Origin of the sequence: Paraburkholderia sp. DHOC27 (genome assembly GCF_003429005.1) — a bacterium.
Lineage (GTDB): Bacteria > Pseudomonadota > Gammaproteobacteria > Burkholderiales > Burkholderiaceae > Paraburkholderia.
This window is the reverse complement of record NZ_QVQV01000005.1, coordinates 57784-114819: the sequence shown is the minus strand read 5'-3', so window position 1 is coordinate 114819 and position 57036 is coordinate 57784. Positions and strand designations below refer to the sequence as shown.

Annotated in this window: 51 protein-coding genes and 2 tRNA genes (1 of these 53 only partly in view); 24 read left to right on the top strand and 29 right to left on the bottom strand. The window is 62.2% G+C overall.

Translation table 11 applies throughout. The features are described from left to right. A protein-coding gene (locus tag D0B32_RS18370) for a pseudouridine synthase (protein ID WP_117335605.1) crosses the window boundary here: on the bottom strand, positions 1-439 show its 5' portion. Its footprint begins 131 nt before the window's first position; 439 of the gene's 570 nt are visible here — the first part of the coding sequence; it begins with the start codon at positions 437-439; its stop codon lies off the left edge, out of view. Positions 440-721: 282 nt separating this feature from the next. Here D0B32_RS18370 and icd point away from each other — a divergent pair, with 282 nt between their 5' ends. Next, entirely contained in the window at positions 722-1978 is a 1257-nt protein-coding gene (gene icd, locus D0B32_RS18365; RefSeq protein ID WP_117335603.1) for an NADP-dependent isocitrate dehydrogenase, read from the top strand. Positions 1979-2410: 432 nt separating this feature from the next. Further along, positions 2411-3229 (top strand): hypothetical protein, encoded by an 819-nt coding sequence (locus D0B32_RS18360; protein ID WP_117335601.1) that lies wholly within the window; start codon positions 2411-2413, stop codon positions 3227-3229. A 179-nt stretch (positions 3230-3408) separates the two neighbouring features. Here D0B32_RS18360 and cspD read toward each other — a convergent pair whose 3' ends face one another. Beyond that, a complete protein-coding gene (cspD, locus tag D0B32_RS18355; protein ID WP_017776809.1) occupies positions 3409-3615 on the bottom strand; it encodes a cold shock domain-containing protein CspD in 207 nt (68 codons plus the stop codon). 580 nt (positions 3616-4195) lie between these two features. On the opposite strand from cspD, the gene clpS reads away from it, so the two are divergent. Together clpS and clpA are read left to right on the top strand one after the other, a co-directional pair. Then, positions 4196-4510 carry an ATP-dependent Clp protease adapter ClpS gene (clpS, locus tag D0B32_RS18350; RefSeq protein WP_117335599.1) on the top strand — a complete coding sequence of 105 codons (315 nt, stop codon included), beginning with the start codon at positions 4196-4198 and terminating at the stop codon, positions 4508-4510. After that, the gene (gene clpA / locus D0B32_RS18345; RefSeq protein WP_117335597.1) at positions 4507-6798 is read left to right on the top strand and encodes an ATP-dependent Clp protease ATP-binding subunit ClpA; all 2292 of its coding nucleotides are present in this window, start codon (positions 4507-4509) and stop codon (positions 6796-6798) included. The genes clpS and clpA overlap by 4 nt, the downstream gene beginning before the upstream one ends. A gap of 152 nt (positions 6799-6950) precedes the next feature. Here clpA and dut read toward each other — a convergent pair whose 3' ends face one another. From dut to D0B32_RS18315, 6 genes are all read right to left on the bottom strand, one after another. Next, positions 6951-7397 (bottom strand): dUTP diphosphatase, encoded by a 447-nt coding sequence (gene dut, locus D0B32_RS18340; RefSeq protein ID WP_117335595.1) that lies wholly within the window; start codon positions 7395-7397, stop codon positions 6951-6953. Between the two features lie 54 nt (positions 7398-7451). Continuing rightward, positions 7452-8453, bottom strand: coding sequence for an LLM class flavin-dependent oxidoreductase (locus D0B32_RS18335; protein ID WP_117335593.1), 1002 nt, complete (start codon positions 8451-8453; stop codon positions 7452-7454). Positions 8454-8501: 48 nt separating this feature from the next. Beyond that, positions 8502-9716, bottom strand: a complete 1215-nt coding sequence (gene coaBC, locus D0B32_RS18330) for a bifunctional phosphopantothenoylcysteine decarboxylase/phosphopantothenate--cysteine ligase CoaBC (protein WP_117335591.1) — start codon at positions 9714-9716, stop codon at positions 8502-8504. Between the two features lie 84 nt (positions 9717-9800). Further along, entirely contained in the window at positions 9801-10304 is a 504-nt protein-coding gene (gene lspA / locus D0B32_RS18325; protein ID WP_117335589.1) for a signal peptidase II, read from the bottom strand. Further along, on the bottom strand, positions 10304-13141 hold the full coding sequence (gene ileS / locus D0B32_RS18320; RefSeq protein ID WP_117335746.1) for an isoleucine--tRNA ligase: 2838 nt from the start codon (positions 13139-13141) through the stop codon (positions 10304-10306). The genes lspA and ileS overlap by 1 nt, the downstream gene beginning before the upstream one ends. Before the next feature lie 195 nt (positions 13142-13336). After that, a complete protein-coding gene (locus D0B32_RS18315) occupies positions 13337-14332 on the bottom strand; it encodes a bifunctional riboflavin kinase/FAD synthetase (protein ID WP_117335744.1) in 996 nt (331 codons plus the stop codon). A 231-nt stretch (positions 14333-14563) separates the two neighbouring features. On the opposite strand from D0B32_RS18315, the gene purN reads away from it, so the two are divergent. The 6 genes from purN (at position 14564) to nadC (ending at position 21503) form a co-directional block, all read left to right on the top strand. Further along, complete coding sequence (gene purN, locus D0B32_RS18310) at positions 14564-15229, top strand: phosphoribosylglycinamide formyltransferase (protein ID WP_117335742.1); 666 nt, start codon at positions 14564-14566, stop codon at positions 15227-15229. Further along, the gene (locus D0B32_RS18305; protein ID WP_117335587.1) at positions 15226-16485 is read left to right on the top strand and encodes an RsmB/NOP family class I SAM-dependent RNA methyltransferase; all 1260 of its coding nucleotides are present in this window, start codon (positions 15226-15228) and stop codon (positions 16483-16485) included. The genes purN and D0B32_RS18305 overlap by 4 nt, the downstream gene beginning before the upstream one ends. A 75-nt stretch (positions 16486-16560) precedes the next feature. Continuing rightward, complete coding sequence (locus tag D0B32_RS18300; protein ID WP_117335585.1) at positions 16561-17946, top strand: mechanosensitive ion channel family protein; 1386 nt, start codon at positions 16561-16563, stop codon at positions 17944-17946. A 180-nt stretch (positions 17947-18126) separates the two neighbouring features. Beyond that, positions 18127-19323 carry an acyl-CoA desaturase gene (locus D0B32_RS18295; RefSeq protein WP_117335583.1) on the top strand — a complete coding sequence of 399 codons (1197 nt, stop codon included), beginning with the start codon at positions 18127-18129 and terminating at the stop codon, positions 19321-19323. Between the two features lie 141 nt (positions 19324-19464). Next, positions 19465-20604, top strand: a complete 1140-nt coding sequence (nadA, locus tag D0B32_RS18290; protein WP_117335581.1) for a quinolinate synthase NadA — start codon at positions 19465-19467, stop codon at positions 20602-20604. Beyond that, positions 20604-21503 (top strand): carboxylating nicotinate-nucleotide diphosphorylase, encoded by a 900-nt coding sequence (gene nadC / locus D0B32_RS18285; protein ID WP_117335579.1) that lies wholly within the window; start codon positions 20604-20606, stop codon positions 21501-21503. The genes nadA and nadC overlap by 1 nt, the downstream gene beginning before the upstream one ends. A 160-nt stretch (positions 21504-21663) precedes the next feature. On the opposite strand, the gene nadB is transcribed toward nadC, so the two are convergent. The 4 genes from nadB to radC all read right to left on the bottom strand — a co-directional run bounded on the left by nadB (position 21664) and on the right by radC (position 25091). Then, positions 21664-23262, bottom strand: a complete 1599-nt coding sequence (gene nadB / locus D0B32_RS18280) for an L-aspartate oxidase (RefSeq protein ID WP_117335740.1) — start codon at positions 23260-23262, stop codon at positions 21664-21666. A 271-nt stretch (positions 23263-23533) separates the two neighbouring features. Further along, the gene (rpmG, locus tag D0B32_RS18275; protein WP_074263557.1) at positions 23534-23701 is read right to left on the bottom strand and encodes a 50S ribosomal protein L33; all 168 of its coding nucleotides are present in this window, start codon (positions 23699-23701) and stop codon (positions 23534-23536) included. 10 nt (positions 23702-23711) lie between these two features. Beyond that, positions 23712-23945 (bottom strand): 50S ribosomal protein L28, encoded by a 234-nt coding sequence (rpmB, locus tag D0B32_RS18270; protein ID WP_007180631.1) that lies wholly within the window; start codon positions 23943-23945, stop codon positions 23712-23714. 327 nt (positions 23946-24272) lie between these two features. After that, the gene (radC, locus tag D0B32_RS18265) at positions 24273-25091 is read right to left on the bottom strand and encodes a DNA repair protein RadC (protein WP_117335577.1); all 819 of its coding nucleotides are present in this window, start codon (positions 25089-25091) and stop codon (positions 24273-24275) included. Between the two features lie 187 nt (positions 25092-25278). Between radC and D0B32_RS18260 the strand changes: the two genes are divergently transcribed. The 7 genes from D0B32_RS18260 (at position 25279) to D0B32_RS18230 (ending at position 32355) form a co-directional block, all read left to right on the top strand. After that, positions 25279-25734: a peptidylprolyl isomerase gene (locus tag D0B32_RS18260; RefSeq protein WP_117335575.1), complete on the top strand. Its 456-nt coding sequence runs from the start codon at positions 25279-25281 to the stop codon at positions 25732-25734. 2 nt (positions 25735-25736) lie between these two features. After that, positions 25737-26696 (top strand): 4-hydroxy-3-methylbut-2-enyl diphosphate reductase, encoded by a 960-nt coding sequence (gene ispH, locus D0B32_RS18255; protein WP_117335573.1) that lies wholly within the window; start codon positions 25737-25739, stop codon positions 26694-26696. A 549-nt stretch (positions 26697-27245) separates the two neighbouring features. Beyond that, positions 27246-28466: a branched-chain amino acid ABC transporter substrate-binding protein gene (locus D0B32_RS18250; RefSeq protein WP_117335571.1), complete on the top strand. Its 1221-nt coding sequence runs from the start codon at positions 27246-27248 to the stop codon at positions 28464-28466. A gap of 229 nt (positions 28467-28695) precedes the next feature. Beyond that, positions 28696-29646, top strand: a complete 951-nt coding sequence (locus tag D0B32_RS18245; RefSeq protein WP_117335569.1) for a branched-chain amino acid ABC transporter permease — start codon at positions 28696-28698, stop codon at positions 29644-29646. 24 nt (positions 29647-29670) lie between these two features. After that, positions 29671-30840 carry an ABC transporter permease subunit gene (locus D0B32_RS18240; RefSeq protein ID WP_117335567.1) on the top strand — a complete coding sequence of 390 codons (1170 nt, stop codon included), beginning with the start codon at positions 29671-29673 and terminating at the stop codon, positions 30838-30840. Positions 30841-30859: 19 nt separating this feature from the next. Continuing rightward, entirely contained in the window at positions 30860-31636 is a 777-nt protein-coding gene (locus tag D0B32_RS18235) for an ABC transporter ATP-binding protein (RefSeq protein WP_117335565.1), read from the top strand. A 14-nt stretch (positions 31637-31650) separates the two neighbouring features. Next, on the top strand, positions 31651-32355 hold the full coding sequence (locus D0B32_RS18230; RefSeq protein ID WP_404935565.1) for an ABC transporter ATP-binding protein: 705 nt from the start codon (positions 31651-31653) through the stop codon (positions 32353-32355). Between the two features lie 111 nt (positions 32356-32466). On the opposite strand, the gene D0B32_RS18225 is transcribed toward D0B32_RS18230, so the two are convergent. The 3 genes from D0B32_RS18225 to D0B32_RS18215 all read right to left on the bottom strand — a co-directional run bounded on the left by D0B32_RS18225 (position 32467) and on the right by D0B32_RS18215 (position 35537). Further along, on the bottom strand, positions 32467-32985 hold the full coding sequence (locus D0B32_RS18225; protein WP_117335561.1) for a GNAT family acetyltransferase: 519 nt from the start codon (positions 32983-32985) through the stop codon (positions 32467-32469). 20 nt (positions 32986-33005) lie between these two features. Beyond that, entirely contained in the window at positions 33006-34190 is a 1185-nt protein-coding gene (locus D0B32_RS18220) for an acetylornithine transaminase (RefSeq protein ID WP_117335559.1), read from the bottom strand. A 315-nt stretch (positions 34191-34505) separates the two neighbouring features. Further along, a complete protein-coding gene (locus D0B32_RS18215) occupies positions 34506-35537 on the bottom strand; it encodes a CDP-6-deoxy-delta-3,4-glucoseen reductase (protein WP_117335557.1) in 1032 nt (343 codons plus the stop codon). A gap of 67 nt (positions 35538-35604) precedes the next feature. On the opposite strand from D0B32_RS18215, the gene D0B32_RS18210 reads away from it, so the two are divergent. Beyond that, a complete protein-coding gene (locus D0B32_RS18210; protein ID WP_117335554.1) occupies positions 35605-36621 on the top strand; it encodes an NAD-dependent epimerase/dehydratase family protein in 1017 nt (338 codons plus the stop codon). A gap of 67 nt (positions 36622-36688) precedes the next feature. On the opposite strand, the gene D0B32_RS18205 is transcribed toward D0B32_RS18210, so the two are convergent. The 6 genes from D0B32_RS18205 to D0B32_RS18180 form a co-directional block, all read right to left on the bottom strand. Beyond that, entirely contained in the window at positions 36689-36877 is a 189-nt protein-coding gene (locus D0B32_RS18205; RefSeq protein ID WP_117335552.1) for a hypothetical protein, read from the bottom strand. Positions 36878-37079: 202 nt separating this feature from the next. Continuing rightward, positions 37080-37784 carry a pseudouridine synthase gene (locus D0B32_RS18200; protein WP_117335550.1) on the bottom strand — a complete coding sequence of 235 codons (705 nt, stop codon included), beginning with the start codon at positions 37782-37784 and terminating at the stop codon, positions 37080-37082. A gap of 146 nt (positions 37785-37930) precedes the next feature. After that, positions 37931-38752, bottom strand: a complete 822-nt coding sequence (locus D0B32_RS18195; protein ID WP_117335548.1) for a glycine betaine/L-proline ABC transporter ATP-binding protein — start codon at positions 38750-38752, stop codon at positions 37931-37933. 36 nt (positions 38753-38788) lie between these two features. After that, positions 38789-39802 carry a proline/glycine betaine ABC transporter permease gene (locus D0B32_RS18190; protein ID WP_117335738.1) on the bottom strand — a complete coding sequence of 338 codons (1014 nt, stop codon included), beginning with the start codon at positions 39800-39802 and terminating at the stop codon, positions 38789-38791. Positions 39803-39899: 97 nt separating this feature from the next. Next, positions 39900-40940 carry an ABC transporter substrate-binding protein gene (locus D0B32_RS18185; protein WP_117335546.1) on the bottom strand — a complete coding sequence of 347 codons (1041 nt, stop codon included), beginning with the start codon at positions 40938-40940 and terminating at the stop codon, positions 39900-39902. 45 nt (positions 40941-40985) lie between these two features. Next, the gene (locus D0B32_RS18180) at positions 40986-42143 is read right to left on the bottom strand and encodes a mandelate racemase/muconate lactonizing enzyme family protein (protein WP_117335544.1); all 1158 of its coding nucleotides are present in this window, start codon (positions 42141-42143) and stop codon (positions 40986-40988) included. Between the two features lie 204 nt (positions 42144-42347). Between D0B32_RS18180 and D0B32_RS18175 the strand changes: the two genes are divergently transcribed. From D0B32_RS18175 to D0B32_RS18160, 3 genes are all read left to right on the top strand, one after another. Beyond that, the gene (locus D0B32_RS18175) at positions 42348-43775 is read left to right on the top strand and encodes a PLP-dependent aminotransferase family protein (protein WP_117335542.1); all 1428 of its coding nucleotides are present in this window, start codon (positions 42348-42350) and stop codon (positions 43773-43775) included. Between the two features lie 445 nt (positions 43776-44220). Further along, a complete protein-coding gene (gene poxB / locus D0B32_RS18165) occupies positions 44221-45945 on the top strand; it encodes a ubiquinone-dependent pyruvate dehydrogenase (protein WP_117335538.1) in 1725 nt (574 codons plus the stop codon). A 136-nt stretch (positions 45946-46081) separates the two neighbouring features. Next, entirely contained in the window at positions 46082-47443 is a 1362-nt protein-coding gene (locus D0B32_RS18160; RefSeq protein WP_117335536.1) for an amino acid permease, read from the top strand. A 228-nt stretch (positions 47444-47671) separates the two neighbouring features. Here the strand turns inward: D0B32_RS18160 and D0B32_RS18155 are convergent. Both D0B32_RS18155 and hemN read right to left on the bottom strand, forming a co-directional pair. Further along, a tRNA-Leu gene (locus D0B32_RS18155) sits at positions 47672-47756 on the bottom strand. 178 nt (positions 47757-47934) lie between these two features. Beyond that, the gene (gene hemN / locus D0B32_RS18150) at positions 47935-49320 is read right to left on the bottom strand and encodes an oxygen-independent coproporphyrinogen III oxidase (RefSeq protein ID WP_117335534.1); all 1386 of its coding nucleotides are present in this window, start codon (positions 49318-49320) and stop codon (positions 47935-47937) included. Positions 49321-49576: 256 nt separating this feature from the next. On the opposite strand from hemN, the gene D0B32_RS32960 reads away from it, so the two are divergent. Next, positions 49577-49864 (top strand): YkgJ family cysteine cluster protein, encoded by a 288-nt coding sequence (locus tag D0B32_RS32960; RefSeq protein ID WP_147329542.1) that lies wholly within the window; start codon positions 49577-49579, stop codon positions 49862-49864. Between the two features lie 11 nt (positions 49865-49875). On the opposite strand, the gene D0B32_RS18145 is transcribed toward D0B32_RS32960, so the two are convergent. Continuing rightward, positions 49876-51123 (bottom strand): acyltransferase, encoded by a 1248-nt coding sequence (locus D0B32_RS18145; protein WP_220444945.1) that lies wholly within the window; start codon positions 51121-51123, stop codon positions 49876-49878. A gap of 186 nt (positions 51124-51309) precedes the next feature. Between D0B32_RS18145 and D0B32_RS18140 the strand changes: the two genes are divergently transcribed. Together D0B32_RS18140 and D0B32_RS18135 are read left to right on the top strand one after the other, a co-directional pair. Beyond that, on the top strand, positions 51310-51894 hold the full coding sequence (locus tag D0B32_RS18140; RefSeq protein WP_117335532.1) for a DUF1439 domain-containing protein: 585 nt from the start codon (positions 51310-51312) through the stop codon (positions 51892-51894). A 79-nt stretch (positions 51895-51973) separates the two neighbouring features. Next, positions 51974-52810, top strand: coding sequence for an undecaprenyl-diphosphate phosphatase (locus D0B32_RS18135; protein WP_117335530.1), 837 nt, complete (start codon positions 51974-51976; stop codon positions 52808-52810). A 123-nt stretch (positions 52811-52933) separates the two neighbouring features. Here D0B32_RS18135 and trmB read toward each other — a convergent pair whose 3' ends face one another. The 5 genes from trmB to D0B32_RS18110 form a co-directional block, all read right to left on the bottom strand. Next, positions 52934-53743 carry a tRNA (guanosine(46)-N7)-methyltransferase TrmB gene (gene trmB, locus D0B32_RS18130; protein ID WP_117335528.1) on the bottom strand — a complete coding sequence of 270 codons (810 nt, stop codon included), beginning with the start codon at positions 53741-53743 and terminating at the stop codon, positions 52934-52936. A gap of 140 nt (positions 53744-53883) precedes the next feature. Next, positions 53884-53957 (bottom strand) — tRNA-Gly (locus D0B32_RS18125). Between the two features lie 134 nt (positions 53958-54091). Beyond that, a complete protein-coding gene (locus D0B32_RS18120; protein WP_117335526.1) occupies positions 54092-54655 on the bottom strand; it encodes a YggT family protein in 564 nt (187 codons plus the stop codon). A 165-nt stretch (positions 54656-54820) separates the two neighbouring features. Next, entirely contained in the window at positions 54821-55141 is a 321-nt protein-coding gene (locus D0B32_RS18115; protein WP_117335524.1) for an EthD family reductase, read from the bottom strand. Between the two features lie 77 nt (positions 55142-55218). Next, a complete protein-coding gene (locus D0B32_RS18110) occupies positions 55219-56157 on the bottom strand; it encodes a Rossmann-like and DUF2520 domain-containing protein (RefSeq protein ID WP_117335522.1) in 939 nt (312 codons plus the stop codon). Positions 56158-57036: the final 879 nt, after the last annotated feature.

Below are 57036 nucleotides of genomic sequence, written 5' to 3'. Positions count from 1 at the left end.
CCGTCATGCGGCGCACCTGGCGATTCTTGCCTTCGGTGATCGACAGTTCGATCCACGTCGTTGGAATGGCGGCGCGAAAACGGATGGGCGGATTGCGTAGCCAGAGCGTGGCGGGCGGTTCGATGATCTGCGCTTTGCAGGGACGCGTCACGTAATCACCCAGGTCGACACCGCTCGCGAGGTGTTTTAACGCAGCGGCATCGGCGGCGCCTTCGACTTGCGCCCAATAGCGTTTGACGAGCTTGTGACGCGGCTCGGCAATGCGCGCCTGAAGTGCGCCGTCGTCGGTGAGCAGCAACAGACCTTCGCTATCGGAATCGAGCCGGCCCGCTGGATAAACGCCCGGTGTCTTGACCCAGTCCGCGAGTGAGGCGCGGGTTTCATGCGGCGAAAACTGGCAGATGGTGCCAAACGGCTTGTTGAGAGCGAGGAGGCGCATGCGGATCTTCAGACGTGCGGAGGGGGCTGTGGCAAGTGGCCGGATAATAATGCATAATTTTTAGCAGCATCTCTTATGTCTTATATAAGATATAAGAGATTCGAACCATCTGGTTCAGGCGCATCGCCTCGCAGCGTGGCACCGGGAAGCCGCGTGCGTGACAGCGTGGGCTAGAATAACCGCTCAGTCGCTTGCAGGCGTTTGGCGTAGCGCTTCGCAAAGCGCGCCCGGTTTCGCAGTTCCCTTTGCTTCCCATAGCACAGCCATCACTGGAGTCCGATCATGCCGTATCAGCACATAAAGGTTCCGACGGGCGGAGACAAAATCACTGTCAACGCAGACTACTCGCTCAATGTTTCCGACCAGCCCATCATTCCGTTCATCGAAGGTGACGGCACCGGTACGGACATCACGCCAGTCATGATCAAGGTGGTGGATGCAGCGGTGGAAAAAGCGTACGGCGGCCAGAAGAAAATCCACTGGATGGAAGTGTATGCCGGCGAGAAGGCCACCAAGGTGTACGGCCCGGACGTGTGGCTGCCCGAAGAGACGCTGGAAGTGGTCAAGGAATACGTGGTGTCGATCAAGGGACCGCTGACCACGCCGGTGGGCGGCGGCATCCGTTCGCTGAACGTGGCGCTGCGCCAGGAACTCGATCTGTATGTGTGCCTGCGGCCGGTGCAGTATTTCAAGGGCGTGCCTTCGCCGGTACGTGAGCCGGAAAAGACCAACATGGTGATCTTCCGCGAGAACTCGGAAGACATCTACGCGGGCATCGAGTGGGCCGCCGGGTCGGAAGAGGCGAAGAAGGTCATCAACTTCCTGCGCGAAGAAATGGGCGTGAAGAAGATCCGCTTTCCCAACACGTCGGCACTGGGCGTCAAGCCGGTCTCGAAGGAAGGCACGGAGCGGCTCGTGCGCAAGGCGTTGCAGTACGCCATCGACAACGATCGCCGCTCTCTCACGCTGGTGCACAAGGGCAACATCATGAAGTACACGGAAGGCGCATTCCGTGACTACGGCTACGCGCTGGCGCAGAAGGAATTCGGCGCCGAACTCGTGGACGGCGGCCCGTGGATGAAGTTCAAGAATCCGAAGACCGGTAACGACATTGTCGTGAAGGACGTGATTGCCGACGCGTTCCTCCAGCAGATCCTGCTGCGTCCGGCCGAATATGACGTGATCGCGACACTCAATCTGAACGGCGACTACATCTCTGACGCATTGGCGGCGCAGGTGGGCGGCATTGGCATTGCGCCGGGCGCGAACATGTCGGATTCAGTGGCGATGTTCGAAGCCACCCATGGCACCGCGCCGAAGTATGCGGGCAAGGACTACGTCAATCCCGGCTCGGAAATCCTCTCCGCGGAAATGATGCTGCGCCACCTGGGATGGACCGAGGCGGCGGACAAGATCATCCAGTCGATGGAAGCGTCGATCCTGCAAAAACGCGTCACGTACGACTTCGCCCGTTTGATGGAAGGCGCGACCCAGGTGTCGTGCTCGGGTTTCGGCCAGGTGATGATTGAGAATATGTAGGCGTGGTTGGATGGCGGGTTGAGCCAGACGACTGATGAACCCCGGCAGATCGCTGATCGCCGGGGTTTTTGTTTGGCGGCGATGGTTTGGCGGGGGTGCCTTGATTGCGGCAGATTGTCGCAAAAGTTGTTTTCAGGGCTGTCTCGTAAAGACGCCGCCACGTTGATTTTTCCAAGGCTTGCGAGCGCCGGCGCCGTCTCGATACCAAGCGGTCTGTCCCCAGTTGTATGCTGGAGGCACATTTCTTCAACACATTTCGTCGCGGTGATATTTCCTGTCAGGCAGCGATCTCAATAAAACCGCTGACGACGCGTCGAGCCCGGCACCCCCTAGGTGGCAAAACGCCGCTCTGCTATAAGTTGGCCCCTTGCTTGGTACCGCGCCATGCGCGAGGCCGACATTGCCGCCGCGCTTCGACTTAACGGGAGACTCATGCTCGAAGAAAAAATCCACGCGAACGTCTACGTTGCGACACCCAGTTACGGCGCCGTCGTGGCGACGGAATATGTACTCGGCTTGCTCGATCTGTACGAGGCTTCGTCTCGCTACGGCTTCGGCCTGCAGACGAACTTCAACAGCTTCGACAGCCTGATTACGCGCGCCCGCAACACGATGGTCGCGGAGTTCCTTGCGGACAGCCGCTTCACGCATCTGATGTGGATTGACGGCGACATTGGCTTCAAAGGCGCCGATGTCCTGCGGTTGCTGCACGCCAACCGGCCCGTGGCGGCGGGCGTGTATCCGCTGAAGTCCGACGGCTGGCCGCGAGCGGGTCTGCCCGAAGCGTTGCCGGCCGGCAGCACCAAAGCCGATTTCCAGGCGCGCTTCGCCACGTATCCCGCGGTGGTGCACGCGGACAATCTGGATCCGGACGCGGACGGCTTCCTCGAGGTGCTCTACGCGCCGACCGGGTTCATGCTCATCAGGCGTGAAGTGTTGCTCGCGCTGATCGAACGTTTCCCGGAGCTGCGCTGCCAGCCGCGCCTGAAGGATCGCAGCGAACACGACAGCGGGGGACCGGCGCAGTACCACTACGCCTTGTTCGACACGATGATCGACCCGCAGACGCGCGAATATCTTTCCGAGGACTACGCGTTCTGCCGGCGGATCATGGAAATTGGCATCGCGCCGGCCATCGACACTCGTTCGAACTTTGCCCATCAAGGCGTGGCAATCTTCGAGGGCGACGTAACCCGCAGCCTTGCCATGCAGCGATCGGCAGTTCGTCAGGACGCCGAAGTGAGCGGGTGAGCCGTACGGTTGCGCAATCCCGTCATTGGGCCCGATAGTTGGGATTGTTCTGGCGCAGGCGCGGATCGACGCCCGGTCCCGGCAGAACGACCCGTAAGCCCAACAAAGAGGAATCGGCCACTCCAGAATGAAGAAACCCGGCACAAGGCCGGGTTTTCAGGGTACGGGTACCGAACAACTCAGGCGGCGGCCTGGATGTTCGATGCCTGCTTGCCTTTGGGGCCCTGCACGACCTCAAAGCTAACCTTTTGGCCTTCCTTCAGGGTTTTGAACCCATTCATTTGAATAGCCGAAAAGTGTGCAAACAGATCCTCACCGCCTTCGTCGGGCGTAATGAATCCGAAACCTTTCGCGTCATTGAACCATTTGACCGTACCAGTTGCCATACCTACTTCCCCTGTAACTCATGACACCACCACGAGCCGTCGAAAAGCTGCACGGCCGCGCAATGCAGCCGCTCCCTCTCACAAGCTCACCATCGGCATTTTTTCGAATATTGGCTGAATGAAAAAAGTGCCAGCTTGATTGTTGAGGCTCTTTATTCGAGTGTCAAGAAAATTTTGAGACGGCGCCGGCAGCGTTGCAAACACCCCATTTCCAGGGTTTTTCCCGCTTTTCTTATGTGCGGTGGCGCAAGCGTCGCGTCTTGAAAAGTCGCATAATCGACTCACATGCTGGTCTGTAGGCGGAGTGCGGTCGGTGCAACGGCGCGGCCTGTATCAATAAGGTGTTGGCCAGGGTTTTGCACGCCGCTCACCGGCTCGGGCAGGTTGTGCGATACTCGATCTGACTGCGCCGCGGAAAGCTGCGGTGGCGACATTTTTGGAGGGCCGGCTCCGCAAACGGCTCCGTGCAAGACGCACGCGTGACAGGCAGTGCCGTCATGTGGAGGCGAAACAGATCGCCGGCCGGTTGGTCGGGTTTTGACAGGATTGCGGGCCTGTCCGAGTTGTTTAGAATGGGTGTATGGCAATTATCCCGGACAAGCAGGACGGCACCGTACTGGAGCGGCAGGAAAAAAAGCTGAAGCCGCCGGCCATGTATAAGGTGGTGCTAATGAATGACGACTTCACGCCAATGGAATTTGTCGTGATGATCGTGCAGGAATATTTCAATAAAGATCGTGAAACCGCAACACAGATTATGTTGAAGGTGCATCGCGAAGGAAGGGGAGTTTGTGGGGTCTATACGCGGGACATCGCGTCGACCAAAGTCGAGCAAGTCGTTACCCACGCACGGCAGGCCGGGCATCCGCTGCAGTGTGTGATGGAGGAAGCATGATTGCCCAGGAACTGGAAGTCAGCTTGCACATGGCGTTCATGGAAGCACGCCAGGCGCGGCACGAGTTCATTACGGTCGAACATCTTTTGCTAGCCCTGTTGGACAATCCGACGGCTGCTGAGGTGTTGCGCGCCTGCGCGGCCAATATCGAGGATCTGCGCCAGAACCTGCGCAACTTCATTCATGACAACACGCCGACCGTGCCTGGCACGGACGACGTCGACACGCAGCCCACGCTGGGTTTCCAGCGCGTGATCCAGCGTGCCATCATGCATGTTCAGTCCACCTCGAATGGCAAGAAGGAAGTGACCGGCGCGAACGTGCTGGTGGCGATCTTCGGCGAAAAGGATTCGCACGCGGTGTACTACCTGCAACAGCAGGGCGTGACGCGTCTGGACGTGGTGAACTTCATTTCGCATGGCATCGCAAAGACCAGCAGCACCGACGCCGCCAAGGCGAGCGATGCCAATGCCGAGTCGGACGAAGCCGCCGCGCAGAAGGAAACCCCGCTCGCACAGTTCACGCAGAATCTGAACCAGATGGCGAAAGACGGCCGCATCGATCCGTTGATCGGGCGCGAGTCGGAAGTCGAACGTGTGGTGCAGGTATTGTGCCGCCGGCGCAAGAACAATCCGCTACTGGTCGGTGAGGCCGGTGTCGGTAAAACCGCGATCGCCGAAGGGCTCGCCTGGCGCATTACGCGCGGCGAAGTGCCGGACATTCTGGCGGACGCGCAGGTTTATTCGCTCGACATGGGCGCGCTGCTGGCCGGTACGAAATACCGTGGCGATTTCGAGCAGCGTCTAAAGACGGTCCTGAAGGAACTGAAGGAACGTCCGCACGCCATTCTGTTTATCGACGAAATCCATACGCTGATCGGCGCGGGCGCCGCATCGGGCGGCACGCTGGACGCGTCGAATCTGCTGAAGCCGGCGCTGTCGTCGGGCACGCTCAAGTGCATCGGCGCCACGACGTTCACGGAATACCGCGGCATCTTCGAAAAAGATGCAGCGCTGTCACGCCGCTTCCAGAAGGTCGATGTGACCGAGCCGACCGTCGAACAGACGGTGGCGATCCTGCGTGGCCTGAAGTCGCGTTTCGAAGAGCATCACGGCGTGAAGTACTCGTCGGGTGCGCTGTCGGCGGCGGCAGAACTGTCGGCACGCTTCATCACGGATCGTCATCTGCCGGACAAGGCCATTGACGTGATCGACGAAGCGGGCGCAGCGCAACGCATCCTGCCGAAGTCGAAGCAGAAGAAGACCATCGGCAAGGGCGAGATCGAGGAAATCATCTCGAAGATCGCGCGTGTCCCGCCGCAAAGCGTGTCGCAGGACGACCGCAGCAAGCTCCAGACGCTCGACCGCGATCTGAAGAGCGTGGTGTTCGGGCAAGACCCGGCCATCGACGCACTCTCAGCCGCGATCAAGATGGCGCGTGCGGGTCTCGGCAAGCTGGACAAGCCGATCGGCGCGTTCCTGTTCTCCGGCCCGACCGGCGTCGGCAAGACCGAAGTGGCGAAGCAACTGGCGTTCACGCTGGGTATCGAGCTGATCCGCTTCGACATGTCGGAATACATGGAGCGCCACGCGGTCAGCCGTTTGATCGGCGCGCCGCCGGGCTACGTTGGTTTCGACCAGGGTGGTCTGCTCACTGAAGCTGTCACGAAGAAGCCGCATTGCGTGCTGCTGCTCGACGAAATCGAGAAGGCGCATCCGGACATCTACAACGTGCTGCTGCAGGTGATGGACCATGGCACGCTGACGGACAACAACGGTCGCAAGGCGGATTTCCGCAATGTCATCATCATCATGACGACGAACGCGGGTGCCGAGGCAATGGGCAAGTCCGTGATCGGCTTCACGACGCGCCGCGAAACCGGCGACGAAATGGTCGACATCAAGCGGATGTTCACGCCGGAGTTCCGTAACCGTCTGGACGCGACGATCAGCTTCCGTGCGCTCGATGAAGAAATCATCATGCGCGTGGTCGACAAGTTCCTGATGCAACTGGAAGATCAGTTGCACGAGAAGAAGGTCGACGCGCTGTTCACGGACGCGCTGCGCAAGCATCTCGCGAAGCACGGTTTCGATCCGCTCATGGGTGCACGTCCGATGCAGCGTCTGATCCAGGACACGATCCGTCGTGCACTGGCCGACGAACTGCTGTTCGGTAAGCTGATGGCGGGCGGCCGTGTCACGGTGGATGTCGACGCGGACGACAAGGTGAAGCTGACGTTCGACGAACAGCCGGCACCGCGCAATCCGGAAGCGATTGAAGTGGAGTAAGCAGGTTTCCTGATCGATTCGTCGATCAGAATCAGCAGCAAGTAAAAACGGCGTGAACCTTCGAGGTCCACGCCGTTTTTTTATGCCTTAAGCGTCACGCTGGCGGACGGCTTGCGCGCTTTAGACGAAATCCTCAGCGCCGCCCGTTTGCGTTAGTGTTTGCCGGTGCTGCCAAAGCCACCCGCACCACGCTCGCTTTCCGCGAAATCTTCCACGATGTTGAATTGCGCCTGCACCACCGGCACGATCACCAGTTGCGCGAGCCGTTCCATCGGATTCAGCGTGAACGCGCTCTGGCCGCGATTCCACGTGGAGATCATCAGTTGCCCTTGGTAATCCGAATCAATCAGCCCCACCAGATTGCCCAGCACGATGCCGTGCTTATGCCCCAGGCCCGAGCGCGGCAGGATCAAAGCCGCGTAGCCCGGATCGCCAACGTGGATCGCAAGGCCAGTTGGTACGAGCGCGGTTTCGCCGGGTTGCAACGTCAGCGGCTCGTCGAGACATGCGCGCAGATCGAGGCCGGCGCTGCCGGTGGTGGCGTAAGCGGGCAGTTGTTCGCGCATGCGCGCGTCGAGGATCTTCAGGTCTAGTTTCATGCAGGTCGAATCAATGGAAGTGAATGGAAAATCAAGCGGAGCAGGGGTGTTGTCTTAACGCGCTAACTGGAATGCGTCGGCCAGCAGTTCATACGAACGCAAGCGCGCGCGATAACTACCCGCGACCGTCAGCACGACAAGTTCGTCAGCCTGGAATTGCTCCTGCAGCGCCAGCATGCGTTCGGTCACGCGCTCCGGCGTGCCGATGATGCTGCGCGGCTTCTCGCGGTCGATCACGAGTTTTTCGCGTTCGCCGTACTCCTGAGCCACGCCTTGTTCGATGGTCGGGATGGGCGCATTCAGACCGTAGGCCATCTGCACACGGCGCAGATCGACCGCCTTCTCCAGGTCCGCGGCTTCCTCGTCCGTGTCCGCGCAGATCACGAACACGGCGGCCGCGAGGTAGGGCTGCGCTTCGTGTCCTGCCCTGAAGCGCTCGCGATACGCCTGCGCCACCCGATCGCCGAAATGCGCGTTGATGAAATGCGCGAACGCAAAGCGGATGCCGAGTTGCGCGGCGAGCAGGCCGCCGAATTCGCTCGACCCGAGCACCCACAACTGTGGGCGCGTCTCCACCTGAGGCTGCAGCAGCACGCCTTGTGCGACGTGATCGGCCGGCAGCTTGCCGCTCATCAGGCCGACGAGATCGGCCACTTGCTGCGGGAAGATATCGCCGCGATTGTAGGTGCCCGCCGCGACCGCCTGGGCGGTGCGCATGTCACCACCCGGCGCGCGGCCGACGCCCAGGTCGATCCGGTTCGGAAACAGGGCTTCGAGCATCATGAACTGCTCGGCCACCTTGAAGGGGCTGTAGTAAGGCAGCATCACACCACCGGAGCCGAGCCGGATGCGTTGAGTGACGCTGCCGAGGCGCGCCAGCATCACTTCGGGACAGGGGTTCGACACGCCGCGCAGGCCGTGATGCTCGGCGCACCAGTAGCGGGTGTAGCCGAGATCGTCCGCGAGTTGCGCGAGTTCGACGGTGGCGGCAATCGCGTCCGCCACCGAGTGCCCGTCGATCACGGGCGTTTGATCGAGCACGGAAAGTAGCGTCATGGCAGGCGGCTCCTGAATGTCTCGGGTTCCGGCAGAAAGACCGGGCGGTTACCGGATCAGGCTCGTATCGGGCAGCCGCTTCGCGATCTCCTTGATCAGCGCGAGCGCGAGCGTCTGCTTGTCGGCGCGCGGCAGTCGAGTGCTGCCGCTCGCTTCGAACAAAACGACTTCGTTGTCATCCTGGCCAAACGTGAGCGGCCCGAGGTTGCCGATCAGAAGCGGCACGTTTTTGCGCACGCGCTTTTCTTCGCCGTGCACATCCAGATCGCCGCTTTCGGCAGCGAAACCCACGCAGAAGGGCGGGTGAGGCAGCTTCGCCACGGAGGCCAGAATGTCGGGATTCTCGACGAACGTGAAGGTGGGCGTGGCGTGTTCGGCCGTCTTCTTGATCTTGTGATCGCTGACGTGATCGACGCGCCAGTCCGCCACCGCGGCCACGCCAATGAAGATGTCGTAGTCGGGCACGGCGCGCATGACGGCGTCGTGCATCTGCTGCGCCGTCTGCACGTCCTCGCGGAACACGCCCCACGGTGTGTCCAGCGCCACCGGACCGGCTACCAGATGCACGTCGGCGCCGGCCTGCTGGGCGGCACGCGCCAGCGCAAAGCCCATCTTGCCGCTGGAGCGATTGGTGAGGCCGCGCACCGGATCCAGGGGTTCGAAGGTCGGACCGGCGGTGAGCAGCACGCGGCGGCCAGCGAGGATCTTCGGCTGGAAGAACGAGGCGATTGCTTCGTAGGTGGCGGCGGCTTCGAGCATCCGGCCATCGCCGATTTCACCGCACGCCTGCGGACCGGAATCCGGGCCGAGCACCTCGACGCCGTCCGCGCGAAGCTGCGCGACGTTGCGCTGGGTGGCCGGGTTTTGCCACATCTGACGGTTCATCGCCGGCACGACCAGCAGCGGACAGTCGCGCGCGACGCACAGCGTCGAGAGCAGATCGTCGGCCATGCCGTGCGCGAGTTTGGCGAGGAAGTCCGTGGAGGCGGGCGCGATCACGATCGCGTCGGCTTCACGCGAAAGGTCGATGTGCGCCATGTTGTTCGGCACCCGCCCATCCCATTGACTGGAAAACACGGGACGGCCGGACAGCGCCTGCATGGTGACGGGTGTGATGAACTGCGTGGCCGCTTCGGTCATGACGACCTGCACGGTCGCGCCCGCTTTGGTCAGGAGGCGCGTGAGTTCGGCGATTTTGTAGCAGGCAATCCCGCCGGTGAGGCCGAGGACGAGATGTTTTCCTGCGAGTTCTGCGGTTGCCAACGAAAGCCTCCTCCGACAAAGCATGATGGCGTCAGGCGTGGGGCTGGCGCCACGCAGACGCCTCAGCCCCAACCTCGCGATGCGTTAGCGCGAACCGCGCACGCGTCGCAATTCGTCGAGCACCAGCAGGATCGCGCCAATCGTGATCGCGCTGTCGGCGAGATTGAACGCCGGCCAGTGCCAGCTTGCCACGTGGAAATCGAGGAAGTCGATCACATGGCCGTAGGCCAGCCGGTCGATCACGTTGCCGATCGCGCCGCCCAGAATCAGCGCAAGCGCGGTGCAAAACATCTTCTGCGCGCCGTGCCGCTTGAGCAGATAGCAGATCACCAGCGCCGCAACAATGCCGAGCGCAGTGAAGGCCCAGCGCTGCCAGCCACCCGCCGCGGCGAGAAAGCTGAAGGCGGCGCCGCGGTTGTACACGAGGAAAAAATTGAAGAACGGCGCGACCTCGTGCGGCACACCGTACGCAAATACCTTCTGTACTGCGATCTTCGTCAACTGATCGAACAGGATGACGATCAACGCTACGCCCAACCACGGCGCCAGCGAACCACTGCTGGCGGGTTTCGACAGGGTTCTTGCCATTATGCCGCGCTCCTCGTTTCGCCGCTTCCGTACAGGTTGCTAAAGCACCGGCCGCACAGCGACGGATGGTCGGCGTGCTCGCCGACGTCCGCGCGGTAATGCCAGCAACGTTCACACTTTAGATATTTGGACGTCACCACCTCGACGCTCTCATCCGCTTCGCTTTCGACCTTCACGACCGTTGCCGCCGACGTGATCAGCACGAACTTCAGATCGTCGCCGAGGCTCGCGAGCGCGTCGTACCGTGCGCCGCTTGCGCGGAGTTCGACTTCCGCCTGCAACGACGAGCCGATCAGGTTCGCCACGCGTGCTTCTTCCAGCGCCTTGGTCACGTTGCTGCGCACTTCACGCAACAAGGTCCACTTGGCGAGCAGCGTAACGGCGTCCGCGACTTCCGGATAGGCGTGATACGTCTCGGTGAAGATGGTTTCGCTGTTCGGCTGGAACACCTTCCACGCTTCTTCCGCGGTGAACGACAGGAACGGCGCCATGATACGCAGCAGACCATGCGCGATGTGATACAGCGCGGTCTGCGCAGCGCGGCGCGCGACGGAATCCGGCGCCGTGGTGTAGAGACGATCCTTCAGCACGTCGAGGTAGAAGCCGCCCAGGTCTTCCGAGCAGAACGTCTGCAGCTTGGCGACGACCGGGTGGAACTCGTACTTGTCGTAGTGCGCGAGGATGTCCGTCTGCAAACTGGCGGACAGCGCGACCGCGTAACGGTCGATCTCGAGCCAGTCTTCCACCGGACGCGCATGCTGCGCGAAGTCGAAGTCCGACAGGTTCGCGAGCAGGAAGCGCAGTGTGTTGCGGATGCGGCGATAGCCTTCCGTCACGCGCTTGAGGATCTCCTCGGAGATGGCGAGCTCGCCCGAGTAATCCGTCGACGCGATCCACAGGCGGATGATTTCCGCGCCGAGCCGGTTCGACACTTCATGCGGATCGACGCCGTTGCCAAGCGACTTGCTCATCTTGCGGCCTTCGCCGTCCACGGTGAAGCCGTGCGTAAGCAGCGCGTTGTACGGCGGGCGACCGTCGAGCATGGAGGCCGTGAGCAGCGACGAGTGGAACCAGCCGCGGTGCTGGTCCGAGCCTTCCAGGTACAGGTCGGCCGGGAACTGCAGTTCGTCCTTATGCGAGCCGCGCAACACGTGCCAGTGCGTGGTGCCCGAGTCGAACCACACGTCGAGCGTGTCGCGGTTCTTTTCGTACAGATTGGCGTCGTCGCCAATCAGCTCGCGCGGGTCGAGTGTCTGCCAGGCTTCGATGCCGGCCTTCTCGACACGTTGCGCCACTTCCTCGAGCAACTCGGGCGTGCGCGGATGCAGCTCGCCGGTTTCCTTGTGCACGAAGAACGCCATCGGCACGCCCCATTGACGCTGACGCGAGAGCGTCCAGTCCGGGCGGTTGGCGATCATGCTGAACAGACGCTGCTTGCCCCACGACGGATAAAACGCGGTGTTTTCGATGCCTTCCAGCGCGGTTTCGCGCAGCGTCTTGTCGCTGTCGTTCGGCTTCACGTCCATGCCGGCGAACCATTGCGAGGTCGCGCGGTAGATGATCGGCGTCTTGTGGCGCCAGCAGTGCATGTAGCTATGCAGGTACTTTTCCGTGTATAGCAGCGAACCCGCCGCCTCGAGCGCTTCGACGATCTTCGGATTGGCGGCCCAGATGGACAGACCGCCGAACAGCGCGAGCGATTCGATATAGCGGCCGTCGCCCATCACCGGGCTGATGATGTCCGAATCGGCCATGCCATGCGCCTTGCACGACACGAAGTCTTCCACGCCATACGCCGGCGCCGAGTGGACGATGCCGGTGCCGGAATCCGTGGTCACGTAGTCGCCGAGATAGACCGGCGAGGTGCGCTTGTAGCTCGGATGCGCGGAGGCAAGCGGGTGATGGAAGCGCAGATTGGCCAGCTTCTCGCCGGTGGTCGTGGCGAGCACGTTGCCTTCGAGGCCATATTGCTTCAGGCACGCCTCGACGCGCTCCTGCGCGAGGATCAGCAGACCGCGCGGTGTATCCACCAGCGCGTAGACGATTTCCGGATGGACGTTGAGCGCCTGGTTGGCGGGGATGGTCCACGGCGTGGTGGTCCAGATCACGATGCCGCCTTCGCTGCGCGGCAACGCGGCGAGGCCGAACGCCTGCGCGGTCTTTTCCGGTTCGGCAAAGGCGAACAGCACGTCGATGGTCGGATCGGTCTTGTCCTGATACTCGACCTCGGCTTCAGCCAGCGCGGAGCCGCAGTCGAAACACCAGTTCACCGGTTTCAGGCCGCGATACACATAGCCCTTCTCCATGATTTTCGCGAGCGCACGGATTTCGCCGGCTTCGTTCACGAAGTTCATGGTCTTGTACGGATTGTCCCAGTCGCCGAGCACGCCCAGACGCCGGAAGCCGACCTTCTGCTTCTCGATCTGCTCCGTGGCGTAGGCGCGTGCCTTCTGCATCACTTCAGCGGCCGGCAGTGACTTGCCGAACTGCTTTTCGATCTGGATTTCGATGGGCATGCCGTGGCAATCCCAGCCGGGCACATAGACCGCGTCGAAGCCCGCCAGGTTGCGCGCCTTGACGATCATGTCCTTCAGGATCTTGTTGACCGCGTGGCCCAGGTGGATGTCACCGTTCGCATACGGCGGCCCATCGTGCAGGATGAATTTCTTGCGGCCCTTCGAGGCGGCGCGGATCTTTTCGTAGATCTTGCGTTCCTGCCATTCCTTGACCCATTGCGGTTCACGCTTGGGCAGGTCGCCACGCATCGGGAACGGCGTGTCGAGCAGGTTGACCGGGTAGCGGGACTGCGGTTTCGAATCGGCTTTCTTGTTGCTCATGGTGTGGTCGCGGTGAATTCTTTCGATGCGCATCGTGGCGCGTTGTACGCAGCGGGGCTCGAAGCCACGCGCTGCGCTTTGGACGCGCCCGACAGGTCCGTCGCGTGATCCACGGACGCCCTTCGATGCGCGCGGCGATCGGTACGTGCCGCGCTGAAGGCTGACAACCGGCAGCGCTGGCCAGTACCGCGGCGGCTATCTAATTCGGTCAGTGGCTGAAGTGGCAAAGCCGGTTGAGCGGCTGCCCGGCGTGCCGTTGCCGGAAGCCGCAAACCACGCGCGCGCATTGGCGACGTCGCGCGCGATGGCGGCGGTCAGCGTTTCGAGGTCGACGTATTTCTCCTCGTCACGCAGTTTCTTCAGGAATTCGACGCGCACGAGTTTGCCATACGCGTCGCCGTGCCAGTCGAGCAGATGCACTTCGAGCAGCACGCGGCCGGAATCGTCCACAGTGGGGCGCAGGCCGAGGCTGGCGACACCCGGCAGCGGTTCGTCCGCCACGCCGTGCACACGCACGACGAAGATACCCGCCAGCGCCGGACGCTTGTGGGCGATGGGCAGGTTGAGCGTAGGAAAACCGAGGTCGCGGCCGAGCTTCATGCCATGCACGACGTGGCCGCTGATCACGTAGTCGCGGCCTAGTGCGCCACGCGCCGTGTCGAGGTCGCCGGCCACCAGCGCGGCGCGCACGCCGGAGCTGGAAATGCGTGCGCCGGACGGATCGGCAACGGTTGCCATCTGTTCGACTTCGAAGCCGTGCTGCACGCCCGCTGCCTTGAGCGAGTCGAAGTCTCCCGCGCGCTTCGCGCCGTAGCGGAAATCGTCGCCGATCATCACCCAGCGAGCATGCAGACCGTTGACGATGATCCGTTCAACGAAGGCATCCGGCGACTGGCTGGCAAACGTGTGATTGAAGTGCTCGACCACCACCCGGTCCACGCCGTGCGTGCGCAGGGCTTCGAGTTTGTCGCGCAGCATGGCGATACGCGGTGGTGCGCCGGCCGGGTTGAAAAATTCGCGCGGGTGCGGTTCGAAGGTCATCACGCAGACGGGCAGGCCGCGCGCATCCGCTGCCGCCCGGACATGGGCGAGCAAAGCCTGATGGCCGCGGTGGACACCGTCGAAGTTGCCGATTGTCAGGGCGCAGGGCGCCCGGCTCTCGGCATTGGGAAGACCGCGGAAGACTCTCACGATAGCGGGTTGAGCGACTTTTAGTTTGGGAACGGCGACGTGTAACGGCGGTTTGCAACGACTGCGTTCAACGGCGCTGCGTGACGGGCGCATCGCCGCCGAAGCGCCGGTGGCAAGCCCAGCACGCGCCGGCAAAACCCAGGCGCCGCAAAACAAACGATTATAAACGCTCGGCGCGAGCCACGGCGGCGCGGCGCCGTTCAGGCGTCCCTCAAATGATAAAATCCGCGGATGAAAAAACTTGTCATCCTGATTTCCGGGCGGGGCAGCAACATGGAAGCCATCGTTCGCGCCTGTTCGCGCGAAGGCTGGCCGGCGCAAGTCGCCGCCGTGATTGCCAGCCGCCCAGACGCGGCGGGCCTTGCGTTCGCCGCGTCGCACGAGATACCCACGGCGGTGGTTGACCACCGCGAGTTTTCCGACCGCGAGTCGTTCGACACCGCGCTGATCCACGCAATCGACGCCTTCGAGCCTGACCTCGTGGTGCTCGCCGGTTTCATGCGTATTCTGACGCCGGGTTTTACAGACCGCTACGCGGGGCGCATGCTGAACGTGCATCCGTCGTTGCTGCCGAGCTTCGCGGGCCTCAAAACCCATCAGCAGGCGCTCGATGCCGGGGTCCGGCTGCATGGCGCGTCGGTGCATTTTGTCACGTCGCAGCTCGATCATGGGCCTATCGTGGTTCAGTCCGCCGTGCCGGTGCTGGCGGGCGACGACGCCGCGGCCCTGGCCGAACGGGTGCTGGCCACGGAACACATCATTTATCCCCGCGCGGTGCGCTGGTTCGTCGAAGGGCGCCTTGCGCTCGACGGGCCGCGCGTCACGCTCACGCCGCCGGAGCCGCAATGGCTCTTTGCCGACATCAATAGCAACAAGATCGCCGGAGAGGGCGTATGAGACTGCATGGATTTCTGATTGGACAAACCGAAACGCTGCTCGCGGACGTGCTGAAGCTCGCCGGTCCCGCGGATGCCGCCACTAGCCGCTTTTTCCGCGCGCATCCGAAGCTCGGCCACGGCGAGCGCGGTGTGATCGCCGAGGCGGTGTTTGCGGTGCTGCGGCGCCGGATGGAGTTCGCCCACCTCGCGGAAAGCGGCACCGGCAGCCCGGCCCGCCGCATGGCGCTGCTTGGCTTGATGCAGACGGCGGGCCGCTCGGCGCTAAAGCCGTTCGTCTCCGACGCTGAGTCCAACTGGCTCGAACACGTCGCCAAGATCGACCCGGAAAGCCTGCCGCTGCGGATTCGCATGAATCTGCCGGACTGGATCTACCAGGCGCTCTCGAAGCGCTTCGAGGCCGAGGAGCTGGCGCAACTGGCTGCGGCCCTGAACTACCCGGCGCCGCTCGACCTGCGCGCCAACCCGATCAAGGCGAGTCGCGATGAAGTGCTGACGGCGCTGTCGAAGGCTGGCATCGAAGCCGGCGCGACGCCGTTCGCGCCGTTCGGCGTGCGGGTGGTCGGCAAGCCGCCGCTCACCAAGCTCGACGCGTTCCAGCAAGGCTGGCTCGAAGTGCAGGACGAAGGCAGCCAGTTGCTGTGTTCGCTGGTCGCGCCCAAGCGCGGCGAGATGATCGTCGACTTCTGCGCGGGGGCGGGCGGCAAGACGCTGGCGCTCGGCGCGGCGATGCGCTCCAGCGGGCGTCTGTATGCCTTCGACATCTCCGAGCGGCGCCTCGCCAAGCTCAAGCCGCGCCTCGCGCGCAGCGGGCTGTCGAACGTCAACCCGGTGTTGATCGACAGTGAACACGACGCGAAGATCAAGCGTCTGGCGGGCAAGATCGACCGCGTGCTGGTGGACGCGCCGTGCAGCGGGCTCGGCACGCTGCGCCGCAATCCCGATCTGAAATGGCGCCAGTCGCCGGAATCGGTCGCGGAGCTGGCGCCCAAGCAACTGTCGATTCTCACCAGCGCCGCGCGTCTCGTGAAGGTGGGCGGCCGGCTGGTCTACGCAACCTGCAGCATCCTCGAGGAAGAGAACGAAGCGATCGTCACGCAGTTCCTCGCCAATCACCCGGGCTTTGCGTTGGTGCCGGCGCGCGACGTGCTGGCCGAACAGCGCATCGAACTCGACACCGGCGATTACCTCTCGCTGTGGCCGCATCGCCACGCCACCGACGGCTTCTTCGCCGCCGTGCTGGAACGCCGCGCGTAAGCGACAGGCGCAGGCTCGCCGCGGTGGCACTCGCCTGCCGCGGCGAGCGAGCCATATCGGGCGCATCCTGACACCATGCCAAACCACCCCTTCTTTCGCCTGTTCGGTGACGTCGCGCACGACTTCGGCCAGCCGGTGATGCTGTGGCAGGTGGGCGTGCTGCTCGGCACGCTGGCGCTGGCGTGGGTGCTGGCCAGACTGCTGCGCCGCACGCTCGATCTGCGGCGGCAAAGCCGGTATCAGGCGTTGCGCTTCGGCGCGGAGAGTCTTGATCGCGCCTTCTTCCCGCTGCTCGGGGCGGTGCTGGTATGGCTCGCGCGGGCCGTCGCCGGCTCGTTCATGCATACCGCGCTGCTCGATCTGGCGCTGGTGCCGCTGTTCGGCATTGGCCTCATCTACGTGCTGTTTTTCTTCGCGCGGCGTGTGTTCGGCAAGGAGGGCGAGGCGCATACGTGGCTCTTCCTCGTCGAAAAGCTCGTCACCGTGGTCGTCTGGGTGGGCATGGTGCTCACCGTCATGGGCATTCAGGACCAGGTGCTCACGTGGATGGGCAGCGTGCATTTCCGCGTGGCCAATGCGCATCTGACGCTGCTGTCTCTCACGACCGGCCTGCTGTGGGTGTGCGTGACGATGATCGTGGCCATGTGGCTCGGCTCGGCCTTCGAGGACCGCCTGATCCGCTCCAGTACGCTCGACGCCAATCTCAAGGTGGTGGTGGCGCGCGTCGGCCGGGCCGCGCTGGTGGTGGCGGCGGTGCTGATCAGCCTGTCTCTCGTCGGGATCGACATTACCGTGCTGGGGGTGTTCGGCGGGGCACTCGGGGTTGGCCTGGGGTTTGGCTTGCAGAAGATTGCGAGCAACTACGTGTCGGGCTTCATCATCCTGATCGACCGCTCGTTGCGGATCGGTGACACGATCAACGTCAGCGGCCTGCAGGGCATGGTCACGCAGATCCGCACCCGCTACACCGTCGTGCGCGGGCTGGACGGCATCGAAACGCTGATTCCAAACGAAAAACTGATCACCGACGTGGTCCAGAACCAGTCTTCGTACTTGACCCGAGGTCATGCGAAATCAGCAATCCAGGTGGCCTACACCGCGGATGTCGATCAGGTGATGACGCTGCTCGTGCAGGCAGCCAAAGGCGTGGAGCGTGTGCTGCAGGATCCGCCGCCCGCCGCGTTTCTGGTGGGTTTTGGTCCCGACGGCATCAACATGGAACTGGGCTTCTGGATCGAAAACGCCGCCACCGGAACCTCGGGCGTGCGCTCGGCGGTGAACCGGAACATCTGGCGGCTGTTTCGCGCCAACAACATTTCGATCCCCTTCCCGCAACGCGAAATGCATATCGTGGGAAGTGGCGACATACCGACGCATCCGGTCAATTTGACCGATACGGCTTCGGACAAGCCTGAGGCCGCCTCCGAAGGCGTTGACACGAGTCACCCGCGAGCGAAATAGTTGGGGTCAGCGTGTTTATCCTGGTTGATGCGACACAAAAAATCCCCAATTGTTACAAACACTTGGAACGGTTCGCGTAGAATGACGTCCAATCTGCTTGTATGCTTTCACTTTCTTGACACCGCGTTTTTTCGCTGTGTTTGCGGTGCCTTGTCACTCTCGTTCCACAGGTAAATTGCCTTGTTGAATTCCTTGCTTGATTTCCTTGCCCACGGCCTGCTTCGTTTCTCCTGGTGGCAACTCGTGGTGTATACGCTCGTGGTGACGCACATCACGATCATCGGCGTGACGGTGTATCTGCACCGTTGCCAGGCGCACCGCGCCCTCGACCTGCATCCCGCGGTCAGTCATTTTTTCCGCTTCTGGCTGTGGATGACCACAGGCATGTTGACCGGCCAGTGGGCCGCGATTCACCGTAAGCACCACGCCAAGTGCGAGACCGAAGAAGATCCGCACAGCCCGCAGACGCGCGGCATCTGGAAGGTGTTGCTGGAAGGCGCTGAACTCTATCGCACCGAGGCGAAGAACGAAGAGACCATGCGCAAGTTCAGTCACGGCACGCCGAACGACTGGATGGAACGCAACGTCTACACGAAGTACCCCATCCTGGGCGTGAGCTTGATGATGGTGCTGAACGTTGCGCTGTTCGGCCTCGTGGGTCTGACCGTGTGGGCTGTGCAGATGATCTGGATTCCGTTCTGGGCGGCCGGTGTGGTCAACGGTCTCGCGCACTTCTGGGGTTATCGCAACTTCAATTCGGCGGACGCGAGCACCAACATCTTCCCGTGGGGCATCCTGATCGGCGGCGAAGAACTGCATAACAACCACCACACGTATGCGACGTCGGCCAAGCTGTCGAACAAGTGGTACGAGTTCGACATTGGCTGGATGTACATCCGCATCATGTCGGCGTTCCGTCTGGCGAAGGTGAAGAAGATTGCACCTACGCCGCGTCTGACCACCGGCAAGCTAGTGCTGGATCAAGACACACTGCAGGCCGTGCTGGCCAACCGCTACGAAGTGATGGCCCGCTACGGCAAGGCGCTCAAGCGCGCGTATCGCCAGGAACTGGCTCATCTGAAGGAAGTGGGCGCGCGTGAGAAGTATCAGGTGATGCGCGGCGCACGTAGCTGGTTCCATAAGGAAGAGGCTGGTCTCGACGAGCCGCAGAAGCGCCAACTGCCGCAAATCTTTGCGAACAGCCAGAAGCTGCGTACGTACATCGAGTTGCGTAACGAACTGGCCGCCATGTGGGAGCGTTCGAACGCCTCGCGCGAACAATTGCTGGTCCAGTTGCAGGATTGGTGTCACCGCGCGGAAGAAAGCGGCATCAAGGCACTCCAGGAATTTGCGTCGCGCCTGCGTCGCTATGCCTGATCTCGAAATACTCTAGAATTTAGGTACGTCACAAAACCCCGCGTTGGCGGGGTTTTGCTTTTTTGGGCCGCAGAAACGTTGCGTTCGACGCGTCCATCGCGCAGCAACTTACGTGGCCGTACCAGCAGGGTAGAGGAGATCATGGATCAGCAGGCGATCAGGCACGTTGAATACGACCGTCCCCAAGGGCAGGGCGCGACGTGCGGCGTCGGGCAGGCATGGGCGAAGGTGCCCGACATGCCCTCGGCGGAAGAAAAGAAGGCGTTGAAGGCACGCATTCGCGCATTGCTCGCGCGCGAGAAAGCCGTGCTCGTCGCGCATTACTACGTGGACCCGGAACTGCAGGAGCTGGCTGACGAAACCGGTGGTTGCGTGGCCGATTCGCTTGAGATGGCCCGCTTTGGCCGTGATCACGAAGCGCAGACGCTGGTGGTGGCCGGGGTGCGTTTCATGGGCGAAACCTCGAAGATTCTGAGCCCGAATAAACGGGTGTTGATGCCGGATCTGGATGCCACCTGCTCGCTCGATCTCGGTTGCCCGATCGACGAGTTCTCGGCATTCTGCGACGCGCATCCCGATCGTACGGTGGTGGTGTACGCCAACACCAGCGCGGCCGTTAAGGCGCGTGCTGACTGGATGGTGACGTCGTCAATCGGCCTTGAGATCGTCGCGGATCTGCACGCACGTGGCGAGAAGATCATCTGGGCACCGGACCGGCACCTCGGCGGCTACATCCAGAAGAAGACTGGCGCGGACATGCTGCTCTGGCAAGGCTCGTGTCTCGTGCACGACGAGTTCAAAGGCATCGAACTGGATCTGTTGCGCGCCGAGTATCCGCACGCCAAGGTGCTGGTGCATCCCGAATCGCCGGATGGCGTGGTCGCGCTGGCCGACGTGGTCGGGTCGACGACGCAGTTGATCGATGCCGCACAGCGCCTCGATGCCACGCATTTCATCGTCGCGACTGACCTCGGCATCCTGCACAAGATGCGGCTCGCGGCGCCAGGCAAGACCTTCATCGAGGCGCCCACGGCCGGCAACAGCGCTACCTGCAAGAGCTGCGCACACTGCCCGTGGATGGCGATGAACGGTCTCGCCAATCTCGCCGACGTGCTGGAGCGCGGTCACAACGAAATCTTCGTGGATCACGCGGTGGGCGAGCGGGCGCGACTACCGATTGACCGCATGCTCGATTTCGCAGCGCGGCATAAGAAACGTGTCCAGGCGAGTGGTGATCTCGCGAAAGACACGAGCTTGTTTTCGAACGTGGGAGCGGCTTGATGGCAACAGCGGTAAATGTTCAAGCGGACGCAGTGTCGCCCCTTTTCGCCGAAGTGCGGGCACAGTACGGCGCGGCCTTTGATGCGGCGCTGGCGCGCAACGTAGCGGACGCATTGGCGGAAGACGTCGGCGCTGGCGATCAAACCGGCCGCCTCGTGCCGGCGGACGATGTGCGCAGCGCGCGCATCATCGTGCGCGAAGATGCGGTGCTGTGCGGCGTGCCGTGGTTCAACGAAGTGATGCGGCGCGTCGATGCGCGCATCGAAGTGGAGTGGCGCTATCGGGAAGGCGAAAGGATGACCGCCGATTCGGCGGTCTGTGAGATGCGTGGACCTGTGCGCGCGCTGCTCACTGCCGAACGCAACGCGCTCAATTTTCTGCAACTGCTGTCTGGGGTGGCGAGCGCAACGCGTCGGTATGTGGATGCCATCGCGCACACCAAGGCGCGCATCCTCGATACGCGCAAAACGCTGCCGGGACTGCGCCTCGCGCAGAAATACGCGGTGCGCGTGGGCGGCGGTGCCAATCAACGGCTCGCGCTGTATGACGGCATTCTGATCAAGGAAAACCACATCGCCGCCGCAGGTGGCGTGGGCGCCGCAATGGATGCCGCTTTGGCGTTGAACGCGGGGGTGTCGATTCAGATCGAGGTCGAGACGCTCGAGCAACTCGAGACGGCGCTGGCGCATCGCGCGCAATCCATCCTGCTCGACAATTTCTCGTTCGATGCCATGCACGAGGCCGTGCGCGTAACGGCAGGTCGAGCGGTGCTCGAGGTGTCGGGCGGCGTCAACTTCGACACGGTGCGCACGATCGCCGAAACCGGCGTGGACCGGATTTCGATTGGCGCGCTGACGAAAGACGTGCGCGCGACGGATTACTCGATGCGGATCGTTTAACGCCTACGCGTCGAGTTTAATGTTGGAAGCAAAAGGCCATCGTTCGCAACGATGGCCTTTTTATTTGCGCGACTCGGTTTGGCAGCAACCTCGCTCGCGCTGCCGAAACATCGGTTGTTGCTAGCCCATTCAGTTCACGGGCAAACCCCTGTGCGCAAGCCTAAACGTTGCGGTTCCGCACGCGCTCGGGCGACAACACCGAAGGCAATGCTTTAGGCAACGCGCTGGGCCAGTCGCGGCTGAAATGCAGTCCGCGGCTTTCGCGACGCGAACGCGCGCTCTCGACGATCAGCGAACCCACGTCGACCAGATTGCGCAGTTCGAGCAGATCGCGGCTCACCTTGAAGTTCGCGTAATACTCGTGGATCTCGTCGCGCAGCAGCGCAAGGCGATGCTTGGCGCGTGCGAGCCGTTTGTCTGTCCGGACGATGCCCACGTAATTCCACATGAGCCGGCGCAGCTCGTCCCAGTTATGGGCGACCACCACTTCTTCATCCGGATCGGACACGCGGCTTTCATCCCAGTCGGGCAGCGGTGCATGCGTGGCGGCGCCGAAGCCTTCCTCTTCGATCGCCGCGGCGGCTGAGCGGCCAATCACGAGACACTCCAGCAGTGAGTTACTCGCGAGCCGGTTGGCCCCGTGCAGACCCGTGCAGGAGGTTTCGCCGACGGCGTAGAGACCGGCGAGGTCGGTGCGGCCAGCCAGATCTGTCACGACGCCGCCGCACGTATAGTGCGCAGCCGGAACCACCGGGATGGGTTCTTTGGTGATGTCGATACCGAACTCGCGGCAGCGCGCGAGGATGGTGGGGAAGTGCTCTTCGAGGAACGCGGCAGGCTGATGGCTGATGTCGAGATACACGCAATCAATGCCGCGCTTCTTGATCTCGAAGTCGATCGCCCGCGCCACGATATCGCGCGGCGCGAGTTCGGCGCGCTCGTCGTGCTCCGGCATGAAGCGCGTGCCATCCGGCAACTTCAGAATGCCGCCTTCACCGCGCACCGCTTCGGAAATCAGGAAGGATTTGGCGTAGGGGTGGAACAGGCACGTAGGGTGAAACTGGATGAACTCCATGTTCGATACACGGCAACCGGCGCGCCAGGCCATTGCGATGCCGTCACCGGTCGCTGTGTCCGGATTTGTGGTGTACAGATAGACCTTGCCGGCACCGCCGGTGGCGAGGACGGTATGCGGCGCTTCGACAGTGACGGTGCGGCCGCTTTGCAGATCCAGCGCGTAGAGACCGTGGCAACGGCGTCCCGGCAGGCCGAGCCGGTCGGACGTGATCAGGTCGATGGCGTAGTGATCTTCGAGCAGCGTGATGTTCGGATGCCGCCGCACGCGTTCACTAAGCGTTGCTACGACGGCGTGACCGGTTGCATCTGCGGCGTGAATGATGCGCCGGTGGCTATGACCGCCCTCGCGCGTCAGATGGAAGCCCAACTCCGCGGCGTCGTCTTTGGTGAACGGCACGCCTTGAGCGATGAGCCATTCAATCGCGCTGCGACCATGTTCGACGATGAAGCGCGTGGCTGCTTCGTCGCACAGACCGCCGCCGGCGATCAGCGTGTCGCGCACGTGATTTTCGATGCTGTCGGCGGAGTCGAGTACCGCGGCGATGCCGCCTTGTGCCCAATCGCTCGCCCCTTCGGTCATGGAGCGCTTGACCACCACTGCAACACGCCGCGTCTCCGCGAGATTCAGCGCGACACTCAAACCTGCGAGACCACTACCGACAATTGCTACATCGAAATTCATTTCCTGCGTCTCCATCACCTGATGCACTGGCGCGACCGCGTTGCCGCATGCCGATAAACGAGCAAGGATACGCGTCCACAAACATCAGCGAAAGCTGGCCGAACGGCCAATCACAGGACGGCAGGTGTAGGGCAAAGAGAGGGAACTGAGAAAACGTAACGAAAACAGGGACGAGAGCGCAGCGGGTGCGCGAAAAATAGCGTCCGGAAATGCAAAAAGCCCCGCACGAATGCAGGGCTTTTCTCTTCGTCAACAAACAGGAAGCAAGACCTTATTTGATCTTGGTTTCCTTGTACGGCACATGCTTGCGGACGACGGGATCAAACTTGCTGATCTCCATCTTTTCCGGCATGTTGCGCTTGTTTTTCGTCGTCGTGTAGAAGTGACCCGTACCTGCGGTCGATTCCAGCTTGATCTTGTCGCGTGCGCCTTTGGCCATGATTTACTCCTTAGGCTTCGCCGCGTGCGCGCAGATCTGCGAGCACAGCGTCAATACCGTTCTTGTCGATCAGGCGCAGGCCGGCGTTCGAAACGCGCAGACGCACCCAACGGTTTTCGCTTTCCACCCAAATACGGCGGTTTTGCAGGTTCGGGAGGAACCGGCGCTTGGTTTTGTTGTTCGCGTGGGAAACGTTGTTGCCGCTCATCGGCGCTTTCCCAGTTACTTGGCATACGCGTGCCATATGAGAGCACTCCTAATACGCTAATTCTGAGTTCGGACGCCGTGAAAGTTTCCCGGGAGTATCGCGATGATCACGCATTGCTTAAGCAGATTACTTAGCTTTGCTCGATCAGTTGCTTTTCTACCGGAACGCCTTTGATGGCTTCGGAACAGGGTTGGAAACAGGCAAACCGGAATTCTAGCAGGAAAAACGCCGAAAAATCAAACCTTATTTGCGGACCGGAACAACACGCAACGCCTTGGGAAAGCAGATTTATCCGAACTTTGTCCGCTGGTTTGTCCGCTCAGTTGCCGTCTTGCCGCCCTGCACCTCGGCCAACTTGCCGATTCACGACCAGCCCGCCCGGGCAAAGGAAAACGTGTCGTGCGCGCCAATGACCAGATGATCGATCAGGCAAACGTCGATGAGCGCCAGAGTTTCGCGCAACACCCGGGTGAGGCGCCGGTCGCTGGCGCTGGGTTTGACCGCGCCGGACGGGTGATTATGCGCCACGATCATGCTGGCCGCGTTCACAGACAGCGCCTGCCGCACGATTTCGCGCGGATACACCGCCATGCGCGTGAGCGAGCCCCGTGCAGCTTGTTCGGTACTGATCAGACGGTGCCGCGCGTCCAGAAAGAGGCAGATAAAGACCTCGTACGGCTTCGAGCCGATGAGCAGGCGCAGATAATCCTCCACCGCCTCGGGTGAATCGATGAGCGGCTTTTCGCGCATTTTTTCGATCAACGAGCGGCGCGCCAGTTCGAGGATGGCCAGCAACTGGGCAGTTTTGGCCGGCCCGATGCCCGGCAGGCCGTCGAATTCCGCCGGCGGCGCGTCCAGCATGGCGCGCAGCGAGCCGAAGCGTTTCAGGAGCGATTGGGCGATCTTGAACACATCGTGGCCGGGCAGTCCGGTGCCGAGCACCAGCGCCACGAGTTCGACGTCCGTCACCGCGCCGGGGCCGAAATCGAGCAGGCGTTCGCGTGGCATGTCGGGCTTCCCGCGGCGCCGCGTCGGAAAAAGCGGACGGGGCGGCAATGCCAGCACAGCGCGTCCGTCCCAGAGGGTCGTGGGTGCAAGGGCGCCGTCCGCATCATCAGCTGGGACGGCCGGCGGGTCGTCGTCGACGGTTGCGATCGCCTCGTTACAGGCGGTGTAGTCCATGTCATCGTTCTCCATGAGTTGTGGGATAAGTCCCTACCGGCGGTAACGGGAGATATGACGCGCGCAAGCCGTCGCCAGATATGTGGCTTACAATAGAGCCTTTGCGCACGGCAGCCCAACGGCTCGCCACCCGCACCGGCCGCGCTACGGCGCACGATTGCAGGGCGCCCGACTGAATGAGTAATGCATGAGCATCATCGACATCTCTGAAGTGAAGCCCGGATCACACGTCACGCTCCATTACCGGCTTTCGCTCGCCGATGGCGCCGAAGTCATCAACACCTTCACCGAGAAGCCGGCCACGTTGCTATTGGGTGCGGGCCATCTCGCGCCGCCGCTCGAAGACATTTTGCTGGGATTGAAGGTCGGCCACCATTCGACCTTTCAGCTAGCGCCCGGCCAGGCTTTCGGCCCGCGCAATCCCGAGCTGATCCAGCGTGTGTCGCTTGCCACGCTGCGTGAAAACAGCATGATCGGTGAGGATTTTTCGCCGGGCGACCTGGTCGAATTCAACGCACCAGGCGGCGGCCGCTATGCGGGCGTGCTGAAGGAAGTGGGCGAAACGTCCGCCCTGTTCGATTTCAATCACCCGCTCGCTGGCCAGGCGCTGGCGTTCGAAGTGAAAATCATCGGAATTCTGTAAACATGAGCACCACGGATACGACTCTGACCGAAGCCGAGATCCTGCTGGCGCAACCGCGCGGCTTTTGCGCGGGTGTCGATCGGGCCATTGAAATTGTCGAGCGCGCGATCAAGCTGCATGGTTCCCCCATTTACGTGCGTCACGAAATCGTTCATAACGCCTATGTGGTCGAGGATCTGCGCAAGAAAGGCGCAATCTTCATCGAGCAGCTCGAGGAAGTGCCGACCGGCAACACGGTGATCTTCAGCGCGCATGGGGTGTCGAAAGACGTGCGAGCCGAGGCCGAATCGCGTGGCTTGCGGGTGTATGACGCCACTTGCCCGCTCGTCACCAAGGTTCACATCGAAGTGGCGAAGATGCGTCAGGAAGGCTTCGACATCGTCATGATCGGCCACAAGGGTCACCCTGAAGTCGAGGGCACCATGGGCCAGGCGGGCGAGGGCATGTATCTCGTCGAAGACATCGAGGACGTACAGGCGCTGCAACTGGCCGATCCGCAGCGCATCGCCTTCGTGACGCAGACAACGCTGTCCGTGGACGACGCCGCCGAGATCATCGCCGCGCTCAAAGCCAAGTATCCGTCCATCAAGGAACCGAAGAAGCAGGACATCTGCTACGCCACGCAGAACCGGCAGGACGCGGTCAAGTTCATGGCGCCGCAATGCGACGTGGTGATCGTGGTGGGCAGCCCGAACAGTTCGAACTCGAACCGGCTGCGGGAAGTGGCCGAAAAGCGCGGCATCCCTTCCTATATGGTGGATTCGCCCGACCAGATCGATCCCGCGTGGATCATCGGCAAGCGCCGCATCGGCGTCACCGCGGGTGCGTCTGCGCCCGAAGTGCTGGCGCAGGCCGTCATTGCACGGTTGCGCGAACTGGGCGTGCGCAATGTGCGGGCGCTGGACGGCATCGAGGAAAACATCGCGTTTCCGCTGCCACGCGGGCTGGGTCTGCCGGCGTGATCGTGGTGTGAATGTAAGGCTGTCGTAACGAAAAGCGCGCCCCGGGCGCGCTTTTTTTATGTCTGCCCCCTTCCGTAGGCGCCTCAAGTTTCGGTGCCAGATCACATAAAAATGCTGATCAACTACCTTCTCCAGCCGAATTTTTTCATTTTTCTTCGTTCGATTTCACACCCAAAACATCGGTGTGTCCCCGTTTAATCGGCAATATCTGAGCGCGTCGATTTTCAATGCACTAACATTGTGCATGAACACGGCCGATTATCTAAACGTATTACCTATCACTCAACGCGGTGAAATCGGGCCCTTGGGCGGAATGGCCGCAACACTTGATGCTGCTTGGCTCGGCGATGGTGCAACTGATGCACGAAAATATGTCGCAACCCGGTTGCGCCTTTTCGCAAAAAGCGTCTTAAAAATGAGGTTGCAATGCAGGAAAACCCTGTCGTTTCAACAATATTGCCCATCGCATAATTAGAGTTACAATGCGCGCGTTCTCAAGGCCTTCGGGTCTCGAACGACAGATTTAGCAAGGCGCTGGAGACCTACTTAATGCGATTCAAGTTTGCTTACGCCGTGTCGATCGCGGCCGCGGTTGCGATGTTGACCGCGTGCGGCAGAAAGAACGAAGGCGAAGCAGACACGAGTGCATCCGCAGTGGCGGCGGCAAGTGCGGCGAGTGCCGCGGCCGCGGCTCCGGCGAGTAATGCAGTGATTGTCAGGATCGGCCATGCGGCCCCATTGACGGGAAGCATCGCCCATTTGGGAAAGGACAACGAAAACGGGGCGCGCTTGGCGGTTGAAGAAATCAACACCCACGGGCTGACCATCGACGGCCAGAAGATCCAGCTGGAGCTCGACGCGCAGGACGACGCGGCCGATCCGAAGACGGGGACACAGGTCGCGCAGAAACTGGTCGACGATCACGTCGTCGGCGTGGTCGGGCACCTGAATTCGGGCGTGTCGATCCCGGCGTCGAAGATCTACAGCGACGCGGGCATCGTGCAGATTTCGCCGTCCTCCACCAACCCGGCTTACACGCAGCAGGGCTTCAAGACGACGTATCGGGTCGTGGCGACGGACGCCCAGCAGGGCCCGGCGCTCGCGGGCTACGCAATCAAGGCGCTGGGCGCGAAGCGCATCGCGGTGGTAGACGATGCGACCGCCTACGGCAAAGGTCTCGCGAACGAGTTCGCGAAGACCGCGGAAGCAAGCGGAGCGAAGATAGTCGCACGGGAAGCGACGAACGATCAGGCCACGGATTTCCGGGCCATCCTCACCAGAATCAAGAGTGTTCAGCCGGACGTGATCATGTTCGGCGGCATGGACGCAACCGGCGGGCCGTTCACGAAGCAGGCGGCAGCGCTGGGTATCAGGGCAAAAATCCTTGGCGGCGACGGTGTGTGCACCGACAAGGTAGGGGAGCTGGCGGGATCCGCCGTGCAAAACCTGGTCTGCTCGGAGGCGGGACTCGCGCTTTCGAAGATGGACAAGGGAGCGGACTTCGAGAAGAAATACGAAGACCGTTTCCACACGCCGGTGCAGATTTACGCGCCGTTCACGTACGACGCTGTGTACGTGATCGTTGATGCAATGAAGCGCGCCAATTCAATCGACGCGCCCAAGGTGCTGGCTGCGATGCCGTCCACCGATTACAACGGGTTAATCGGCCACATCGCATTCGACGACAAGGGTGATTTGAAAGAAGGCGCCATTACGCTTTACGACTTCAAGGACGGCAAAAAAGCGGTTCTCGACGTCGTGAAGATGTAGTGACGGGATGTACAGCCTGACGGCGCCGGCCCACCCAACGGTGTCGTTTTTGCCTCCGTCTCCGACGAGCCGGCGACTGCATCCCAGTCGCACGACGAGTTAGCGGCGGATAACCCTTACCGGTCTTTTACATCAGTACCCGCAGTGCCGTTGCGATTTGTGTCACCCATCACCGCCCACCGGCTGATGAAAAAACGCGAATCCAGTCGCACGGGCTAAGGAGCATTAAATGGATATCTTCATCCAGCAGATCCTCAACGGACTGGTGCTTGGCAGCGTTTACGCCATCATTGCACTGGGCTACACGATGGTTTACGGCATCTTGGGCATCATCAACTTCGCTCACGGCGATGTGTTGATGGTCGGCGCGATGGTTGCGCTGTCGGCCATAGGCGTGCTGCAGAACCATTTCCCCGGGCTCGGCCATGTGCCGACGCTCATCATCGCGCTGATTATTGCCGCTGTGGTCTGCGCGGTCGTGGGCTACACGATCGAGCGGGTCGCCTACCGGCCGCTGCGCCGGGCGCCGCGCCTCGCGCCGCTGATCACCGCCATTGGTGTGTCGATCCTGCTGCAGACGCTGGCCATGATGATCTGGTCGCGTAATCCGCTGCCGTTCCCGCAACTGCTGCCCACCGATCCGATCAACGTGATCAAGGCCGGCCCCAACAATCCGGGCGCCGTGATCTCGATGACTGAAATCGTGATCATCGTGGTGGCGTTCCTCGTGATGGGCGGTCTGCTGCTGCTCGTGCACAAGACGAGGCTCGGCCGCGCGATGCGTGCGATTGCCGAAAATCCGAACGTGGCGAGCCTGATGGGCGTGAACCCGAACTTCGTGATCTCGGCCACCTTCATGATCGGCTCGGCGCTGGCTGCTCTCGCCGGCGTGATGATCGCCTCCGAATACGGCAACGCGCACTTCTACATGGGCTTCATCCCTGGTCTGAAGGCCTTTACCGCGGCGGTGCTGGGCGGGATCGGCAATCTCGGAGGCGCAATGGTCGGCGGTGTGGTGCTCGGCCTGATCGAACAGCTCGGTGCTGGCTACATCGGCAATCTGACGGGTGGCGTGTTTGGTAGTAACTACCAGGACGTGTTCGCCTTCATCGTGCTGATCGTCGTGCTGGTGTTCCGTCCGTCGGGTCTGCTCGGCGAACGTGTCGCGGATCGCGCCTGATCCCGGGCCATAAGGAGTAAGAACATGACCTCAATTCAACCGATCGAGCCGTCCACGACGCTCATCCCCGAGAAGAACAAGACGAAGACGCTGACGGTAGGCATCGTCACCGCCATCCTCGTGATCGCCGCGCCGATGCTGATTGGCGCAGTGGGCGGCAACTACTGGGTGCGCGTGCTCGACTTCGCCATGCTCTACGTGATGCTGGCGCTGGGCCTGAACGTGGTGGTCGGCTTCGCCGGCCTGCTGGATTTGGGCTACATCGCCTTCTATGCGATCGGCGCCTACACCACGGCCCTGTTGTCCTCGCCGCACCTGACCACGCAGTTCGCGTGGATCGCGCATGCCTTCCCGGGTGGCCTGCATACGCCGTTCTGGATCATCGTGCCGATCGCCATGGCGCTCGCCGCCATGTTCGGCGTGCTGCTCGGCGCCCCGACGCTGCGTCTGCGTGGCGACTACCTCGCCATCGTGACGTTGGGCTTCGGGGAAATCGTGCGGATCTTCATGAACAACCTCGACCGTCCGGTGAACATCACCAACGGACCGCAGGGCATCACGGGGATCGACCCGGTGCAGGTGGGCGGTTTCAGCCTCGCGCAGACCCACACGTTCCTCGGCTTCCAGTTCACGACCGTGTACATGTATTACTACCTGTTCGTGCTGTGTGCGCTGCTGGTGATCTGGGTGTGTACGCGTCTGCAACACTCGCGCATTGGCCGTGCATGGGCCGCGATCCGTGAAGACGAAATCGCCGCCAAGGCAATGGGCATCAACACCCGTAACGTGAAACTGCTGGCGTTTGCCATGGGCGCCTCGTTCGGCGGCCTGTCGGGCGCGATGTTCGGTGGCTTCCAGGGCTTCGTGTCGCCGGAATCGTTCACCTTCTGGGAATCGGTCGTGGTGCTGGCCTGCGTGGTGCTGGGCGGCATGGGCCACATCCCGGGCGTGATTCTCGGCGCGGTGCTGCTCGCCGTGTTCCCGGAATTCCTGCGCTCGACGATGGGTCCGCTGCAGAACGCCATCTTCGGCCATGAAATCGTGGACACCGAAGTGATCCGTCAGTTGCTGTACGGTCTCGCGATGGTTCTCATCATGCTGTACCGCTCGGAAGGCCTGTGGCCGTCGCCGAAGCACGAGGACAAGATCGCCAAGCTGGCGAAGCGCAACGGCAAGAAGCCGGTGCGCGCCTGAGGCCCGATAGGAGAATTTCATGAGCGATAACAACATTCGCCTGTCCGTCAAAGGCGTGAACAAGCGTTTCGGCGGCCTGCAGGCACTGTCCGATGTGGGCCTCGAAATCAAGGCTGGCGAGATCTACGGTTTGATCGGCCCGAACGGCGCCGGCAAGACCACGTTCTTCAATGTGATTACGGGGTTGTACACACCGGATTCGGGCGACTTCCGCCTCGACGGCGAGAGCTACACTCCGACCGCGGTGTATCAGGTGGCGAAGGCCGGCATTGCCCGCACCTTCCAGAACATCCGTTTGTTCGGCGGCATGACCGCGCTGGAAAACGTGATGGTGGGCCGTCACGTGCGGACCAAACACGGCTTGCTGGGCGCGGTGTTCCAGACGCCGTCGGAGCGCAAGGAAGAGCGCGAGATCAAGGAACGCGCACTGGAGTTGCTGGAATACGTGGGCGTGCTGCAATACGCGGATTACACCTCGCGCAATCTCTCGTACGGCCACCAGCGTCGTCTGGAAATCGCCCGTGCGCTGGCCACGGATCCGAAGCTGCTCGCACTCGACGAACCGGCTGCCGGCATGAACGCAACGGAAAAGGTCGAACTGACGAAGCTGCTCGACAAGATCCGCGCGGACGGCAAGACCATCCTGCTGATCGAGCACGACGTGAAACTGGTGATGGGCCTGTGCAACAGCATGACGGTGCTCGATTACGGCAAGGTGATCGCCCAGGGTCTGCCGCAAGACGTGCAGAAGGACCCGAAGGTGATCGAGGCATATCTTGGTGCAGGAGTCCATTGATGGCTAATTCCCCGATGTTGAAAATCAAGGGCCTGCAGGTCAATTACGGCGGCATTCAGGCAGTCAAGGGTATCGACCTCGAAGTCGGACAGGGCGAACTGGTCACGCTGATCGGCGCGAACGGCGCCGGCAAGACCACGACGATGAAGGCCATCACGGGTCTGAAGGCGTACGGCGCGGGCGATATCGAGTACATGGGCCAGTCCATCAAGGGCCTGCCCGCCCACGAACTGCTCAAGCGCGGTCTGGCGATGGTGCCGGAAGGCCGTGGCATTTTCGCGCGCATGTCGATTGTCGAGAACATGCAGATGGGCGCCTATCTGCGCAACGACGCAGATGGCATCAAGGCGGACGTGGATCGCATGTTCGGCTTCTTCCCGCGCCTGAAGGAACGGGCGACGCAGTACGCGGGCACGTTGTCCGGCGGCGAGCAGCAGATGCTGGCAATGGCGCGCGCGATCATCAGCAAGCCGAAGCTGTTGTTGCTCGACGAACCGTCGATGGGTCTCTCGCCGATCATGGTCGAGAAGATCTTCGAAGTGGTGCGGGCGATTTCGGCCGAAGGCATGACCGTGCTGCTGGTTGAGCAGAACGCACGTCTGGCGCTGCAGGCAGCCAATCGCGGCTACGTGATGGACTCGGGTCTCGTCACCATGTCCGGCGATGCGAAGCAGATGCTGGATGATCCGAAGGTTCGGGCTGCTTATCTGGGTGAATGAGTTGCGTGGTTAAGCGGAGTCGGCGCTGAAGAAGCGTTGACGCCGCGCCCGGGCAAAAAAAGGCCGCATGCGTCGTTGTCGATGCATGCGGCCTTTGTTTTTGCGGAGGCGTTACACCACGAAGGGTGAGGTCGTCGCTTCCGGTGCTTCCTTTGCTTCAGCCGCAGGCACAGCGGCATCCGCCATCGCACCGAGCCGCTTGCCCAGACTGATCACCGCATCCGCGCGATACCCCAGCGCCTCATAGAACGCGCGAACCTCTTCCTTCGCCGAAAGCACCTGCAGATTCACCTTCGGACAGCCCCGCGCAGTCAACGCCGCTTCCGCATGCGCGACCAGCCGCTTGCCGATACCGAGGCGCCGCTGCGTCGCATCCACCGCGAGCGAATACATCCAGCCGCGATGCCCGTCATAGCCGGCCATCACCGTGCCGATCACGCGGTGATCGAGTTCGGCGACAAAGAACAGGTCGGGCTGCGTCGCCATCTTGTTGGCGATCGACAGATGCGGGTTGCGATGCGGCCGCGTCGTGTCCCGGTACTCGGGAAACGCCTCTTGCCACAGCGCGACCACGGCATCCGTATCGCTGGCGTCGAAGCAGCGGATCGAAAGCGTGGCGGCCGTCGTCATGGTGATGGGCTCCAGGCGGATTACAGCGTGTCGAGAATCGAGCGCAGCATGGCCATCATCTGGTCGATTTCTTCGTTGGTCACGTTCAGGGCCGGCATGAAACGCAGCAGGTTCGGACGGGCGGCGTTCAGCAGCAAACCGTCCGGGCCCATGTTGCGGGCCTTTTCGACGATCTGGTTGCCGATGTCCTTGCCGAGCAGCAGCGCCCGCAGCAGGCCTTCACCGCGCTCGCCCTTGAAGCCGCGCTCTTCCGACAACTCCAGCAGCTTCGCGCGCAGATACTCGCCGCGCGCCTTCACGCCGTCGAGGAAACCCGGTGCCGTCAGTTGCGAGATCACCGAGTAGCCCACTGCGGTCATCAGCGGATTGCCGTTGTAAGTACCGCCCTGATCGCCCGCCTCGAACACTTCCACGGCCGCCTTGCACAGCAGCGCCGCCAGCGGCACGCCACCGCCGATGCCCTTGCCGAGCGTCATCACGTCCGGCTCGATGCCCGACAGTTCGTAGGCGAACAGCGTCCCGGCGCGTCCGCAGCCGCTTTGCACTTCGTCGACGATCAGCAGGAGGTTGTGCTTCTGGGTCAGCGCGCGCAGTTCCTGCATGAATTCGCGCGTGGCAGGAATCACGCCGCCTTCGCCCTGGATTGGCTCCAGCATCACGGCGACCGTCTTGCTGTTGATGAGCTTCTCCACCGAAGCGATATCGTTCAGGTCAGCTTTCGGGAAGCCCGGCACCTGCGGCGCGTAGATCGTGTCCCAGCCCGGCTTGCCGCTTGCCGACATGGTGGCGAGCGTGCGGCCGTGGAAGCTGTGATCGAACGTGATGATCTCGAAGGCGCCGTCCTTGTGCTTCTTGCCCCACTTGCGCGCGAGCTTGATGGCGCCTTCGTTGGCTTCCGCGCCGCTGTTGGCGAAGAACACCTTGTCGAAGCAGCTATGCTGCGTGAGCAGACCCGCGAGTTGCGCCATCGGTGCGTTGTAGAACGCCGGCGACGGGTTGATCAGCAGTTGCGACTGCTTGTTCAGCGCTTCGATCATGCCGTCGTTGCAATGCCCGAGGCTGTTGACCGCCCATCCCTGGATGAAATCGAGGTATCGCTTGCCGGTGTTGTCGTAGATCCACGAACCCTTGCCGTGCGTGAAAACGATCTCGGGCCGGTTGGTGATGTACATCAGCGACTCGATGGGATACTCATTGAAGTTCATGGGCGGGCTCCGGCAGTGCAGGGTGAAAGATCAGTAAAAGGGGACCAGAAAAACAAAAAAGCCACGGCATGCCGTGGCTTTCGTGATTCGAACTACATGCGCCTGAGTGGCGCGAATCCGTGACAAAGCCGGCGGCATCCCTAAGGGAGCAGCGAGCGGCGACGTCGAAGTTCGGACTGGATGCGGTTCATGCGCGAAAGAATACGACAACGCGAGCGCCGGTGTAAACCATGAATTTCATGCGCGGCCCATTTTCTGGCGCGCCGCGCACGCTGATTCTGGCTACCACTCGCGGGTTAAACGGCCTTTTGCAGCTCAAACAGGATTGGCCAGGTCGGCTGCGCTGGTGAACGAGTCCGCATAGAACTCGTCTTCCGGCAGACCGTGGTGCTGCGTGAAGTCACGCTGCGCCGATTCGACCATGACCGGTGCGCCGCAGGCGTACACCTGATAACCCGACAAGTCTGGCAGGTCTTCGATGACGCTACGATGAACGAAGCCGGTGCGGCCCGTCCACGCGTCGCTCGGGTCCGGCTCGGAAAGCACCGGCACGAACTTGAAGTTCGGAATCTCGCGGGCCCATTGCTCGGCCAGATCCAGCAGATACAGGTCTTTCTTGCGGCGTGCGCCCCAATACAGCGTCATGGGACGATTCAGATTCTTGAAGACCGCATGCTCGACGATCGCCTTCAGCGGAGCGAAGCCGGTGCCCGAGGCGAGCAGCACGATCGGCTTGTCCGAGTCTTCGCGCAGGAAGAAGGTGCCGAGCGGCGCTTCGAAGCGCAGGATGTCGCGCTCCTTCATGGCGTTGAAGACGTGGTCCGTGAACGCGCCGCCAGGCATATGGCGGATATGCAGTTCGATCGGACCTTCGACGTGCGGCGCATTCGCCATCGAATAGCTGCGGCGCTTGCCATCCTTCAGGATGAATTCGAGGTACTGACCGGCGAGATATTGCAGACGCTCGTTGGCGGGCAATTGCAGCTTCAGCACGATGACGTCGTCGGCCTTGCGCTCGATTGCATTCACGCGGCACGGCAGCTTCTTGACCTGCACATCGCCAACGCCGGCCACTTCGCGGATGTCGATCTCGAGATCCGTGCACGCCGTCGCACAGCAAAATAGCGCCATGCCACGGGTTTTTTCATCATTCGAGAGTGCCGACGAAGAGTGCTGACGCTGCTCGACTTCGCCGCTCACCACCGTGCCCTTGCAGGAGCCGCAGGCGCCGTTCTTGCAGCCATACGGCAGGCCAATGCCCTGGCGCAGCGCAGCGGTGAGGACCGGTTCATCGGCTTCTACTTGAAACTGCCGGCCGCTTTGCCGGAGGGTTACATTAAATGCCATAGCGTATTCGAGTTCGAAAAGTCGGTAATCGGTGCGAGCCGTTCTTCACGGCTACAATGCGTCCACCATGAAAGCCACACGAAACTTGCGCCGTCCGCGCGTGCTGATTGTGGGCTGCGGCGACGTCGGCATGCGATGCGTCGAATTGCTGCGGCCGCGCGCACGCCTGTTTGCGTTGACGACCCAGACAGCCCGGTGCGATGAATTGCGCGCGGCGGGCGTAACGCCGCTGCTCGGCGATCTCGACGCCCGCCGCAGCCTGAAGCGGCTTGCGGGTCTTGCGCCGACCGTCCTGCATCTGGCCCCGCCGCAAAAGACCGGCGACGTCGATCGCCGCACTCGCACGTTGCTCGCCACGTTGAGCGTACGCCGTATCGGGCCGGCTCGCAGCGCCGCTCGTCCAATGGGCCGCATGCGCGTGCTTCGTGCCGCATGGATGGATCAAATAGCATCCGCTATTGTACCCGACAGGGTAGTGCGGGCTCAGGGGCCGAGGGCACCCGTGCGGATCGTCTACGCCAGCACGTCGGGGGTCTACGGGGACTGCGGCGGGGCTCTGGTCGACGAAACGCGCCAGGTGCGGCCGGCGAATCCACGGGCCCTGCGGCGCGTGTCGGCGGAGCGGCAGTTGCGCAAGGCCACGGCGCGCGGCGCACACACGGCGAGTATCGCGCGCATTCCGGGCATCTATGCGGACCAGCGCCTGCCGCTCGCGCGGCTCGAAAAACGCACGCCGGCGCTTACCGATGCCGACGATGTCTACACCAATCACATTCACGCCGACGACCTCGCCGCGATTCTGGTGCGCATGACGCGGCTCGGTAGACCCGGGCGCGTGGTCCACGCCTGCGACGACAGCGTGCTGAAGATGGGCGCGTATTTCGATGCGGTGGCCGATGCATTCGGGATGGAGCGCCCACCGCGCATCACGCGGGCGCAGGCCGAAACGCAGATCGAGCCGATGCTGTTGTCGTTCATGCGCGAATCGCGGCGACTGGTCAACGCGCGGTTGAAACGCGAGTTGCGCATACGGCTGCGGTATCCAACGGTCGAGGATTACCTGCAAAGCGCGAAGCGCAAATGAGAAGGCTGGCCCGCGCTGAGCGTTCAGCCGCGCAGCGCCCGATCACGAACATCCACGCCGGACTGGCTCACGTCAGAGCCGGTAACGCTTCGAGTAGCAGGAAGCAGAGGAATGCGCCAATCAAGGCGCCGATCAGGCTTGGATGGTAGGCGCGCCGCACGTGCATGGCGATGATCAAGCCGAGAATCAGCACCGCGCTGAGGCAAATGAAGGCAATCAACGCACCCGAGATCTCGAACGTAGAGTTGATGATCATGGCCGCCCCTCCTGAAACTTTTGTAGTCTTTGTTTAAGCGAGTATAGGGCGAGTTGTCAGGAAGATCATGCTGCGACGCAGCGCGCAGCAGGTCTTTTTGATTGGTTTGGTGCGGCGTCGCACGCCGTGGTTTCGCTGCGTTGCAAATCGCATAGCGTCGACGCGCATACGCGCTCCAATCATGCCGTGCGGAGCGCCGGTCTCACCCCTGGCGCAATGCGCTGAGTGCCGCTTCGTCGAGCCATTGCCACGCACCTTCCGCTAGCGTCTGCGGCAAGACGAGGCCGCCAATCCGCTCACGATGCAGCGCTTCCACGCGATTGCCCGCCGCCGCCACCATGCGCTTGACCTGATGGTATTTGCCCTCCAGCACCGTGAGTTCGAGCATGTGCTCGCCGCGCGCCTGCGCGGCCACGGCGGCGATCGGTTTAGCCTCGCCGTGCAGCAAGACGCCCTCGCGTAAGGCCTTCAACTGGAGGTCGTCGAGCGGATGGCGCGTCGTTGCCAGGTAGACCTTGGGCACCTTGCGCTTAGGCGAGGTGAAGGCGTGCACGAACTTGCCGTCATCCGAGAGCAGCAACAATCCGGTGGTGTCCTGATCGAGCCGCCCCACGCATTGCACGCCACGTTCCGCGAAGGGTGGGGGCAACAGATTGAAGACGCTCAGATGATGCTGCGGCTCGCGCGAGCATTCGTAGCCGGCCGGTTTGTTGAGCAGCAGATAGGCGTGCTCGTGATACGGCCATGCAGTGCCGTCGACGGTGAAGCTCAGGTTGTCCGTTGCGACGTCAGCGTCTGGATCGGCGCACACGCTGCCGGCGATGGTCACGCGCCCATCAGCGATCAGCGCGCGGCATTGGCGTCGGGAACCGAAACCCTGAGTAAAGAGAACGCTTTCGAGATTCATGGGAGCGAGAGAACGGCAGGGCTGAAAAGCACGCGACGCACCGGAGTGCGTCGCGTTGCCTGCATTCTACCCGCAGGGCTGTGGGCGGGCGGCCCGTGGAATCGGCTCGCTGGGGTCCACAGCGCCGCGCGATGACGCGTCCTGCCTTACTGCACCGCCGTGCGCCGTTCCACAAAGCGCCGCACGTAGTCATCCGCCGGGCGCGTCAGAATCTCGTTGGGCGTGCCTTCCTGCACCAGCGTGCCATCGCGCAAAATCGCAATACGATTGCCGATGCGCAATGCCTCGTCCAGATCATGCGTGATGAACACGATGGTCTTATTCAGCGTGGCCTGCAACTGCAGCAACTGGTCCTGCATTTCCGTGCGGATCAGCGGATCGAGCGCGGAGAACGCCTCGTCCATCAGCAGGACGTCCGTATCCGCAGCGAGCGCCCGCGCCAGACCCACGCGCTGGCGCATGCCGCCCGAGAGTTCGTCGGGATAGTGCTCGTCGTAGCCGTTCAGGCCCACTTTGCCGAGCCACGCGCGCGCCTTCTCATACGCTTCGACCTTGCCTTCGCCGCGCGTGCGCAGCGCATACGCGGTGTTGTCGAGCACCGTCTGATGCGGCAGCAAGCCGAAGTTCTGAAACACCATGCTGACCTTGAAGCGGCGCAGCTCACGCAGACCTTCCGGGTTGAGCTTGATGACGTCGGAACCGTCGATCACGATCTCGCCCGCAGTCGGCTCGATCAGCCGGTTGAAGTGACGCACCAGGGTCGATTTGCCCGAGCCCGACAATCCCATGATCACGAAAATTTCGCCCGAACCGATGTTCAGGCTGACATCGTTCAGGCCCACGTTGCAGCCCGTCTGCGCCAGCACCTCGGCCTTGCCTTTGCCGGCGCGCAGCAGGTCGAGCACGCGGGCGTGACTGGTTTCCGGGCCAAACAGCTTGTACACGTGCTTGACTTCTATCGCTGCCATGTCTGTCTCCTAAGCTTTTTCACGCAGTGCGGGCGGCTACTTCGCGGCACGGCTTGCCAGCCCGCTGCGGCTGGTTTGATCCGCATCATTTGCCGCATCGCTCGCCGCGTCTTGCGTGGCGTCGTCTGCGGAAGCGGCTGCCGCATTGCGCGTGTATGGGATGCGCGAGGCCGCCCTGGCCTTGCGGCGCAACGCCAGCAGACGCCGCGTGCGGCGATCCTGGCCGTAGCCCTGGCTGATGCGGTCGATGACGATGGCGAGAATCACGATCGCAATGCCGGCCTGCATGCCCTTGCCGACATCGAGCGTCTGAATGCCCGCGAGCACGTCTTCACCGAGCCCGCGCGCGCCGATCATCGAAGCGATCACGACCATCGACAGCGCCATCATGGTGGTCTGGTTGATACCGGCCATGATGCTCGGACGCGCGAGCGGCAACTGCACGTTCACCAGCAATTGCCAGCGCGTCGTGCCGAAGGCGCGCGCGGCTTCGACCACGTCCGCATCCACGTGACGGATGCCGAGATCGGTCAGGCGGATCAGCGGCGGCAGGGCGTAGATGATGGTGGCGAGAATGGCCGGCACCTTGCCGAGGCCGAACAGCATCAGCACGGGAATCAGATACACGAAGCTGGGCAGCGTCTGCATGATGTCGAGCACCGGCAGCAGCACGCGGCGCAGCAGCGCGCTGCGTGAGGTGAAAATGCCGAGCGGTACGCCGAGCACGACCGAGAGGACCGTCGCGACCAGCATCAGCGCGAGCGTTTCCATCAGTTTGTCCCACAGGCCGAAGCAGCCAATCGCATACAGCAGCAGGACGAAGAAGCCGGCAATGGCGAGGCGTCGCGTGGCGTTCCACGTCACTGCACCCACCGCCAGCAGAATGACCCACGCCGGCACGGCGCGCAGTGCGCCTTCGAGCGGCACCAGCAGGTAGTGCAGCAGCATCAGGCTGAAGTTGTGAAAGCTGTCGCCGTAGCGCGTGACGAACGACTGCACCACGTCGTTGACCCAGTCCGCAATCGACAGATGCAGAAAAATCGAATTCATGATCAAACCTCCGACGCGCGAATGCAGACGGCACACGGCGGCGCTGGCCGCCGTGCCATCCATTCAGCGCAAGACTTCGTGATATCGCAGCAGAAACTCAGGCGCCCGCGAGCGAGGTCTGCACACGCTGCGCGACATCGTTCGGGACCCACGCCTTCCACATTTCCGGATGGTCATGCAGGAACTGCTTCGCCATGGTCGGACCGTCGATCTTCTTGCTGGTCATTTCGAGGATGGTCTTGTTCAGGAAGTCCATCGAGAAGCTGACCTTCGAGTAGGTCGTCATCAGTTCGGGTTCGGCTTGATAGAACGGCGTCGAGACACCGATCTTCAGATGCGAAACCAGATACGAGGACGCGCACTGCGAGGTGCTCTTGTCGGCGCGCAGCGTTTCCCAACACTTCTGGTCGAACGGCGGCATCTTTAGCTGGACGAACTTGTACTTGGCCATCAGCGCCGCCGGTTCCCAGTAGTAGAACAGGATCGGTTTGCCGCGCTGGTAGGCGGACGAGATCGCGGCGTCGAGCGCGGCACCGGTGCCGGGACGGAAGTTCGTGTAGTTGTCGTCCAGCTTCATGACCGTCAGCAGACGCGAATTCACACGTTCGCAGTCCCAGCCGGCCGGGCAGTTGAGAAAGCGGCCCTTGCCCGGTTCCTCGTCGTCCTCGAACAGTTCCTTGTATTTCGGCAGGTCGGCCACGGAGACGAGATTCGGTGCACTCGGCTTGATGCCGCGCGACGCATCGCCCTTCACCACGTATTCCGGCACGTACCAGCCTTCGTTGGTGCCGCCAGGCAGCGTGTCGCCGATCAGCTTCACCTGGCCGTCAGCCACACCCTTGGCGATGATTTCGGAGCGGCCCGTCCATTGTTCGCCCCAGACCTGCAGGTCGTTGCGGGCGAGGGCGGTTTCCGTGGCGGCGGTGCTGCCCGGGATCGTGTCGGTCTTGCAGCCGTAGCCTTTTTCCGTGATGTAACGCAGCACTTCGCTCGTGAACGAACCGCTTTCCCATGTGACACCGGCAAAGTGCACGGGCTTGCCGCTCGAACACCACGTGCCGGCGTGCGCGGCGGCCGGCCACAAGGCGCTCGTGGCCAGCGCCACGCAGGCCGCGCGCATCCAGGGTTTGATCTGCATTTCTGTCTCCTTTTATTGGCTTTGATGTGTGCGTCGTGTGACGCGTCAGGCGTAGGTACTTCGAGAACTGAGCGTGGCGGCGAGGGCCGCTTCGTCGATGGCGAGGCCGAGGCCCGGCGCGTCGGATAGCGTGAGCCAGCCTTCGCTGTCGATATCGATGGGCTGCTGCAACATGAAGTCGCGCCGCGCAATCGACCATTCCGGCGGGTCGTAGGGGAATTCGATAAAGGGCGCCGAGGCGGCGCCAGCCGTGAGGTGCAGATTGGCCATCAGGCCGATGCCGTTGCCCCACGTGTGCGGCGTGAACACCTTGCCGCGTGCCTCGACCGCGTGCGCGAGCTTGCGCAGACCTTCCATGCCGAGCGAACAGGCCACGTCGGGCTGAAACACGTCGAGGCTGTCATAGGCAAGCAGTTGATCGAACTCGTAGCGCTCGCGGGTCATCTCCCCGCCGGCAATGCGCAGCGTGGTGCCGCGCCGCAGGGCCGCGTAGCCCGCGTAGTCGCCGCGATGCAGCGGCTCTTCCATCCAGTAGACGTCGTATTTTTCGAGTTCGCCCGCCACTTCGAGGGCGGTGGCGACGTTCCACGGTTCGGTGGTATCCCAAGGCATGCGCCAGCCCTGATTGCAGTCCACCATCAGTTCGAGGCGATCGCCCACGGCCTCGCGCACGGCGGCGAGCGCGGCGAGATCGTCGGCAAGGCTCGGGCGGCCGAAACGGATTTTCAATGCCGCGAAGCCGCGCTCGGCGATATGCCGCGCCATGTCCGCCATGGCGTCCGGATGCCGGTGCACACCGCTCGACGCGTACGCGCGAATCCGCTGGCTGCGGCCGCCCATCATCTTCCAGCAGGGTTCGCCGCGAATCTTGCCGGCCAGATCCCACAGCGCGATATCTAGCGGCCACGGCCGGCCAGCATGAAAGCCGATGTTGTCGAGTACCGCGCTGTGGCGCGCGAGGTCGAGCGGATCGGTGCCGATGAAGAGGTGCTGGTAGTCCGCGAAGCCATACATGACATCGCCGGAACCCACGCCCATACGTCCTTCATCGTCGTAAACCCGTACGATGGTGGCGGGGAATTTGCGGCGCGGCTGGCTATCCCACGACGCCGGGAACGGCGGGTCGAGTTCCAGCTGGTGATGCGTGATGTCGATCCGGGCGATCCGAGCGGTATGGGCGGACAACTGTGGTTCACGGCTCATCAATGCGCTTCCTTTGTGGATGCCAGCGTGCCGCGCCAGGGGGCACAATTGAATTTGCGAATGACGCCATGCTATGAAGACGCCACGGCCAACTCAATCGGTTCAATTAAAGTAAATGACTGCGTGCAATTTCCTGACGGAGGCTGCGTATGATGTCAATCACAAACAGGGCATCCATGCCAACGAGAAGGAGACCGCCGCATCATGGCGATGAACGCGTGGCTGCCCAGGATTGACGCGGGCAGCGATCCCAAATATCAGGTCATTGCGCGAGCCTTCGCGCAGGCCATCCTCAACGGGCAGTTGCCCGCAGGCGAGAAACTGCCGCCGCATCGCTCCCTCGCGAGCGAACTCAAGGTCACCACCGGCACCATCAGCCGGGCTTATGCCGAACTGGAACGCCAGGGGCTCGCCAACGCGCGCGTGGGCGACGGCACCTACGTGGCGCAGGTGCGCCCGCGCGAGCTGCCCGCGCACATGGGGCACGGCTCGTTGCGCCACGGCATGGCGCAGTCGCCCGCGCTGATCGACCTCGGCCAGAACGTGCCGCAGTCCACCGGCGAGGCGGCGGCGCTCTCGGCCACGCTGCACGAAATTGCCAACGACGAGAGGCTCACTGCCGAACTGCTGCAATACGCGCCGGAAGCCGGCTCGATGCGGCATCGGCTGGCGGGCGCGGCGTGGCTCGGGCGCGCCGGCAGTCCAGCCAGCGCGTCACGCGTGCTGGTGACGCAGGGCGCGCAACATGCGCTCGCCTCGGTGCTGCGCGCAGTGGCGCGACCGGGTGACACCGTGCTCGCGGAAGTGGTGAGCTATCCGGGCATCATCGCGCTCGCACGGCAACTGCGGCTGCATCTGGTGGGCGTGGAAATCGACGCCGAGGGTCTGGTGCCCACGGCGCTGGAACTGGCCTGCAAGTCGCTGCATCCGCGCGCCATTTTCTGCGTGCCGACCATCCACAATCCCACCACCGCGACCATGTCCAGCGCGCGGCGCGACGAAGTCGCCGCCATCCTGCAACGGCACAGCGTGCTGCTGATCGAAGACCTGGTGCCGGCCATGTTGCTCGAAGCGCCGCCCGAGCCGCTCTCCACCCGGCTGCCGGAACAGTCGTTCCTGATCGCGGGCTTGTCGAAGTCGGTCGCGCCCGGTTTGCGGATCGGTTATCTGCAGGCGCCGTCCGCGTGGAGTTCGAAGATCGCCGCCGTCATCCGCAGCGATTGCTGGATGACCGCGCCGCTGATGGCCGAAGTGGTGTCGCGCTGGATCGAGAATGGCGAGATGGAGCGTCTGAACGGCCTGCAACGCGCGTACATCGAGACGCAGCACGAAGTGGCGCGCGAGATTCTCGACGGCGTGGCGTACCGTCATGCGGACACCAGTTCGCATCTCTGGCTGCCGCTGCCGGAACCGTGGCGGGCCGCGGAGTTCGCCGCGGCGCTGCGGCAGGAAGGCGTGCTGGTCAAGACCGCGGACAGCTTCGTGATTGGCCGCAACGCCGCGCCCCACGCGGTGCGTATCTGCATGACCGGCGCAACCTCGCGCGAAGCGCTCACACGCGGCCTGTCGATTATCCGCACCACGCTCGATCACGGGCTCGAAAGCGGCATGGCCGCGTCGTACGCGCCCTGACGGCCCGCGTGTGACGCGCATCGGCTACGCCGTCCGTGCCTATCTGAAACTTCCAAAGTCCTGACGCCTGCAAAGCGGCGGCCCGGCGCGCGCGGCCGTCTCGGGCCGCACCGTGCTTTTCCGGCATCGTCGCGCCTCGGACGGTGGCATCATGGCAAAACGGTTCACGCACGACGGCGCCCGCCTCGTAACGTGCTACACAAAGCGCGATGCAGAGCACGGCGCCATTGACGATGATGCGTGAAATCCGTCGGCATATCCCTGGTGCCGCCGCTCAGTCGCATCAAGGCGAATTTCAGGACCTCACCGCGCCGCTTGTCCGGATGGCTGGATTCGTGCTCCCGCGCGGATCCGTCGAATGCATCCGGCCGTATCCGAATCGCCGCGCGTTGCTGGGTCTGACGGCATCTTTTGTGAACGTCTCTTTCAACTCGCGGAGCAAAGCATGAGCAAGCAGACCATTGCGGACTTTCTGGCGAAGACGCTGAGTGCAGCCGGTGTGGAGCGCATCTGGGGTGTGACGGGTGACAGTCTCAACGGTTTGTCCGACAGCCTCTATCGGCTCGGATCGATTCGCTGGATGCATACGCGGCACGAAGAAGTGGCCGCCTTCGCAGCGGGTGCGGACGCCGCTGCCACCGGCAAGCTCGCCGTGTGTGCGGGAAGTTGCGGCCCGGGTAATCTGCATTTGATCAACGGCCTGTTCGACTGCCATCGCAACCATCAACCGGTGCTGGCGATTGCCGCGCATATTCCGTCGTCGGAAATCGGCCTGGGCTATTTTCAGGAAACGCATCCCCAGGAGCTGTTCAAGGAATGCAGCCACTACGTGGAGCTGGTGACGAACCCGTCGCAGTTCCCGCGCGTGCTGGCCACTGCGATGCGTACCGCGATCGACCAGCAGGGCGTTGCGGTGATCGTCTTGCCCGGTGACGTGGCATTGCTCGAAGCGCCGGAAGAAGTGCCGGCATGGTCCGCGCCGTTGGAGCGCGCCACGCTGATGCCGTCCGCAGCGGACATCGACCGGTTAGCCGAACTGCTGAACGAGTCCGAGGGCGTGACATTGCTATGCGGCAGCGGCTGCGCCGGGGCCCACGATGAAGTCGTGGCGCTCGCCGACACGCTGGGCGCGCCGACCGTCCACGCCTTGCGCGGCAAGCAGTACGTGGAGTGGGACAACCCGTACGACGTGGGCATGACTGGGCTGATCGGCTTTAGCTCGGGCTACTACGCAATGATGTCGTCCGATACGCTGGTGATGCTCGGCACGGACTTCCCGTATCGCAACTTTTATCCGGCGCATGGCAACGTTGTGCAGATCGACCTGCGCGGTGCCGCACTCGGCAAACGCACGCCATTGAAGATGGGACTCGTGGGTGACGTGAAGGCCACGCTGAAGGCACTGTTGCCGAAGCTCACGCGCAAGACCGACCGCGATTTCATCGACCGGGCCCGCGCGCATTACTTTGCTGCGCGTCTCTCACTGGACGATCTCGCCACGCCATCCTCGCCGGGCAAGCCGATCCATCCGCAATATCTGACGAAGATGGTCGACGAAGTGGCCGCCGAGGACGCGGTGTTCACCGTGGATGTCGGCACGCCGACGCTATGGGCCGCGCGTTATCTGACGATGAACGGCAAGCGCACCTTGCACGGCTCGTTCAATCATGGCTCGATGGCCAATGCCATGCCGCAGGCGCTGGGCGCGCAGGCCGCTGAACCGAAACGCCAGGTGGTCTCGCTCTCGGGCGACGGTGGCCTCTCCATGTTGCTCGGCGATCTGCTCAGCGCACGGCAACTCAATCTGCCGATCAAGGTAGTGGTGTTCAACAACAGTAACCTCGGCTTCGTCGCAATGGAAATGAAGGCGGGTGGTTATCTGGACACCGGCACCGATCTGAGCCCCACTGACTTCGCGGCCATCGCGCAAGGCGCGGGCATCTACAGTATTCGTGTAGAGGATTCCGAAGCAATCGAGGACGCGCTGCGTGATGCCTTCGCGCATCCCGGCCCGGCGCTCGTCGACGTGGTCACCGCGAAGCACGAACTGGCGATGCCGCCGAAGATCCAGTGGGCTCAGGCCAAGGGATTCAGCCTGTACATGCTGCGGGCAGTGTTGAGCGGGCGCGGCGACGAGGTGCTGGAGCTGGCGAATACGAATCTGCGGTGAGGCCAGTGGTCCCAGCGTGTCGGTCACGAGGGTGGAGTGGGTGATGTCAGTCGACTCGGGCAAGCTAAAATAGCGGGCTTTACCAGGCCAAACCGCAAGTTTGCCCGGGTGACCGACATCCACACACTGGGGCGTAATGTTAAATAGTCCAGAACAGCAAGAGGGCCTGAAACGCGGGCTGAAGAACCGGCATATCCAGTTGATCGCGTTGGGCGGCGCGATCGGCACGGGCCTGTTCCTCGGCTCGGCGGGCGTGTTGAAGGCCGCGGGGCCGTCGATGATTCTCGGCTACGCGATAGGCGGCATCATCGCGTTCATGATCATGCGGCAACTGGGCGAAATGGTCGCGCAAGAACCCGTCGCCGGTTCGTTCAGTCATTTTGCCTACAAGTACTGGGGCGACTTTCCTGGCTTCCTGTCAGGCTGGAACTACTGGGTGCTGTACGTGCTCGTGAGCATGGCCGAATTGACCGCGGTTGGCACTTACGTGCATTTCTGGTGGCCGGGCGTGCCCGCGTGGCTCTCGGCGCTCGTGTGCTTCGTAGCGATCAATGCCATCAACCTCGCCAACGTGAAAGCGTATGGCGAGACTGAGTTCTGGTTTGCGATCATCAAGGTGGTGGCGGTGATCGGCATGATCCTGTTCGGTGGCTATCTGCTGATCAGCGGCCACGGCGGACCGCAGGCGTCCGTCACCAACCTGTGGGCGAACGGCGGCTTTTTCCCGCACGGCTTTCATGGGCTCTTCATGATGCTCGCCGTGATCATGTTCTCGTTTGGCGGGCTGGAGTTGATCGGCATCACCGCCGCCGAGGCTGACAATCCGGCCACGAGCATTCCCAAAGCCGTGAATCAGGTGATCTACCGGATCCTGATTTTCTACATCTGCTCGCTGCTCGTGCTGCTTTCGCTGTACCCCTGGAATCAGGTGGCCGCAGGCGGCAGCCCGTTCGTGATGATCTTCTCGCAGATCGGCTCGACACTGACGGCAAACGTCCTCAACGTGGTGGTGCTGACGGCGGCGCTATCGGTCTACAACAGCGGCGTGTATGCGAACAGCCGCATGCTGTATGGCCTCGCCGAGCAGGGCAACGCGCCGCGCGCCTTGATGAAGGTGGACCGCCGGGGCGTGCCGTATCTGGCAATTGGCTTGTCGGCGCTGGCGACCTTTGCGTGCGTGATCGTCAACTACCTGATTCCGGCGAAGGCGCTCGATGTGCTGATGGCGCTGGTGGTCGCCGCGCTGGTGCTGAACTGGTCGCTGATCAGCCTGACGCATCTGAAGTCGCGCCGCGCGATGGTGGCCGCGGGGCAGACGCTCGTGTTCAAGTCGTTCTGGTTTCCCGTCAGCAACTGGATCTGCCTCGGGTTCATGGCGATGATTCTGGTGATCCTGGCGTTGACGCCGGGGCTGAACGTGTCGGTGTGGCTCGTGCCGTTGTGGCTGGTGGTGATGTGGGTGGGGTATGGGGTGAAGCGGCGGCGGGGGCAGCAATAAATGAACGGGCCGGACTCACAGTACGATGAGTCCGGCTTTGGATAGCGCAAAAGCAGGTGCTGACCGAAGCTTCCCTGAAGGCAATCTTCGCTGACGTTCTTGGGGGCGAAGAGGTGCCGCGCAGCACTCAGCTCGATAATAGCGACGCGCGGTGGAATGACTGACGAGCTGCTCGGGTTCGAGGATTTATACCCGGGAATGCTTTGTGGAAGGTACTAGAAGAATCTTTGGTGCCCAGGGCCGGAATCGAACCGGCACGCCTTGCGGCGGGGGATTTTGAGTCCCCTGCGTCTACCAATTTCACCACCTGGGCTTGTCTTGCGACTCACGCGCATGAGATGCGCGCGGCGGGAAACGCAGATTATGTCCGAAATTGCGGCGCTGGGCAAGATGCCGGCTACGCCCTCGGGCAAACGCCAGATACTCCCCCGCAATCCCGCATGGAACGACTTCCTTCACCGGACGGCCCATGCCAGGCGCCACAGTCCGCCCTAAACCGTCCGCGAAAACCGCTCAACGCTCTGCTGCCCGAGATACCGGTCGAACACCATCGCAATGTTGCGCACCAGCATGCGTCCCGGCATCAATACTTCGAGCTTGTCCTTGCCGAACTTCAGCAGGCCGTCGTCCGCAAAGCCGCGCAGACGTTGCAATTCGGGCGCGAAAGTCTGCGCAAACCGGATGCCGTAAGCCGCCTCGAACTCGTCGAAACGTAACTCGAGATTGCACATGAGTTGCGTGATGACGTCGCGGCGCAGGCGGTCGTCGGCGGTGAGGCGCACGCCTCGGCTGATCGCGAGACGGCCGGCGTCGATCGCCGCCGCATAGCCCGGCAGATCCTTGGCGTTTTGCGCATACACGTCACCCACCTTGCCAATGGACGACGCGCCGAAGGCGATCAGATCGCAATCCGCCCGCGTGCTATACCCCTGGAAATTGCGGTGCAAGGTGCGTTGCGCCTGCGCGATGGCGAGTTCGTCAGACGGCAGCGCGAAGTGATCCATGCCAATGTACACGTACCCCGCACTGGTGAGCCGCTCCACCACCAGCCGCAAAATGGCCATCCGCACCGCCGGCGACGGCAGCGCCGACGCATCCATCTGACGCTGCATCTTGAACAGCGTAGGCATGTGCGCGTAGCCAAACACCGAGAGGCGATCGGGTGCGAGCGCAAGCATCATGTCGAGCGTGCGGCTGAAGCTGTCGACGGTTTGATGCGGCAACCCGTAAATCAGATCGACACCAATGGAATGAAAGCCCGTGGCGCGCGCCGCCCGCATCACCGTGGCGGTCATTTCGAGCGGTTGAACCCGGTTGATGGCCTCTTGGACCAGCGGATCGAAGTCCTGCACGCCGAGGCTTAGGCGATTGAAGCCGAGGTTGCGCAGATGCACGATGGTTTTCGCGGACGCTTCGCGCGGGTCGACCTCGATCGAAAACTCGCCGGACGCATCCGGGCTCAGCGTGAAGTGGCGCCGTGTGGCCGCCATCAGTTCGCTCATTTCGTCGTGCGACAGGAAAGTCGGGGTGCCGCCGCCCCAATGCAACTGCGACACCTGCCGCGTGGTATCAAAGCAGGCCGCCTGCAACGCGAGTTCGCGCTTCAGTTGGTCGAGATACGGCCGCGCGTGGGCGCGGTTTTTGGTGGCGATCTTGTTGCAGCCGCAGTAGAAGCAGACCGTGTCGCAGAACGGAATGTGAAAGTAAAGTGAGAGATCCGTAGAGGACGCGCCCGGGTCGCCAGCGGCGCGCAGATAATCGGCCGGGTCGAAGTCGTCGCGGAACTGCAGGGCGGTGGGATAGGACGTATAACGCGGACCGTTTGCGCTGTATTTGGCGATCAGGTCGGGGTGAAACAGGGAATCGGCGGTGGTCATGGGCGGCTCGCTGAGGTGCCACGCCAGGCACGCGAAAGTTGCGGAGAGATCTGCGCGCCAGCAAGAGCGGTGGAACGGCGCTGGGATCCCCGCGGGCGTGGCCTTTCGTAGCGGTCGAGTTTACGTGAGCCTCCGCGGCCACTGTTGCGTAAAAAGGTCGCATACGGGCGGTGGCACAATGCAGGGTTGACGCACAGCAAGGCGGCGGTCAATTCGGGCGTTCGCTGTGGCGTCTGAAAGTGTGAGGGAAAGTGCGGTGACAGTTGATGCTTCAATTCATACAGCCGGGCAGGCGTGCCGTCCGGACTGCGGCGCGTGTTGCATCGCGCCGTCCATTTCGAGTCCGATTCCAGGCATGCCGTTTGGCAAGCCGGCGGGTGTGCGCTGTGTGCAACTCGGTGATGACCACCGTTGCAAACTATTCGGCGATCCGCGCCGCCCGGCGGTTTGCGGCAGTCTGGTTCCAGCGGTCGAAATGTGTCGCGAGAATCGCGGCGCGGCGATCGAATGGCTAACGAAGCTTGAACTCGCAACAGCGCCTTGATGGCGGCAACGTCATGCGACGTCTTTCGCGGTGATGCGCCCCGGCAGCCAGGTTGCGCGAAGCCATCTGACGACGCCTTCAGTGCGTTGCATCGCAGGTTTCTCGATCAGATTAAATGTGGTGAAGCAAATCAGGAGGAGTACCGGGACGATAAGCGCAATCAGCATGCAGTACGAAGAGGGTGACAGCATGCCGGCAGAATGCTTTCCAATAACGAAATTGAAAAGCGTAAATAAGAACATGCCGTGTAGCAGATAGATGCTGTAAGTCATCTCACCGAACATTCGTGAAAGCGGGTGACTCAATACGCCAAATAATGTCGAGCCGCCGGCAATCAACGCGAAACTCAACGAGAGAAGCAGGAGCGGATAGCGAGAGTAAGCGGTAGGAAACAGCGTGACCACGAGCAGAAGCGCGGCAATCACGACAACTGAAGCGATGCGGGTGGCGGCGAGACGACGAAAACCCTGCTGGCGAACCAGAATTGCCGCTGCAATCCCACCTACGAACGCCGTCAGATACACCGGTGCTGCATGTATCACGACGCCGCACATTATGCCGAGCAGCCCGATGAGCAACACGGGGATCGACGGCACGGCGCCGATCGCAGCCGACAGCAGCGGCAGACAGAGATAGAACAGCCATTCATAGGTGAGTGTCCACGTCACGCCTGCGACGATTCCGGCGGCGCCTACTCCATTGATATCCGGCGCGCCTGCAATCGTAAAACCCAGCCAGCGTAATACGGCAATTGCGATGGTCGAGGGCGGATCAATTGCCACGCCTTTGGAGAGGACTGCCACCGTCATAAAAAGCAACGCCATGGCAAAGAGATACAACGGTAGCAGTCGCATTAGCCGCGCAACATACAGCTTCAGCCAGTCAATGCCGCGCGCTTTTCCATCAATGATTCGCGTGAAAAACAGAAAGCCCGTAATCATGAAAAAGAGCGTGACGCTGCTTTGTCCGAGATGATTGAAAAGCTTCGACGGAGGCGGTTGCCATACTCCAGTGTGGAGATAGAAATACCAGACGGACGAGTGGTGCAAAAACACAAAAAAGGCGAGATAGCCGCGCAATCCGTCGATGGTCGCGAAGCGTCCCGTTGCCTTGGGTGGTTCGAATTTCCAGCTCAAGGCTTTCACCGTAGCGAGTGCAAGGAGCAACGCTACAATGACGAAGAGGGGGCTAACAGGATTTATCATTTGCATGACCTGTCTGAGAGAAACGCCGCTACGATTTTGGAGTGGTGACAGCATACGCCGCCACTCAATGCCGCACGCCTGCCGGTTATCGTGGAGTGTTACCTGGCGCTCACTCAACCCGCTGCTGCCGGCTCTTGACCCAAACACCCGCGTCCCGCGCCGACGCATCCGCACATCAACCCATTTCGATCCCCGCCGCGCTGGATGGGGCTTGCTGCAAGATTCGAGAGGAGATTTCGCATGATTGAACCCGTTGCGCCGACCCGGCGCCGCTTCCTGCTCGCGGCCGTTTCGGCGCTGGGCATCACGGTGTCACTGGCGGCTTGCGCAGCGTCGACCTTCCCGTTCATTCCGTCGCACTACACCTTCTCGCAGCAGCAGGTGCAGGACGCCGTGCAGCGGAAATTTCCTTATCAGCGAACCCTCTCGCAGGTCTTCAACATTTCGTTGACCAATCCCGTGGTGAGCTTTCTGCCGGAGACCAATCGCGTGTCGGTCAGGCTCGATGCTCACCTCGTCAGTCCGTTTCTACAGCAACCGGTGGATGGCGTGTTCACCCTGTCGAGCGATCTCGCCTACGACGCCCCGAGCCGTTCGGTGGTGCTCAAGTCGCCGAGCGTCGACAACGTGAGCGTGAGCGGCGGCGCGCAGGCTTACACGCAACAGATCAACGAAGGCGCGGCCGTACTGGCCACCCAGCTCCTGACCAACTATCCCATCTACACGTTCAAGCCTGAACAACTGCAATTTGCCGGCGTGAACTACGAACCCGGTACAATCACAATCCTTACAAATGGCATACGCGTGGAAATCGTCGAAAAATGACGCGCGTGCGGCCAAGGGGGCCGCGCGTTCCGCCTGAGCCGGCCCCGCTTCGTTTCATCTGGGCGATGAGGGGATGCGGATGGACTGGATACTGGCTGGCAAGGCGCTGCTGCTGGGGATTGTCGAAGGCTTGACCGAGTTTTTGCCGGTCTCCAGCACGGGCCATCTGATCGTTGCGGGCAGTCTGCTGGACTTCAGCGGCGAGCATGCCAAGACCTTCGACGTCGTCATCCAGTTGGGTGCCATCCTGGCCGTCTGCTGGGAATTCCGCCGGCGCATCGGCAATGTTCTGATTGGGTTGCCGGCGCGACCCGACGCGCGTCGCTTCGCCATCAACGTGATCATTGCGACAATTCCTGCGGTCGTGCTCGGCTTGCTGTTCGAAAAGGCCATCAAAAGCGCGCTGTTCTCGCCGGTGCCGGTTGCGCTCGCACTTGTCGTGGGCGGTCTGGTGATCCTGTGGGCGGAAGCGCGGCAGCGTCGCCGTGGTGCAATGCCGGCGCGCGTGCAGAGCGTCGATCAGGTGAGCGCATTCGATGCGCTCAAAGTTGGCCTCGTGCAGTGCTTCGCGTTGATTCCGGGTATGTCGCGCTCGGGTTCGACCATCATCGGCGGCATGCTGCTGGGACTCGAGCGGCGCGTCGCCACCGAGTTCTCATTTTTCCTCGCCATCCCCATCATCTTCGGCGCGACAGCCTACGAACTGTACAAGAGCTGGCATCTGCTTTCCGTGGACGCGCTCGGCATGTTCGCGATCGGTTTTGTCGCCGCGTTCGTGAGTGCGTTTGCGTGTGTGCGCTGGCTGCTGCGTTACATCGCGGCGCACGACTTCACGGCCTTCGCGTGGTATCGGATCGGCTTTGGACTGTTGATCCTGTTGATCGGCTATAGCAACGGGCTCGACTGGTCGGAGTGACGCGCGCGGATATCCGTCGTCCAAAAACAAAAGGCCCGCATACGTGAGGTGCGGACCTTTTGGTCTGGTTGAGGGGGCCTCTGAGCAGGCCTCCGAGCGATCCTGACTGCGAGCAGGTTTCCGTCACGCGTCCTGGCGTCGCCTGAACACCAGATCCCACACGCCGTGACCCAGCTTCAGCCCACGCCGCTCGAATTTCGTCACCGGACGATAGTCCGGGCGCGGCGCGTAACCGTCTGCAGTGTTTTCGAGCGTGGGCTCCGCGCCAAGCACGTCGAGCATCTGCTCGGCGTAGTTTTGCCAGTCCGTCGCGCAATGCAGATAGGCGCCGGGCTTCAGCCGCGACACGAGCAGCGCGACGAATTTGGGTTGAATCAGACGGCGCTTGTGATGACGCGCCTTATGCCACGGATCGGGAAAGAAGATATGCACGCCGTCGAGACTCTGCGGCGCGATCATCTGTTCGAGCACTTCGACCGCGTCGTGCTGGATGATGCGGATGTTCGACAACTGCTGCTCGCCCATCAGCTTGAGCAAGGCGCCGACGCCCGGTTCATGCACTTCGACGCCGAGGAAGTCGTCATCCGGCCGATGGCTGGCAATTTCCGCCGTGGTCGCGCCCATGCCGAAGCCGATCTCCAGAATGCGTGGTGCGTGGCGGCCGAATACGCTATCCCAATCCGGCTGCTGCGGCGCATAGGGCATCACGAAGCGCGGGCCGAATTCGTCCATTGCGCGCCGCTGACCGGTCGACACGCGCCCGGCACGCGTGACAAAACTACGGATGCGACGCAGGCGCAACGCCTCGGCGTCCGTCGCTGGATTGCCCGTGTCGCTGCCTTGGGCGCTCTGGACGGAGGCCGGGTCGAGATTCACATCGTCGGCGGATTGCGGGGCGTCGGACGGGCCGGCTTGTTTCGGATCGTGGGTCATCTTCGATGGCTACGCGGGTAGCGGCAAGGGTGAGGGCATGGGGCCGGTGTGCGCGGCTGCCGTCAATACAGCCAATACAAAAAAGCCGCCTTCGTGGAGGCGGCTCTCGTGCTGAACTTCTGTTGAGGATCAGCGGAATGTGGAGCGGGCGATGGGAATCGAACCCACGGCTCTAGCTTGGGAAGCTAGGGTATTACCATTATACGACGCCCGCGAAGCACGCCATTTTACGCGGAGTGGCGCCGTTTAGGCAAATCCGCGGGCAGCCCGCGGCGGCGTGGCAGCGGCCGGCTGTATCACCGCATGCCAACGTCTTCACACACCACGCGCCGGTCCGCCCTGCATCCCTCAAATCACGAAATACGTCAATTGCACGGCAGCGCGCGTGACGATCATCAACAGCACCTGCACGATCACGAACAGCAGAATCGGCGACAGGTCGATGCCGCCAAGATTCGGCACCACGCGACGCAGCGGATTCAGAAACGGCGCCGTGAGCTGATACAGAATCGGCATGGCCGGCGAGCGCGGGTTCAGCCACGACAGCAGCGCCATCAGAATGGTCAACCAGATGATCAGGTTGAGCGCCCACTTGATCACTGTGAGCAGCGCGACGATCAGCAGCGTGGGCCACATGCCGAGCGGGTCGATGCCGGTGACGGCCACCATCAGCATCACGTACACGATGGCGGCGATCAACGCGGCGAGGATGCTCGCCCAGTCGATGCGTCGCGAACTCGGCATGATGTGCCGCAGCGGCAGCACGATCCAGTTGGTGGCATGCAGCACGGCGTTCGACACCGGGTTGTAGGGCGGCAGACGCACGACCTGCAACCATGCGCGCAACAGCAGCGCCGCGCCGAACAGCGTGAATACGGTATTGAGCAGAAAACGGGCGATCTCGCCGAACATCTCGTGTCCTTTTCTTTCAGTGTCGTGGCCGGTATGAACCGGTCTTCGTGCCGGCGCACGAGCGGTAGGCGCGTGCCGGCGGGTGCAGAAAAGCCAAAGCCTAAACGATCTGAACCGCGAACCAATCCGCGAACTCCCGCGCGAATCGACCCGCTAACCGACGCGTCAAACACTCACCTTGATCTCGCTGATCAGGATGGAGCCGTTGCCGCCGTCTGTATAGTTGGGAATGTCGGCAACGAGCGTTTCCGACGCTGGCTTGAACACCGTATAGAAGGCCTCGATGGTGTCGAACAGAAAATGCCCGGCGGCGACATACGGCGGCGGTGTGCCCGGCGGCCCGGCATTGATGCCGACATCCACCGACCAGCCCTTCAGCGCATCGCCAAACAGCCTGGCGGCAAGCGGCATGTGCGTGCCGCAGTAGTAGTCCACGTCGAAGCGGCCGTTTTCTCGGTACGGGTAAAGAATGCTGACCTTGATCATTATGCGTTCTCATCGGTTGGGCCCGGAGCGAGGCACAAACGGATTGTGCGCTGCGCCGGACGTCACATTATCACGGCTTACTTGACGCTAGTACCTGCCATTACGTGATTTACCGAACGCTCGAGCGATTCTTCCACCGCCTCGGCGATCGCCTCGATCGCGGCCGGCGGCGCGCTCCGGCGGCGCGCCAGTTCGACCGCGCGACGCGTCAGCAGTCCGTATAGCGTGGCATGGTCGCCGCCGAGCCCTTCGAGCAGCCCCAGCTGTTTGCGCACCACGCTGGTATCGCCGCGCGAGACCGGGCCCGCCAGCGCATTCGGCAAGCCCTTGTCGCGCGCCGTTTCGATGGTGCCGGCCAGCATGGGCAGCAGGGCGCGCAGCGCGTCGTCTTCGGCGAAACCCAGCGTGCGCCACAGGGCGACGCATTCGGCGAGGCTGCACAACGCGAAGCTGGCCGCGTAATGCGCGGCGCCGTGGTACAGCATGCGGCCGCCCGCCGGGATCGAAAGGGGATGGCAACCCAACGCCGTGGCGAGCGCCGACAGGGTGTCCTTGAGGGCGCCGTCGGCCTCGATGGTCACCGAGCAGCCACGGATACGCTCCGTATCTGCGCGATCGCCGCTAAACAGGTACAGTGGGTGAAAACCACCGATCGACGCACCTTGCGTCCGTGCTGGCGAAAGCAATTCAACCGGCGATGCGCCGCTGCAATGAACCAGCGCGCGCAGGCCCGCTTCTGGCGTCCCGGCGCAATCAAGGCGCAAAGTGTTCGCCGTCGTACCGATGCTGTCATCGGGAACGGCTAAAAAGGTGACATCAGCGGCGTCGACCACCTGTTGCGGGTGTTCGTAAGCCGCGCAGTGATCTATCTGACTGGCGAGTTGGCGGGCTGAGGCCTGCGTGCGACTGGCAATGGCCGTGACTGGGTAGCCCGCGTGCGAGAAGCCGAGCGCGAGGCACCGCGCGAGCCGTCCAGCGCCGATAAAGCCAAGACGCGGCAATGGAGAGTGGGACATGGTTCCTGCTCCAGACAACGCATTGAAGGGAAAGCGGGAGTATCGCGCATTCGTTCGGCACAGACGCGGCCTCTAAACAGGCGGCGGGCACGGAACGGCGGCGCGGACGTGGGAAGCAGGGCGGCGTGGAGTACGGAAACGGTTTCTCGAGCCCCGGCTTTCCTCGGATCAAATTGGGTGCGTTATGGCGTGTGCCTCGGGTCATCCGTTGGCGCCGCGCCTGCGGGCCCGAAATCTGCTCACAATTCCTTTTAGTCGCAGGTTGGCATGTGCTGTCACGGGTTTTTTCTGGTTCGCAGTCTGATGCGGGAGGTCACTACGATGAGCATTTTCTCTTACCGAAAGCACTTGCGGTTCCTGACCCACTCACAGCGCCGCCGCTGGTGGGATCAAAAGAAGCGCCTTACGCCTCGCGTGAAGATCAGCGGTGCGTATGTGCCACCCAACGTTACCCGGGAGTTCACGTACGTCAAGGTAGGTTGAAGAAACGTCCTGAATTACGTGCTTTAGATGCAAGGAATGCCCGGTGCGCTGCGCCGGGCGTTTTGCGTTTACGACGCGTGCGAATGCATAGAACGGGTTTGCTCTGACGGGATGCGCTCAGGTGGCGAGCTGTGTTGCTTTAAGTCTGCAAAGCTTTGAAGTGAATTTGTAATTAAAGATTACCGGAACCTTTGATGCATTGTGTGAAGCTTCGGTAAAACCACCCGAGCGCCGTGAGCGATCACTCGCAACCCCATGATTTGCGTGCCTTCCCGGCGACGGCAAAATTGCTTCGATGGATTACTAAAACAAGGCCTTCACCAGGCAATTGCAATTTGCAACAAATGGGCACAGTCGTGCCGATCCTTTTTGGATAAATTGGGTCTTACACGATGT

Bases quoted from the DNA above. Each gene is read 5' to 3' on its own strand.
- icd (WP_117335603.1), top strand. From the start codon at position 722: ATGCCGTATCAGCACATAAAGGTTCCGACGGGCGGAGACAAAATCACT.
- D0B32_RS18360 (WP_117335601.1), top strand. From the start codon at position 2,411: ATGCTCGAAGAAAAAATCCACGCGAACGTCTACGTTGCGACACCCAGT.
- cspD (WP_017776809.1), bottom strand. From the start codon at position 3,615: ATGGCAACTGGTACGGTCAAATGGTTCAATGACGCGAAAGGTTTCGGA.
- clpS (WP_117335599.1), top strand. From the start codon at position 4,196: ATGGCAATTATCCCGGACAAGCAGGACGGCACCGTACTGGAGCGGCAG.
- clpA (WP_117335597.1), top strand. From the start codon at position 4,507: ATGATTGCCCAGGAACTGGAAGTCAGCTTGCACATGGCGTTCATGGAA.
- dut (WP_117335595.1), bottom strand. From the start codon at position 7,397: ATGAAACTAGACCTGAAGATCCTCGACGCGCGCATGCGCGAACAACTG.
- D0B32_RS18335 (WP_117335593.1), bottom strand. From the start codon at position 8,453: ATGACGCTACTTTCCGTGCTCGATCAAACGCCCGTGATCGACGGGCAC.
- lspA (WP_117335589.1), bottom strand. From the start codon at position 10,304: ATGGCAAGAACCCTGTCGAAACCCGCCAGCAGTGGTTCGCTGGCGCCG.
- ileS (WP_117335746.1), bottom strand. From the start codon at position 13,141: ATGAGCAACAAGAAAGCCGATTCGAAACCGCAGTCCCGCTACCCGGTC.
- purN (WP_117335742.1), top strand. From the start codon at position 14,564: ATGAAAAAACTTGTCATCCTGATTTCCGGGCGGGGCAGCAACATGGAA.
- D0B32_RS18305 (WP_117335587.1), top strand. From the start codon at position 15,226: ATGAGACTGCATGGATTTCTGATTGGACAAACCGAAACGCTGCTCGCG.
- D0B32_RS18300 (WP_117335585.1), top strand. From the start codon at position 16,561: ATGCCAAACCACCCCTTCTTTCGCCTGTTCGGTGACGTCGCGCACGAC.
- nadA (WP_117335581.1), top strand. From the start codon at position 19,465: ATGGATCAGCAGGCGATCAGGCACGTTGAATACGACCGTCCCCAAGGG.
- nadC (WP_117335579.1), top strand. From the start codon at position 20,604: ATGGCAACAGCGGTAAATGTTCAAGCGGACGCAGTGTCGCCCCTTTTC.
- nadB (WP_117335740.1), bottom strand. From the start codon at position 23,262: ATGAATTTCGATGTAGCAATTGTCGGTAGTGGTCTCGCAGGTTTGAGT.
- rpmG (WP_074263557.1), bottom strand. From the start codon at position 23,701: ATGGCCAAAGGCGCACGCGACAAGATCAAGCTGGAATCGACCGCAGGT.
- rpmB (WP_007180631.1), bottom strand. From the start codon at position 23,945: ATGGCACGCGTATGCCAAGTAACTGGGAAAGCGCCGATGAGCGGCAAC.
- radC (WP_117335577.1), bottom strand. From the start codon at position 25,091: ATGGACTACACCGCCTGTAACGAGGCGATCGCAACCGTCGACGACGAC.
- D0B32_RS18260 (WP_117335575.1), top strand. From the start codon at position 25,279: ATGAGCATCATCGACATCTCTGAAGTGAAGCCCGGATCACACGTCACG.
- ispH (WP_117335573.1), top strand. From the start codon at position 25,737: ATGAGCACCACGGATACGACTCTGACCGAAGCCGAGATCCTGCTGGCG.
- D0B32_RS18250 (WP_117335571.1), top strand. From the start codon at position 27,246: ATGCGATTCAAGTTTGCTTACGCCGTGTCGATCGCGGCCGCGGTTGCG.
- D0B32_RS18245 (WP_117335569.1), top strand. From the start codon at position 28,696: ATGGATATCTTCATCCAGCAGATCCTCAACGGACTGGTGCTTGGCAGC.
- D0B32_RS18240 (WP_117335567.1), top strand. From the start codon at position 29,671: ATGACCTCAATTCAACCGATCGAGCCGTCCACGACGCTCATCCCCGAG.
- D0B32_RS18235 (WP_117335565.1), top strand. From the start codon at position 30,860: ATGAGCGATAACAACATTCGCCTGTCCGTCAAAGGCGTGAACAAGCGT.
- D0B32_RS18230 (WP_404935565.1), top strand. From the start codon at position 31,651: ATGTTGAAAATCAAGGGCCTGCAGGTCAATTACGGCGGCATTCAGGCA.
- D0B32_RS18225 (WP_117335561.1), bottom strand. From the start codon at position 32,985: ATGACGACGGCCGCCACGCTTTCGATCCGCTGCTTCGACGCCAGCGAT.
- D0B32_RS18220 (WP_117335559.1), bottom strand. From the start codon at position 34,190: ATGAACTTCAATGAGTATCCCATCGAGTCGCTGATGTACATCACCAAC.
- D0B32_RS18215 (WP_117335557.1), bottom strand. From the start codon at position 35,537: ATGGCATTTAATGTAACCCTCCGGCAAAGCGGCCGGCAGTTTCAAGTA.
- D0B32_RS18210 (WP_117335554.1), top strand. From the start codon at position 35,605: ATGAAAGCCACACGAAACTTGCGCCGTCCGCGCGTGCTGATTGTGGGC.
- D0B32_RS18205 (WP_117335552.1), bottom strand. From the start codon at position 36,877: ATGATCATCAACTCTACGTTCGAGATCTCGGGTGCGTTGATTGCCTTC.
- D0B32_RS18200 (WP_117335550.1), bottom strand. From the start codon at position 37,784: ATGAATCTCGAAAGCGTTCTCTTTACTCAGGGTTTCGGTTCCCGACGC.
- D0B32_RS18195 (WP_117335548.1), bottom strand. From the start codon at position 38,752: ATGGCAGCGATAGAAGTCAAGCACGTGTACAAGCTGTTTGGCCCGGAA.
- D0B32_RS18190 (WP_117335738.1), bottom strand. From the start codon at position 39,802: ATGAATTCGATTTTTCTGCATCTGTCGATTGCGGACTGGGTCAACGAC.
- D0B32_RS18185 (WP_117335546.1), bottom strand. From the start codon at position 40,940: ATGCAGATCAAACCCTGGATGCGCGCGGCCTGCGTGGCGCTGGCCACG.
- D0B32_RS18180 (WP_117335544.1), bottom strand. From the start codon at position 42,143: ATGAGCCGTGAACCACAGTTGTCCGCCCATACCGCTCGGATCGCCCGG.
- D0B32_RS18175 (WP_117335542.1), top strand. From the start codon at position 42,348: ATGGCGATGAACGCGTGGCTGCCCAGGATTGACGCGGGCAGCGATCCC.
- poxB (WP_117335538.1), top strand. From the start codon at position 44,221: ATGAGCAAGCAGACCATTGCGGACTTTCTGGCGAAGACGCTGAGTGCA.
- D0B32_RS18160 (WP_117335536.1), top strand. From the start codon at position 46,082: ATGTTAAATAGTCCAGAACAGCAAGAGGGCCTGAAACGCGGGCTGAAG.
- hemN (WP_117335534.1), bottom strand. From the start codon at position 49,320: ATGACCACCGCCGATTCCCTGTTTCACCCCGACCTGATCGCCAAATAC.
- D0B32_RS18145 (WP_220444945.1), bottom strand. From the start codon at position 51,123: ATGCTGTCACCACTCCAAAATCGTAGCGGCGTTTCTCTCAGACAGGTC.
- D0B32_RS18140 (WP_117335532.1), top strand. From the start codon at position 51,310: ATGATTGAACCCGTTGCGCCGACCCGGCGCCGCTTCCTGCTCGCGGCC.
- D0B32_RS18135 (WP_117335530.1), top strand. From the start codon at position 51,974: ATGGACTGGATACTGGCTGGCAAGGCGCTGCTGCTGGGGATTGTCGAA.
- trmB (WP_117335528.1), bottom strand. From the start codon at position 53,743: ATGACCCACGATCCGAAACAAGCCGGCCCGTCCGACGCCCCGCAATCC.
- D0B32_RS18120 (WP_117335526.1), bottom strand. From the start codon at position 54,655: ATGTTCGGCGAGATCGCCCGTTTTCTGCTCAATACCGTATTCACGCTG.
- D0B32_RS18115 (WP_117335524.1), bottom strand. From the start codon at position 55,141: ATGATCAAGGTCAGCATTCTTTACCCGTACCGAGAAAACGGCCGCTTC.
- D0B32_RS18110 (WP_117335522.1), bottom strand. From the start codon at position 56,157: ATGTCCCACTCTCCATTGCCGCGTCTTGGCTTTATCGGCGCTGGACGG.